At 62.1% G+C, this 57,671-nt stretch carries 49 protein-coding genes and 1 pseudogene (1 of these 50 running past the window's edge); 20 read left to right on the top strand and 30 right to left on the bottom strand.

Going from position 1 to position 57,671, the window contains the following annotated elements; translation table 11 throughout:
* Positions 1-861 carry the 5' portion of a putrescine utilization regulator PtrR gene (gene ptrR, locus SB756_RS26185; protein WP_063427284.1) on the bottom strand. 33 nt of this gene lie to the left of the window's left edge, so 861 of the gene's 894 nt are visible here — the first part of the coding sequence; its start codon is at positions 859-861; its stop codon lies beyond the left edge, outside the window.
* 106 nt (positions 862-967) lie between these two features.
* Between ptrR and SB756_RS26180 the strand changes: the two genes are divergently transcribed.
* Positions 968-2,140 (top strand): MFS transporter, encoded by a 1,173-nt coding sequence (locus SB756_RS26180; protein WP_410912490.1) that lies wholly within the window; start codon positions 968-970, stop codon positions 2,138-2,140.
* An 18-nt stretch (positions 2,141-2,158) separates the two neighbouring features.
* On the opposite strand, the gene SB756_RS26175 is transcribed toward SB756_RS26180, so the two are convergent.
* The 4 genes from SB756_RS26175 to SB756_RS26160 form a co-directional block, all read right to left on the bottom strand.
* On the bottom strand, positions 2,159-3,085 hold the full coding sequence (locus SB756_RS26175) for a DMT family transporter (RefSeq protein WP_014755720.1): 927 nt from the start codon (positions 3,083-3,085) through the stop codon (positions 2,159-2,161).
* A gap of 105 nt (positions 3,086-3,190) precedes the next feature.
* Positions 3,191-3,586 carry a hypothetical protein gene (locus tag SB756_RS26170; RefSeq protein ID WP_014590069.1) on the bottom strand — a complete coding sequence of 132 codons (396 nt, stop codon included), beginning with the start codon at positions 3,584-3,586 and terminating at the stop codon, positions 3,191-3,193.
* 76 nt (positions 3,587-3,662) lie between these two features.
* Positions 3,663-3,917, bottom strand: coding sequence for a BrnA antitoxin family protein (locus tag SB756_RS26165; protein ID WP_004576871.1), 255 nt, complete (start codon positions 3,915-3,917; stop codon positions 3,663-3,665).
* Positions 3,895-4,173 carry a BrnT family toxin gene (locus SB756_RS26160; protein WP_410912487.1) on the bottom strand — a complete coding sequence of 93 codons (279 nt, stop codon included), beginning with the start codon at positions 4,171-4,173 and terminating at the stop codon, positions 3,895-3,897. Before SB756_RS26160 ends, SB756_RS26165 begins: the two co-directional genes overlap by 23 nt.
* A gap of 215 nt (positions 4,174-4,388) precedes the next feature.
* On the opposite strand from SB756_RS26160, the gene SB756_RS26155 reads away from it, so the two are divergent.
* Complete coding sequence (locus SB756_RS26155; protein ID WP_341796482.1) at positions 4,389-4,661, top strand: hypothetical protein; 273 nt, start codon at positions 4,389-4,391, stop codon at positions 4,659-4,661.
* Between the two features lie 71 nt (positions 4,662-4,732).
* Here the strand turns inward: SB756_RS26155 and SB756_RS26150 are convergent, their stop codons facing one another.
* Positions 4,733-6,094 carry a DEAD/DEAH box helicase gene (locus SB756_RS26150; RefSeq protein ID WP_019473861.1) on the bottom strand — a complete coding sequence of 454 codons (1,362 nt, stop codon included), beginning with the start codon at positions 6,092-6,094 and terminating at the stop codon, positions 4,733-4,735.
* A 103-nt stretch (positions 6,095-6,197) separates the two neighbouring features.
* On the opposite strand from SB756_RS26150, the gene SB756_RS26145 reads away from it, so the two are divergent.
* A complete protein-coding gene (locus SB756_RS26145) occupies positions 6,198-7,499 on the top strand; it encodes a mechanosensitive ion channel family protein (protein WP_341796484.1) in 1,302 nt (433 codons plus the stop codon).
* Between the two features lie 114 nt (positions 7,500-7,613).
* Here SB756_RS26145 and SB756_RS26140 read toward each other — a convergent pair whose 3' ends face one another.
* From SB756_RS26140 to SB756_RS26125, 4 genes are all read right to left on the bottom strand, one after another.
* Positions 7,614-8,549 carry an AEC family transporter gene (locus SB756_RS26140; RefSeq protein WP_341796485.1) on the bottom strand — a complete coding sequence of 312 codons (936 nt, stop codon included), beginning with the start codon at positions 8,547-8,549 and terminating at the stop codon, positions 7,614-7,616.
* A 1-nt stretch (position 8,550) separates the two neighbouring features.
* Positions 8,551-9,426: a carboxylate/amino acid/amine transporter gene (locus SB756_RS26135; RefSeq protein ID WP_049274453.1), complete on the bottom strand. Its 876-nt coding sequence runs from the start codon at positions 9,424-9,426 to the stop codon at positions 8,551-8,553.
* Positions 9,427-9,652: 226 nt separating this feature from the next.
* On the bottom strand, positions 9,653-10,252 hold the full coding sequence (locus tag SB756_RS26130; protein WP_341796486.1) for an FMN-dependent NADH-azoreductase: 600 nt from the start codon (positions 10,250-10,252) through the stop codon (positions 9,653-9,655).
* A 108-nt stretch (positions 10,253-10,360) separates the two neighbouring features.
* Positions 10,361-10,675, bottom strand: coding sequence for a hypothetical protein (locus tag SB756_RS26125; RefSeq protein ID WP_024717905.1), 315 nt, complete (start codon positions 10,673-10,675; stop codon positions 10,361-10,363).
* Between the two features lie 47 nt (positions 10,676-10,722).
* Between SB756_RS26125 and SB756_RS26120 the strand changes: the two genes are divergently transcribed.
* The 4 genes from SB756_RS26120 to SB756_RS26105 all read left to right on the top strand — a co-directional run bounded on the left by SB756_RS26120 (position 10,723) and on the right by SB756_RS26105 (position 14,918).
* Complete coding sequence (locus SB756_RS26120) at positions 10,723-11,646, top strand: LysR family transcriptional regulator (RefSeq protein ID WP_341796487.1); 924 nt, start codon at positions 10,723-10,725, stop codon at positions 11,644-11,646.
* Between the two features lie 12 nt (positions 11,647-11,658).
* A complete protein-coding gene (locus tag SB756_RS26115; protein WP_016498437.1) occupies positions 11,659-12,471 on the top strand; it encodes an alpha/beta fold hydrolase in 813 nt (270 codons plus the stop codon).
* Positions 12,465-13,022, top strand: a complete 558-nt coding sequence (locus SB756_RS26110; RefSeq protein ID WP_341796488.1) for a peptidylprolyl isomerase — start codon at positions 12,465-12,467, stop codon at positions 13,020-13,022. The genes SB756_RS26115 and SB756_RS26110 overlap by 7 nt, the downstream gene beginning before the upstream one ends.
* Positions 13,023-13,085: 63 nt before the next feature.
* A complete protein-coding gene (locus SB756_RS26105) occupies positions 13,086-14,918 on the top strand; it encodes an ABC transporter ATP-binding protein (protein WP_341796489.1) in 1,833 nt (610 codons plus the stop codon).
* 160 nt (positions 14,919-15,078) lie between these two features.
* Here SB756_RS26105 and SB756_RS26100 read toward each other — a convergent pair whose 3' ends face one another.
* Positions 15,079-16,206, bottom strand: coding sequence for a GNAT family N-acetyltransferase (locus tag SB756_RS26100; protein ID WP_410912483.1), 1,128 nt, complete (start codon positions 16,204-16,206; stop codon positions 15,079-15,081).
* Between the two features lie 262 nt (positions 16,207-16,468).
* Here SB756_RS26100 and SB756_RS26095 point away from each other — a divergent pair, with 262 nt between their 5' ends.
* On the top strand, positions 16,469-17,713 hold the full coding sequence (locus tag SB756_RS26095) for a putative porin (RefSeq protein ID WP_019473637.1): 1,245 nt from the start codon (positions 16,469-16,471) through the stop codon (positions 17,711-17,713).
* 213 nt (positions 17,714-17,926) lie between these two features.
* Here the strand turns inward: SB756_RS26095 and SB756_RS26090 are convergent, their stop codons facing one another.
* Positions 17,927-19,048, bottom strand: coding sequence for a beta-ketoacyl-ACP synthase III (locus SB756_RS26090; protein WP_016498433.1), 1,122 nt, complete (start codon positions 19,046-19,048; stop codon positions 17,927-17,929).
* Positions 19,049-19,223: 175 nt separating this feature from the next.
* Positions 19,224-23,129: an ATP-dependent RNA helicase HrpA gene (gene hrpA / locus SB756_RS26085; RefSeq protein WP_410912480.1), complete on the bottom strand. Its 3,906-nt coding sequence runs from the start codon at positions 23,127-23,129 to the stop codon at positions 19,224-19,226.
* Positions 23,130-23,699: 570 nt separating this feature from the next.
* Between hrpA and SB756_RS26080 the strand changes: the two genes are divergently transcribed.
* Positions 23,700-25,064 carry a glutamine synthetase family protein gene (locus SB756_RS26080; RefSeq protein ID WP_410912478.1) on the top strand — a complete coding sequence of 455 codons (1,365 nt, stop codon included), beginning with the start codon at positions 23,700-23,702 and terminating at the stop codon, positions 25,062-25,064.
* A gap of 24 nt (positions 25,065-25,088) precedes the next feature.
* Positions 25,089-26,396, top strand: coding sequence for an NAD(P)/FAD-dependent oxidoreductase (locus tag SB756_RS26075; protein ID WP_410912476.1), 1,308 nt, complete (start codon positions 25,089-25,091; stop codon positions 26,394-26,396).
* A gap of 158 nt (positions 26,397-26,554) precedes the next feature.
* Here SB756_RS26075 and fadD1 read toward each other — a convergent pair whose 3' ends face one another.
* Both fadD1 and fadD2 read right to left on the bottom strand, forming a co-directional pair.
* Positions 26,555-28,252 (bottom strand): long-chain-fatty-acid--CoA ligase FadD1, encoded by a 1,698-nt coding sequence (fadD1, locus tag SB756_RS26070; protein WP_341796494.1) that lies wholly within the window; start codon positions 28,250-28,252, stop codon positions 26,555-26,557.
* 293 nt (positions 28,253-28,545) lie between these two features.
* Positions 28,546-30,234, bottom strand: coding sequence for a long-chain-fatty-acid--CoA ligase FadD2 (gene fadD2, locus SB756_RS26065; protein WP_353455837.1), 1,689 nt, complete (start codon positions 30,232-30,234; stop codon positions 28,546-28,548).
* A 218-nt stretch (positions 30,235-30,452) separates the two neighbouring features.
* Between fadD2 and SB756_RS26060 the strand changes: the two genes are divergently transcribed.
* Together SB756_RS26060 and SB756_RS26055 are read left to right on the top strand one after the other, a co-directional pair.
* A complete protein-coding gene (locus SB756_RS26060) occupies positions 30,453-31,397 on the top strand; it encodes an alpha/beta hydrolase (protein ID WP_341796496.1) in 945 nt (314 codons plus the stop codon).
* Positions 31,398-31,431: 34 nt separating this feature from the next.
* Positions 31,432-31,902: a MaoC family dehydratase gene (locus SB756_RS26055; RefSeq protein ID WP_341796497.1), complete on the top strand. Its 471-nt coding sequence runs from the start codon at positions 31,432-31,434 to the stop codon at positions 31,900-31,902.
* Positions 31,903-32,028: 126 nt separating this feature from the next.
* On the opposite strand, the gene SB756_RS26050 is transcribed toward SB756_RS26055, so the two are convergent.
* The 6 genes from SB756_RS26050 to SB756_RS26025 all read right to left on the bottom strand — a co-directional run bounded on the left by SB756_RS26050 (position 32,029) and on the right by SB756_RS26025 (position 35,720).
* Entirely contained in the window at positions 32,029-33,267 is a 1,239-nt protein-coding gene (locus SB756_RS26050) for an RNA polymerase sigma factor (RefSeq protein ID WP_341796498.1), read from the bottom strand.
* Entirely contained in the window at positions 33,267-33,752 is a 486-nt protein-coding gene (locus tag SB756_RS26045; protein WP_341796499.1) for an SRPBCC family protein, read from the bottom strand. Before SB756_RS26045 ends, SB756_RS26050 begins: the two co-directional genes overlap by 1 nt.
* Positions 33,753-33,773: 21 nt before the next feature.
* Positions 33,774-34,118, bottom strand: coding sequence for a YciI family protein (locus tag SB756_RS26040; protein WP_341796500.1), 345 nt, complete (start codon positions 34,116-34,118; stop codon positions 33,774-33,776).
* A 44-nt stretch (positions 34,119-34,162) separates the two neighbouring features.
* Positions 34,163-34,588 (bottom strand): YybH family protein, encoded by a 426-nt coding sequence (locus SB756_RS26035; protein WP_341796501.1) that lies wholly within the window; start codon positions 34,586-34,588, stop codon positions 34,163-34,165.
* A 154-nt stretch (positions 34,589-34,742) separates the two neighbouring features.
* On the bottom strand, positions 34,743-35,075 hold the full coding sequence (locus SB756_RS26030; RefSeq protein WP_341796502.1) for a type II toxin-antitoxin system HicB family antitoxin: 333 nt from the start codon (positions 35,073-35,075) through the stop codon (positions 34,743-34,745).
* A gap of 387 nt (positions 35,076-35,462) precedes the next feature.
* A complete protein-coding gene (locus SB756_RS26025) occupies positions 35,463-35,720 on the bottom strand; it encodes a DUF2790 domain-containing protein (RefSeq protein WP_063427321.1) in 258 nt (85 codons plus the stop codon).
* A gap of 356 nt (positions 35,721-36,076) precedes the next feature.
* Here SB756_RS26025 and SB756_RS26020 point away from each other — a divergent pair, with 356 nt between their 5' ends.
* Positions 36,077-36,445: a GNAT family N-acetyltransferase gene (locus tag SB756_RS26020; protein ID WP_341796503.1), complete on the top strand. Its 369-nt coding sequence runs from the start codon at positions 36,077-36,079 to the stop codon at positions 36,443-36,445.
* Here SB756_RS26020 and def read toward each other — a convergent pair.
* From def to SB756_RS26005, 3 genes are all read right to left on the bottom strand, one after another.
* A complete protein-coding gene (gene def / locus SB756_RS26015; RefSeq protein ID WP_016498418.1) occupies positions 36,400-36,936 on the bottom strand; it encodes a peptide deformylase in 537 nt (178 codons plus the stop codon). The genes SB756_RS26020 and def overlap by 46 nt on opposite strands.
* Positions 36,933-37,892, bottom strand: a complete 960-nt coding sequence (locus SB756_RS26010) for a YihY/virulence factor BrkB family protein (RefSeq protein WP_016498417.1) — start codon at positions 37,890-37,892, stop codon at positions 36,933-36,935. Before SB756_RS26010 ends, def begins: the two co-directional genes overlap by 4 nt.
* Positions 37,893-38,086: 194 nt before the next feature.
* The gene (locus SB756_RS26005) at positions 38,087-38,266 is read right to left on the bottom strand and encodes a CsbD family protein (protein WP_016498416.1); all 180 of its coding nucleotides are present in this window, start codon (positions 38,264-38,266) and stop codon (positions 38,087-38,089) included.
* A gap of 243 nt (positions 38,267-38,509) precedes the next feature.
* On the opposite strand from SB756_RS26005, the gene SB756_RS26000 reads away from it, so the two are divergent.
* Positions 38,510-39,982, top strand: a complete 1,473-nt coding sequence (locus SB756_RS26000; RefSeq protein WP_341796504.1) for a nitrous oxide reductase family maturation protein NosD — start codon at positions 38,510-38,512, stop codon at positions 39,980-39,982.
* Positions 39,983-40,235: 253 nt separating this feature from the next.
* Positions 40,236-40,616 (top strand): hypothetical protein, encoded by a 381-nt coding sequence (locus SB756_RS25995; RefSeq protein WP_019471036.1) that lies wholly within the window; start codon positions 40,236-40,238, stop codon positions 40,614-40,616.
* A gap of 5 nt (positions 40,617-40,621) precedes the next feature.
* On the opposite strand, the gene SB756_RS25990 is transcribed toward SB756_RS25995, so the two are convergent.
* Entirely contained in the window at positions 40,622-41,458 is an 837-nt protein-coding gene (locus SB756_RS25990) for a S1 RNA-binding domain-containing protein (RefSeq protein WP_341796505.1), read from the bottom strand.
* A gap of 130 nt (positions 41,459-41,588) precedes the next feature.
* Here SB756_RS25990 and SB756_RS25985 point away from each other — a divergent pair, with 130 nt between their 5' ends.
* Complete coding sequence (locus SB756_RS25985) at positions 41,589-42,449, top strand: DUF6279 family lipoprotein (protein ID WP_341796506.1); 861 nt, start codon at positions 41,589-41,591, stop codon at positions 42,447-42,449.
* A 30-nt stretch (positions 42,450-42,479) separates the two neighbouring features.
* Here the strand turns inward: SB756_RS25985 and aceK are convergent, their stop codons facing one another.
* Entirely contained in the window at positions 42,480-44,189 is a 1,710-nt protein-coding gene (gene aceK, locus SB756_RS25980) for a bifunctional isocitrate dehydrogenase kinase/phosphatase (RefSeq protein ID WP_341796507.1), read from the bottom strand.
* A 284-nt stretch (positions 44,190-44,473) separates the two neighbouring features.
* Between aceK and SB756_RS25975 the strand changes: the two genes are divergently transcribed.
* Both SB756_RS25975 and SB756_RS25970 read left to right on the top strand, forming a co-directional pair.
* Positions 44,474-45,349: a DMT family transporter gene (locus SB756_RS25975; protein ID WP_341796508.1), complete on the top strand. Its 876-nt coding sequence runs from the start codon at positions 44,474-44,476 to the stop codon at positions 45,347-45,349.
* A gap of 13 nt (positions 45,350-45,362) precedes the next feature.
* On the top strand, positions 45,363-45,821 hold the full coding sequence (locus tag SB756_RS25970; RefSeq protein ID WP_341796509.1) for a DUF4265 domain-containing protein: 459 nt from the start codon (positions 45,363-45,365) through the stop codon (positions 45,819-45,821).
* 3 nt (positions 45,822-45,824) lie between these two features.
* Here SB756_RS25970 and SB756_RS25965 read toward each other — a convergent pair whose 3' ends face one another.
* Both SB756_RS25965 and SB756_RS25960 read right to left on the bottom strand, forming a co-directional pair.
* Positions 45,825-46,706 (bottom strand): DMT family transporter, encoded by an 882-nt coding sequence (locus SB756_RS25965; protein WP_341796510.1) that lies wholly within the window; start codon positions 46,704-46,706, stop codon positions 45,825-45,827.
* A gap of 116 nt (positions 46,707-46,822) precedes the next feature.
* Positions 46,823-46,984 (bottom strand): hypothetical protein, encoded by a 162-nt coding sequence (locus SB756_RS25960; RefSeq protein WP_167332716.1) that lies wholly within the window; start codon positions 46,982-46,984, stop codon positions 46,823-46,825.
* Between the two features lie 275 nt (positions 46,985-47,259).
* Between SB756_RS25960 and SB756_RS25955 the strand changes: the two genes are divergently transcribed.
* On the top strand, positions 47,260-48,120 hold the full coding sequence (locus SB756_RS25955; protein WP_341796511.1) for a formylglycine-generating enzyme family protein: 861 nt from the start codon (positions 47,260-47,262) through the stop codon (positions 48,118-48,120).
* 125 nt (positions 48,121-48,245) lie between these two features.
* Entirely contained in the window at positions 48,246-50,708 is a 2,463-nt protein-coding gene (locus SB756_RS25950; RefSeq protein WP_341796512.1) for a TonB-dependent siderophore receptor, read from the top strand.
* Positions 50,709-50,930: 222 nt separating this feature from the next.
* Here SB756_RS25950 and SB756_RS25945 read toward each other — a convergent pair whose 3' ends face one another.
* Both SB756_RS25945 and SB756_RS25940 read right to left on the bottom strand, forming a co-directional pair.
* Entirely contained in the window at positions 50,931-56,207 is a 5,277-nt protein-coding gene (locus tag SB756_RS25945) for an amino acid adenylation domain-containing protein (RefSeq protein ID WP_410912528.1), read from the bottom strand.
* Between the two features lie 114 nt (positions 56,208-56,321).
* Positions 56,322-57,626: pseudogene (locus SB756_RS25940) on the bottom strand (amino acid adenylation domain-containing protein); the annotation flags it as partial.
* Positions 57,627-57,671: the final 45 nt, after the last annotated feature.

Below are 57,671 nucleotides of genomic sequence, written 5' to 3'. Positions count from 1 at the left end.
AATCGTTTCGCTTTGTTGCAGGTCGATCCACGCCTGCAAATTCGCCCCACGCATACCCTGGCGCCACATCAGCCAGGTGACCGCCTGATCGAACGGCGCCTGCAGCGGGTGCACCCTTACCTGGGTGCGCCCAGGCAGGCTGTCGAGCATCGACTGGGCCATCATCGCCACGCCTGCACCGGCGATCACGCAGGCCAGCATGCTCTGGTACGACTCGATCTCCATCACCCGGCCCATGGGCGTGTGGGCATGTGCATACCACGCCTCCAGGCGCATCCGGTAAGAACAGCCTTGGCGGAAGGTGAACACCGCCTTGCCCGCCACATCCTTGGCAGTGTGCACCGCTGGGTGCTCGGGGCTGGTGATCAGCACCAGCTGCTCTTCGCACAGCGGCACGCCATCCAGCCCGGCCAGGCTCGGCGGGCCATCTACCAAGGCAGCGTCCAGTGTGTGGCCAAGCAGGCCTTCAAGCAGCTCGCCGCTGGGCGCTGCGCGCACCTGCAGGTTCACTGCGGGGTAAGCCTGGTGATAACGCGCGAGCAACGCCGGAAGGTGGGTCGCCGCCGTGCTGTACATGGTCCCCAGCACGAAGTCACCGGCTGGCTGGCCGCCGCGCACAGCGGCCAGCGCCTCGTCGCGCAAGGCCGACAGGCGGTTGGCGTACTCCAGCAGCACCTTGCCGGCCGGCGACAGCTGCAAGCGCTGGCGCTCACGCAGGAACAACTCGACACCCAGTTGCTCCTCAAGCTGGCGCAAACGCGTCGAGAGGTTCGATGGCACACGGTGCAAGCGTTCGGCGGCACGGGTGACCGAGCCTTCCTCGGCCACGGCCTGGAAGATACGCAGCTGGCTGAATTCCACAGCATTCTCCAAAACAGAACAACTTGATCATCATTATTCAATTTTATTGAAAATGAAACCACCCTAACCTGCCAGTCATCGCTTACATCCGTGCAGGAGACCTGTCATGTCGCCCCTCATTCAACTGCTCGCCAGCGCCGTGGCGCTGATGATGGCCATGGGCATAGGCCGTTTTGCCCTCACCCCGCAACTGCCACAACTGATCGCCGAAGGCCAGTGCGACCTGACGGTCGCCGGGCTGGTCGCGGCCGCCAACTACCTGGGCTATTTCATTGGCGCGGTGGACGCCATGTTCGCCCGCTCACCCGGCCAGGTGCGCCTGCGCCTGCATGGGGGGCTGTGGCTGTGCGTGCTGCTGACCCTGGCCTCATGGGCCGCCGACGGGTTCTGGAGCCACCTGCTGCTGCGCTTTGGCACCGGCGTGGCCAGTGCCTGGGTGCTGGTGATGATCACCAGCCTCAGCCAACAGGTGGCCAACGCGCACAACCACCAACGGCTGGGTGCCCTGGTGTTTGCAGGGCCCGGCCTGGGCATCGCCGTGACCGGCCTGTTGGCACTGGTGGCGCACTTGGCTGGGCTGGGCTCGGCAGCACTGTGGCTGATCTATGCCGTGGCCGCGCTGGTGATGCTGCTGGCCGTGCGGCCTTGGTTGCCACGCGTTCTGCAAGCTGCGCCAACCTCATCGCCCTCGCACCCGGGCCCGACCCGCAGCGTCGGCATTGGCCGCCTGGGGCTGGTATACGCGCTGTACGGCGTGGGTTACATCCTGCCAGCCACCTTCCTCTCACAGATGGCCAACCAGCAGTTTCGCGGGCAATGGATGGCCGACCTGTTCTGGCCGGCGTTTGGCCTGTCGGCAGCGCTGGGGGTGATGCTGGTGAGCCTGCGCCGTGGTGGCCGTACCTCGACCTGGCTCACCGCCACCTTGTGGTTGCAAGGGCTTGGCGTGCTGGCCTGCCTGATGGGCGGGGGTATCGGGTTGGCGCTGGGAGTGGTGCTGTGTGGCGGGCCGTTCCTGGCCTGCATGCAACTGGTGATGCAGCGCTCGCGGGAGCTGGCACCGCATGCCACACAACGCAATGCCGGGCTGCTGACAGCGTGCTTTGCCCTGGGGCAGTTGAGCGGGCCCCTGCTGGCGGCGGTCAGCAGCCATTACAGTGGCGGGCTGCAACCGGCATTGATGCTGGCGGCGGGCGGGCTGGCGGTGGCGGGCGTGTTGGTCCAGTTGCCGGGTAACGCACAGCAAGGAAGCGCCTGTCAGGCCAAGGTTGCATCCTGAGCAGGTACAGGCAACACATCACCCTACCAACCGCCGCAATTGTTGTTTCACCCAAGGCTCGGCACTGACCAGGATCACACCCAACAACACCATCAACGCCCCCACCACGAAATTCGCACTGAGCGGCTCATCCAGCAGCAAAACGCCAAAGGTCACCCCAAACAACGGGGTAATGAAGGAAAACACCGCGAGGTTCGACGCCAGGTATTTGCGCAGCAACCAGAACCAGGTGAGGTAGCTGATGAACGACACCACAATCCCCTGGAACAATACACTGCCCATCGCCAGCGGCGTCAGCGACACCGCGCCGATCTGCCCGCTGAGCAGGGCGATCAGCAGCAGCCCGGCAAAACCGACCGCCAGCTGATAGAACAGGGTCAAGGTCGCCGGCGCCTCCGATAGCCGTGAACAACGCACCACCACCGTGGTCGCGCCCCAGGCCAGCCCGGCGATCACGCCAAAGGCATCTCCCAGCAAGGTGCGGCTGTCCATGTGCTCGAACGAAGTGCCACCGGCAAAGGCCATGGCAATGCCGCCGAAGGCCAGCAGAATGCCCAGCCACTGCAGCAGCCGCAAGCGTTCACTGGGTAGACGAAAATGCAGGCCCAAGGCGGTAAATACCGGCGCGGTATAGAGGAATACCGACATGTGCGCCGCCGAGGTCAGTTTCAGCCCTTCGGCAATGAACAGAAACTCCACCCCGAACAGCCCGCCCGCCACCAACCCTGCGCGCCAGGTACTGCCGACCTGCTCCCAGCCACCCCGCCAGCACAGCATCAGGCCTACCAGCACAGCGGCAATGCCATTGCGCAGGGCAGCCTGCATCACCGGCGCGATGTCGACGGCAGCAGTCTTGATCAGTACCTGCTGGCAGCCCCAGATCAGGCAAAGGCCCAGCATTACCTGGAAGGCAAAGGCGTCAGGGTTCTTGCGGACCGCGCTCATAAGCGGGCCTCTGGGGTGATCGTAGGCATGGGCAAGGCTCGGCAGCGTTCAGAGGCTACCGATTATCGGGTTTCGAACGCTGCACTTGCCAGCCTTAAAACGACCTCAAGCAATCTGTGCCTTCGCAGATACCCGTTCGAACGTCGTTTCGTCCAGCGCATCCTCCTGCTCATCCAGCACCTGGCGCGGGTGCTCGAAGCCGGGGATGCTGCTGTCGATCAGGCTCATCAAGCGCGAGCCGCGTTCGGTCAGGACGAAGTTTTCGCCATTGCCGCCGTCCTCTTCAGGCCGGCATTCAATGAATCCGCGCTCAAATAGCAGCTTTTCATACTCGCATGCACGGGTTTTCAGGTGATCCACGTCACCCACCGGCTCACCCTTGGCGGCCAGTGCAGCAGCATGCTGCTCGGCATAGGGGCGGGGCGTGAAGCTGTGACCGGCGCCGTTCTGCACTTCGTGCAGCAAGCGTTCGATCAGGTCCCAGTCGTAGGCGATGCTCATGGCTACGGGCTCCTGCTGTGGACGAAAGGGGTACACAGGTTGGGACCTGCCAAGGTTGCCAAGCGTTCCAAAGCGCTTAGCGCTGGCGTTGTTGCGCTTGCATGTACTGGCGCAGCAACTGATTGATGCGGGTCTGGTAGCCGCTGCCCTGCTCCTTGAACCAGGCGAGGACATCTGAGTCCAGTCGAATGGTCACCGTCTGCTTGGCGGGAACGCGCAGCTCGGCCTGGCGGAAAAAGTCCTGGTCCAGTTCAGGGATATCTGATGTGTCGATATCCTTGTCGTCCTGTCGGGCCAGGCGGCTCCAGTCAGTTCTCGATGATTTGGTCATAGTACCTGGCCTCCCGTTTGGTGGCTTTTCTTGCAGAAATGATGCGTATCACCTCACCCCGCCTCTCCGTGTACACGACGACACCTATCAGCGCCTTTAGCCATCCTAGGCTGATCCAACGTTCTTCAGCACATTCCACATCCTCATCACGCCGGATCAACATGGGATGGTTGAACATGTCAGGAACGTCGGCAAAGTCGATGCCGTGCTTGCGGATATTGCTCTGGTTTTTCCCTTCGTCCCATTCAAAGAACATGGGACGACCTGTATTTACAGCTGTACATACAATACCCCCTCTTTTCCTTCGAGACTAGAGCGATGTAGCGTGCTGCTCAACGGCGCTGGAGGGATACGGGAGCGTTTCAGAAACGGACTACCACCACCAAAGAAATCTTCCATCGGTCGCAAGCCCTGAACTTCCCTGCACCCACAGCCCTCCACCGGGCATCACCACCGCCGGAGGCTGGAAGGATGAAACCGCTACTGCCCATAGCCTGTGCCACTGCCCTGCTCTGCGCCCTGCCCGCTTGGGCCTGCACACCTGAAGAAGCGACGCAGAAACGTGAGGAGCTGGCCGGGCTGGTTACTCAGTTGACCGAGCAGAACCCGCAAAAGGCCAAGGAGATCAATGATGAGCTTCAGGGGATGGATCTGGGGACGGCGAGCAAGGACTTGCCCGACAAGTGTCAGCTGATCGACCAGCGGATCAAGGAGTTGAAGCAGGCAGAGAAAACGGCGGAGTGATCGTTCGTCGCCTGCGCACGCCCTTCGCAGAAGCAAGCTCGTGTCGCTTCTGCAAAGGGCCGGCGTGACTTTTATTCAGCAGCAGGCTTGCGCTTTTTCAGCGGCGCCAGGCCGTCAGCGCTGGCCAGCGGTGCGTTGGCCCGCGGTTTGGCGGTTGGCTTGCGCTTGGCGGCAGCTTTCTTGTCGCCGGTTTTCTTGTCAACTTTCTTCTTCTTGGCGCCAACAGCCTTGCCCGAGGCCTTGACCTTCTTCGGCCCGCTGTAGGTGCCTTTCACTTCCTTGATCACACGGCGCTCGAACTGCTGCTTGAGGTAGCGTTCGATGCTCGACATCAGGTTCCAGTCGTTGTGGGTAATCAACGAGATCGCCAGGCCTTCGCCACCGGCACGGCCGGTACGGCCCACGCGGTGCACGTACTCATCACCGCTGCGAGGCATGTCGAAGTTGATCACCAGGTCCAGGCCGTCGATGTCCAGGCCACGAGCCGCCACGTCGGTCGCCACCAGCACCTTGGAGCTGCCCTGCTTGAAGCGCTCGATGGCCAGTTTGCGGTCTTTCTGGTCCTTCTCGCCGTGCAACACGAAAGCCTTCACGTCCTTGGCCACCAGGTGACCGTAGATGCGGTCGGCCATGGCGCGGGTGTTGGTGAAGATGATCGCCTTGTCGAAGGTTTCGTTGGCCAGCAGCCACTGCGCGATGTGCTCTTTGTGCTGGTCGTGGTCGGCGGTGATGATCTGCTGGCGGGTGCCTTCGGCCAGCTGCGAGACGCTGTTGAGCATCAGGTGCTCAGGGTCTTTCAGCACCTTGCCGATGATGTCGCGCAGGGCAGCGCCACCGGTGGTGGCGGAGAACAGCAGGGTCTGCTCGCGGTTCTCGCACTCCTTGCACAGGCGCTCCATGTCTTCGGCAAAGCCCATGTCCAGCATGCGGTCGGCTTCGTCGAGGATCAGCACCTGCACGTGGGACAGGTCGAGGTTGCCGGCGTTGAGCTGCTCAAGCAGACGGCCCGGGGTGCCGATCAGCACGTCCGGCACCTTGCGCAGCATGGCGGCCTGTTCCTTGAAGTCTTCGCCGCCGGTCACCAGGCCCGCCTTGATATAGGTGAACTGCGAGAACAGCTCCACCTGCTTCAAGGTTTGCTGGGCCAGCTCGCGGGTCGGCAGCAGGATCAGCGCGCGGATCTCGACGCGCCCGCCCTTCAGGTCGACCAGGCGGTTGAGCAGCGGCAATACGAAGGCCGCCGTCTTGCCACTGCCGGTCTGCGCGGTCACACGCAGGTCGCGCCCTTGCAGGGCCAGGGGGATGGCCGCGGCCTGCACCGGGGTCGGCTCGACAAATTTAAGCTCGGCCACGGCTTTAAGCAGGCGTTCATGCAGGGCGAATTGGGAGAACACGGAGGTAACCTCAGGCAAGTGCGGGAAATTCAGTTGCATAGGGTAACGTTTTCTGCCGCCTTAGCCGAATTTCTTTTGGCAACTTTGTCGCCATCCGCGCTCTAATGGCACCTCGTTTCACAACAAGACTGTACCCAAGCCCATGGATATACAACGAATCTGGCGTGACTCCCTCGACCTGTGGGGCACCCTCGACCAACATCCCATGCTGCACGCGGCCATCGGCCTGGCGGTGCTGCTGCTGATTTCCCTGGTGGTCGGCCGCCTGGCGCGCTTCCTGATGCTGCATGGCGCCCGTCTGCTGGCCCGCCAGCCTGCCCTGAAGTGGCTGGACGACCTGCGCCATAACAAAGTGTTCCACCGCCTGGCGCAAACCACGCCCTCGCTGGTGCTGCAGTTTGGCCTGAAGCTGGTGCCGGAGCTGTCCGACACTGCCCAGCACTTCCTGGGCAATGTCGCCCTGGCCTTTACCCTGCTGTTCATGACCATGGCGCTGTCGTGCCTGCTGGATGCACTGCTCGACATCTACGCCCGCACCGAGCACGCCCGCACCCGCTCGATCAAGGGCTATGTGCAACTGGCCAAGATGATGCTGTGGATCTTCGCCTCGATCGTCATCGTCGCCACCCTGATCGACCGCTCACCGCTGTTGCTGCTGTCCGGCCTGGGTGCGATGTCGGCGGTATTGCTGTTGGTGTACAAGGACACCTTGCTGTCGTTCGTCGCCAGCGTGCAACTCACCAGCAACGACATGCTGCACGTGGGTGACTGGATCGAAATGCCGCAGGTAGGTGCTGATGGTGACGTGGTGGACATCACCCTGCACACGGTGAAGGTGCAGAACTTCGACAAGACGATTGTTTCCATCCCCACCTGGCGCCTGATGAGCGAGTCGTTCCGCAACTACCGCGGCATGCAGCAGTCCGGGGGGCGGCGCATCAAGCGCAGCCTGTTCATCGATGCGGCCGGGGTGCGCTTCCTCACCCGCGAAGAGGAGCAGCGCCTGAGCCAGGTGCAGTTGCTGGGCGACTACCTGGCCGGCAAGCGCCAGGAGCTGCAGAACTGGAACGAGGCGCTGGGGCCGGTGGCAGAGCTGTCGGCCAACCGCCGCAAGCTGACCAACATCGGTACATTCCGCGCGTTTGCCCTGGCCTACCTGAAAAACCACCCCAACGTGCACCCGAACATGACCTGCATGGTGCGGCAGATGCAGACCACCGCCGAAGGTGTGCCGCTGGAGATCTACTGCTTCACCACCACCACGGTGTGGGCAGATTACGAACGGATTCAGGGGGATATCTTCGACTATTTGCTGGCGGTGTTGCCGGAGTTCGGCTTGAGCCTGTATCAGCAGCCGAGTGGCAATGACATGCGGGTGGGGTTGAGTGGGCGTGCGGCGCAAGAGCCTGTGTCGCGTCGGCTGGAAGAGATGAGCGAGGCTTGAGATTGCCGGGGCTGCTTTGCAGCCCATTCGCAGCACAAGGCTGCTCCTACAAAATGTACGCGTTCCCTGTAGGAGCAGCCTTGTGCTGCGAATGGGGCGCAAAGCGCCCCCGAATCACCCCGCGTAACCTAGCAGGTACAACAACCCGGTCAAGGTCACCAGCGAAGCCACGGTCGACAACAGGATCGTCCGCGAAATCAGCCCCGCCTCGCGGTTGTAATACTCCGCCAGCATGAACGGCCCGGTCCCGGTCGGCAGCGCTGCCAGCAGCACCGCCGAAGCCGCCCACATGCTCGGCAGGCTGAACACCTTGTACGCCAGCACCCAGGTCAACGCCGGCTGCCCCACCAGCTTCAAGCCTACCAATGGCCAAGGGCTGGCTTGCGCACCCGCGCGCTTTTCTGCCAGGAATGCACCCAGCGATACCAAGGCGCACGGGGTGGTGGCCAGCGCCAGCATGTCGAGAAAATGCATCACCGGTTCGGCCAGCCCCAGCCCGCTCATGGCCCAGCCAGCCCCCGCCAGCGGCGAAATCACCAGCGGGTTCTTCGCCAACGCCTTGCCTACGACCACCACGGCGCGACCGATACGCCGCTCCTCCTGTAGCCCAACCTCGATGAGCGTCAGCGAAATGGCGAACACCAGGCACACCACGATCAACGATGAAATCAGCGCCGGCTGCAAGCCCGCCTGGCCGAACAGCAGCAGGCACAACGGGATGCCTATATAACCGGTGTTGGCATACCCCGCACTGAGCCCGTCGATGCTCGACGCTACAAGGCCATGGCCGCTGTTCAGGCGCCACAACAGCGTGACCACGAACATGGCCAGGGCGCCCGTGCCAAAGGCCGCGATGAACCCCGGGTGCCAGATCTCGCTCCAGGTGGCAGTGGCCGTCACCTTGAACAACAACGCCGGCAGGCACAGCCAGACCACCATCTTGTTGATTTCGGCGGCGGCCTTGTCACCCAGCTTGTTGGTCTTGCGGCACAGATAGCCGACCAGGATCAGGGCGAAGATCGGCGCAACAATGACGAAGATGGTGTGCATGTCAGGCCTTGTTGGCCAGCGGTGCCTGCGCGCGTGCGCCCAACCGGCTCAGCCACACCGACGCCAGGATGATCCCGCCGCCAATGAACAGCCGCCCCAGCGGCTCGTGCTGGTTCCAGATCAGCAGGTTCAGCAGCAACCCCACCGGCACATGCAGGTTGTTCATGACCGCCAGCGTGCCGCCTGAAACCATGCACGCGCCCTTGTTCCACCAGTACAGGCCCAGCGCCGTCGGGCACAGGCCCAGGAACAGCAGCACCAGCCATTGCACATCGGTACTCGGCAGGTGCTGGGCATTGCCGAACAGCAGGAAGGCCGGCAGCACCACCAGCAAGGCCCCCAGGTAGAAGTAGCCAAAACGGGCATAGTGCGGCAGGTCACTGGGGTTGCGCGCGACCAGATGGCGGTACAGCACCTGGCCGGCGGCATAGGTGAAGTTGGCCAGTTGCAGCAGCAGGAAGCCGATGAAAAACTCGCCGCTGATGCTGTCGAAGCGGATCACCGCGGCACCGGCTACAGCCACCAGCGCAGCCAGCAGCGCCCATGGGTTGAAACGCCGGTTCATGGCGTCTTCGATCAGCGTCACGTGCAACGGCGTGAGGATAGTGAACAGCAGCACCTCTGGCACCGTGAGTACGCGGAAGCTCAGGTACAGGCAGACGTAGGTGATGCCGTACTGCAAGGCGCCGATCAGCAGCATCGAGCGCATGAAGCGCGGTTCGACCTGGCGCCAGCGGGTCAGCGGCAGGAACACCAGGCCGGCCAGCAGCACCCGTGCGAGCACGGCGAAGTAGCTGTCGACGTGCCCGGCCAGGTACTCGCCGATCAGGCTGAAGGAAAACGCCTGGATCAGCGCGACGATTATCAGGTAGCCCATGGTTGCCTCTCATGAATCAAGGCCGCGACCTTAGCGGGTTGCGGTAAATGAGTTCAACCATGAGGAATGTAGGGGCTGTACCTGCCTCTTCGCGGGCGTGCCCGCGAAGAGGCAGGTACAGCCCCTACATTCCTCATGGCTTCACGCATAAAAAAGCCCGGCCATTGGCCGGGCAGTACACCCAAAGGAGCAAAAACAGGTGTCAGGGTTGGGAATTCAGTAAACCTCAGGCCACCGCCGCCAGTTTGGCCTTGGCCTGGTTGACACCTTTCTCGTGGAACTCGCCGCTCATGTTCAGGCCTTCGGCATGGATGAAGTCGACATCGTGAATGCCGATGAAAGCCATGACCTGGCGCAGATACGGTTCCTGATGGTCGCTGGTAGCGCCGGCATGGATACCGCCGCGGGCAGTCAGGACGATGGCGCGCTTGCCGGTCAGCAGGCCCTGCGGGCCAGTGGGGGTGTACTTGAAGGTGATGCCCGCTCGCAGCACGTGGTCCAGCCAGGCCTTGAGGGTGCTGGGGATGGTGAAGTTGTACATGGGCGCGGCCATCACCAGCACGTCGGCGGCCAGCAATTCATCCGTCAATTCGTTGGAACGGCCCAGGGCCTCAAGTTCGGCGGCGCTGCGCTGTTCTTCCGGCTTCATCCAGCCACCCAGCAGGTTGGCGTCCAGGTGCGGCACCGGGTTTACGGCCAGGTCACGCACAGTAATCTGATCAGCCGGGTGAGCGGCCTGCCATTGCTGGATGAAATCTCGGGTCAGCTGACGGGAAACGGAATCCTGCTGGCGGGCGCTGCTTTCGATGATCAGTACGCGGGACATGGGGTGCCTCCATCGGCAAAAAGGGTGCGATTCGATGGAGGTGAGATTAAGGCTTGACCTATCGATAAAAAAGCGTAAAAAGTGGGTTCAATCAATCGATTAATCAGTTTATTCCGGACTGCAGTTCACGGCGATCCGTAGTTTGATGATCTGCCTGTTGAATTTGGCAGTGACATCCACGCTTTTACCGGCCGGCACGTTCACCCGGCGTACCCGCGGGGCCTCCGGGCCATTGCGGAAGGTTACCTTGCACGCCGCCGGGACCTGCCCGTAGTTGTTCAGGGTAATGGCGCCAATGTCGTAGGCCGTGTCATAGGCGGTGTAGTCAAGCTTGACCCCGGTCAGTTCCTTCTCCACATCGATGGGATAGGCCATGGCCCCGAGGGGCAGGCACATCAGTATTGCCGCACAACATTTCTTCATGGGCCGCTCTCCTTGAAAGAGGCAGCTTAGGACAACAGGAGCGAAAGATGAAAGCGCCGCGCGTAACCCTTGACCAGTGGCGAACCCTGCAAGCAGTGGTCGATCACGGCGGGTTTGCCCAGGCCGCCGAGGCACTGCACCGCTCGCAGTCCTCGGTCAGCTACACCGTGGCCCGCATGCAGGAGCAACTGGGCGTGCCACTGCTGCGCATCGACGGCCGCAAGGCGGTGCTCACCGAGGCGGGCAACGTGTTGTTGCGTCGCTCTCGCCACCTGGTCAAGCAGGCCAGCCAGCTCGAGGACCTCGCCCACCACATGGAACAAGGCTGGGAAGCCGAGGTGCGGCTGGTGGTCGATGCCGCCTACCCCAGTGCGCGGCTGGTACGTGCCCTGGCCGCGTTCATGCCGCAAAGCCGCGGCTGCCGGGTGCGCCTGCGTGAAGAAGTGTTGTCTGGCGTAGAAGAAGTGATGCACGAAGGCATCGCCGACCTGGCCATCAGCAGCTACAGCATTGGTGGCTACCTGGGCGCCGAACTGAGCGCGGTGGAGTTCGTCGCCGTCGCCCATCCTGAACACAGCCTGCACCGCCTAGGCCGGGAACTTACCTTCCAGGACCTCGAAAGCCAGTTGCAGGTGGTTATTCGCGACTCCGGCCGCGCACAACCACGCGACGTCGGCTGGCTGGGTGCCGAGCAGCGCTGGACGGTCGGCAGCCTGGGCACCGCCGCCACCTTCGTCAGCAGCGGCCTGGGCTTTGCCTGGCTGCCCCGGCACATGATCGAGCGCGAGCTGACTGAAGGCGTGCTCAAACCGCTGCAGCTGGATCAGGGTGGCAGCCGCCACCCACTGTTCTACCTTTATTCGAGCAAAGAGAAGACCTTGGGCCCGGCCACGCAGATTCTCATCGAGCTGCTGCGCAACTTCGACACTGCGCCACTGGACGTGCCTTTCGCAGCCCCCCCGCAAGCTTGAGAGAACCAGCCCATGGCCTATTTCGAACACGAAGGATGCGCATTGCATTACGAGGAATATGGCCAGGGCGAACCCTTGGTGTTGCTTCACGGCCTGGGCTCCAGTTGCCAGGACTGGGAGTTGCAGGTGCCGGTGCTCAGCCGCCATTACCGGGTGATCCTCATGGACATCCGCGGCCACGGTCGCTCCGACAAGCCCCGCGACGGCTACCAGATCGCCACCTTCAGTGCCGACCTGCTGGCCCTGCTCGAACACCTGCACACGGGCCCCGTGCACTTCGTCGGCCTGTCGATGGGCGGCATGGTGGGTTTTCAATTCGCTGTCGACCACCCCCAGTGGCTGCGCAGCCTGTGCATCGTCAACAGCGCCCCCGAGGTCAAGCGGCGTACCCGTAGTGATTGGGCCTGGTGGCTCAAGCGCTGGGGCCTGGCGCGCCTGCTCAGTGTCGAAACCGTCGGCAAGGGCCTGGCCGAGCGCCTGTTCCCCAAGCCCCATCAAGCAGACCTGCGGCAGAAGATGGCCCAGCGTTGGGCGCGCAATGACAAACGCGCCTACCTCAAGAGCTTCGACGCCATCGTCGACTGGGGCGTGCAGGAACGCATCGGGCAGATCCACTGTCCTACCCTGGTGATCGCCGCCGACCATGATTACACCCCGATACAACTGAAAGAGCGTTACGTGGCCCTGATGCCCAACGCCAGGCTGGTCGTCGTCGACGATTCCCGGCACGCTACGCCACTCGATCAACCCGAGGTCTTCAACCAGACCCTGCTGCAGTTCCTCGCAGCCGCTTCCACCTCTCAAGGATCTTTGAGCCCATGCTGAAAAAACTCCTGCTCACCGCCTGCTCGGTCGCCTTCGCCACCAGCGTCATGGCCTCCGACAAGACCCCGCACGTCATGCTGGACACCAGCTTCGGCCAGGTCGAAATCGAGCTGAACGCCGAAAAGGCGCCGCTCAGCACCAAGAATTTCCTGGCGTACGTTGACAGCGGCTTCTACAACAACACGATTTTCCACCGGGTGATCCCGGGGTTCATGGTGCAGGGCGGCGGTTTCACTGACCAGATGGTGCAGAAGGACACCAAAGACCCGATCAAGAACGAGGCCAGCAATGGCCTGCTGAACACCCGCGGCACCCTGTCGATGGCGCGCACCTCCAACCCGAACTCGGCCACCAGCCAGTTCTTCATCAACGTGGCCGACAACGATTTCCTCAACCCGGGGCGCGACGCCGGGTACGCCGTGTTCGGCAAGGTGACCAAAGGGATGGAAGTGGTCGACCAGATCGTCAACTCGCCAACCACCATCAAGAAAGGCATGCGCGATGTACCGGCCGACCCGGTCTACATCAAGTCGGCCAAACGCATCGACTGACCGCAGGCTGCACAGGGACGTGCAACCGCCTGAGGGCCGGATGGAACAGGAGTGTCGTTACCCATGCTGTACCGTCGTTTTGAACAGCTGATCGATATCTTTCGCGAAGCACCCAGTGAATCGCCACCCACCACCGTGTGGCCGTTCTACCTGTATTACCTGCGCCAGGTATGGCCCAGCTTCCTCGCCCTGCTGGTGGTCGGCCTGTTCGCCTCGCTGATCGAGGTGGCGATGTTCAGCTACCTCAGCCGCATCATCGACCTGGCCCAGGGCACGCCGAATGCCAGCTTCTTCAGCGAGCACAGTGGCGAACTGATCTGGATGCTGGTGGTGATTCTGCTGCTGCGGCCGTTGTTCTTCGGCCTGCACGACCTACTGGTGCACCAGACCATCAACCCCGGCATGACCAGCCTGATCCGCTGGCAAAACCACACTTACGTGCTCAAGCAGAGCCTCAACTTCTTCCAGAGCGACTTCGCCGGGCGCATTGCCCAGCGCATCATGCAGACCGGCAACTCGCTGCGTGATTCTGCCGTGCAGGCGGTGGACGCGCTATGGCACGTGCTGATCTACGCCATCACTTCGCTGGTGCTGTTCGCCGAGGCCGACTGGCGCCTGATGCTGCCGCTGCTGGTCTGGATCTCCGGCTACATCGCCGCGCTGTTCTACTTCGTGCCACGGGTCAAGGAGCGCTCGGTGATCTCGTCCGACGCCCGCTCCAAGCTGATGGGGCGTATCGTCGACGGCTATACCAACATCGCGACGCTGAAGCTGTTCGCCCACACCGACTACGAGCAGCAATACGCACGTGAAGCAATCCGCGAGCAAACCGAGAAAACCCAGCTGGCCTCGCGGGTAATTACCAGCATGGACGTGGTCATCACCACCCTCAACGGCCTGCTGGTGGTCGCCACCACAGGCTTGGCGCTGTGGCTGTGGAGCCAGTCGCTGATCACCGTTGGTGCTATCGCCCTGGCCACCGGCCTGGTAATCCGCATCGTCAACATGTCGGGATGGATCATGTGGGTGGTCAACGGCATCTTCGAGAACATCGGCATGGTCCAGGACGGCCTGCAGACCATCGCCCAGCCGGTTACCGTCACCGACCAGCCCAACGCGCCGGCGCTCAAGGTCAGCCGCGGCGCGGTGCATTTCGATGATGTCGACTTCCACTATGGCAAGGCTGCCAATGTGATCGAAGGCCTCGACCTGAACATTCGCCCGGGCGAAAAAATCGGCCTGATCGGCCCGTCCGGCGCGGGCAAGTCGACTTTGGTCAACCTGCTGTTGCGCCTGTATGACGTGCAGGGCGGGCGCATCCTCATCGATGGCCAGAACATTGCCGAAGTCAGCCAGGCCAGCCTACGCGCACAGATCGGCATGATCACCCAGGACACCTCGTTGCTGCACCGCTCGATCCGCGACAACCTGCTGTATGGCCGCCCCGACGCCAGCGAGGCGGAGTTGCACGAAGCGGTTCGCCGCGCCCGCGCCGACGAGTTCATCCCGCAACTGTCGGACGCCCAAGGGCGCACCGGCTTCGATGCCCATGTGGGTGAGCGCGGGGTCAAGTTGTCGGGCGGCCAACGCCAGCGCATCGCCATTGCCCGAGTGCTGTTGAAGAATGCGCCGATCCTGATCATGGACGAAGCCACTTCAGCGCTGGACTCGGAGGTGGAGGCAGCCATCCAGGAAAGCCTGGAGACGCTGATGCAAGGCAAGACCGTGATCGCCATTGCCCACCGGCTGTCGACCATTGCCCGGATGGACCGCCTGGTGGTGCTGGACAAGGGCCGGATTGTCGAAAGTGGCAGCCATGCGCAGTTGCTGGAGCAACAAGGGTTGTATGCCCGGTTGTGGCACCACCAGACCGGGGGCTTTGTCGGGGTCGACTGATCTACGCTACGGCGCGCTTCTTGAGCGGCCTTGTGTCGCGAAAGGGCTGCGCAGCAGCCCGAGGTTTTCAGCTTCGCAGCAATAATTGCCGGGGCCGCTTTGCGGCCCTTTCGCGGCACAAGGCAGCTCCTACAGGGATCGCGCTGCAGCCGAAGACGCATCAGGCCCGCCGGTAGGGCAACATCCCCCGCGCCTCCTCGGCATACCCCTTCACCCCTTCGCGCTCCTGCAGTAGAAAATCCTCCACCGCCCGCCGCAACCCTGGGTGCAGCAGGTAATGCCAGGACCGCGTCAACACAGGCTCAAACCCGCGTATCAGCTTGTGCTCGCCCTGCGCCCCGGCATCGAAACGCTGGTAACCCTCGGCAATGGCAAAATCCATGCCCTGGTAGAAACACGTTTCGAAATGCAGCCGGTCGAACTCATCCAGGCACCCCCAGTAACGGCCAAACAGGCTGTCCCCCCCCACCAGGCTCAAGGCCATCGCTACATCGCGCCCACCCTGACGGGCCATCACCACACGCAACGCATCGGGCATGCGTTCGGCCAGCAGGCTGAAAAACTCGCGGGTCAGGTAAGGCGCGCGTCGGCGCACCGCATAGGTGTTGGCGTAACACTGAAAGACGAAATCCCACTGTGCCTCGTCCAGTTCATCACCGCGGTACCAACGGAATTCGATGCCCTGCCCCGCCACCTGCTCACGCTCCTTGCGCATCTGCTTGCGCTTGCGCGAGCTCAGGCTGTCGAGAAAATCCTGGAAGTCCCGATAGCCCCGGTTTTGCCAGTGGAACTGACAGCCCAGGCGCTCCATCCACCCTGGCAGGCCCGCCAACTGCGCGTCCAGCGCCGGGTCGGTGAAGTTGATGTGCGCACTGGAAAGTCCGCCCTTGCCCAGATACTCCGGCAGGGCCTGCAGCATCAGCAAACCGTCAGCCGGGTCAGCCGTCAGCAGGCGTGGGCCGCTGACCGGGCTGAACGGCACAGCGCCGAGCAGCTTGGGGTAGTAGGCAATACCGGCCCGCTCACAAGCATCGGCCCAGCCGTGATCGAACACATACTCGCCAAACGAGTGCCACTTGCGGTACGCCGGCAGCAGCGCCCGTACCTGCCCGTCACGCTCCAGCACCAGGTGCTCGGCGGCCCAGCCGGTGCTGCGCTGCACACTGCCGCTGTCTTCCATCGCGCTGAGGAAAGCATGGCGCAGGAACGGTTGGCCGGCCGGCACCAGGGCATCCCAGGTGGCCGCCGGAAGATCACGCAAATGGGCAAGGCTATACAGGCTGGTCACGGTTTCGGCTCGCTGTCTGAAGGCGTTCAGTATCCCCAAGGAACGCTCCGCACTCAAATGACGAAAGCCGGGCTGATCCTTTTACTCTCAATTACTTAACAACAGTGCCACTAATTAGACATTAATCTGTCATTGGCCCCCGCAATACTTGCGCCTGTTTTCCGGAACCCCAGAACCTGTCTATTCAGGCCCTTTCCGAAGACATGCCAACGCAGGGGCAGGCGCTTGAGCCTCCCCCATTTTTTTCAGTAGGGAGAACCTTATGCGTCTTGTTTCTACACTTACCGGAGTGAGCCTCACCGGCATGATGCTGGCTCTGAGCGCCCCGGCCAGTGCTGCTGTCGACGCCAAGCTGCTCGAAATGCTCCGCGCCAACGGCTCGATCAACCAGGCGCAGTACAACGAACTGCAGGGCGACCTGGCAAAAGAAACCAAGGAAAAGGCCGACCAGAAAGCTCAGTCCGAACGCATGAGCTCGTTTGAACAAAAAGTGGCATGGGCCGCCAAGACCCAGATCAAGGGTGACGTGCGCCTGCGTTACGAAGACGTCAACGTCGATGACCCGAACAGCAGCAGCGGCAACCAGGACCGCCAGCGAGTGCGTGCCCGTGTCGGCTTCTACAGCGAGATCAACCCGCAGGTCGACGCCGGCGTTCGCATAGCCACCGGCAGCAGCGCCGACCGGCGCTCGACCAACCAGAGCCTCGACAACTACTTTGACAAGAAGTCGCTGTGGGTCGACCTCGCCTACCTCGACTGGCACCCTACTGCAGTCCCGAACCTGCACCTTATTGGCGGCAAGATGCCACAGCCTTGGGTAAGCATGGGGGATATTATCTGGGATAGCGACATCAACCCGGAAGGTGTGGCTGCCACTTACAAAGCGGACCTGGGCGGCGCCGAAGTCTTTGCCAGCGCCGGTCAGTACACCCTGAAGGACAACGTCGATGGTGATGGTGTCCAGTACAAGCACGATGCGCAGGTCTACCACGGTCAGTTGGGCGCCAAGTTCGCGCCGGCTGATGTGCTCAAGCTCACCGTGGGTGCGAGCATCTATGGTTATGACAACGACAAGGAAGCAGCCATCCTGCAGTCGTTTGGCAACACCACCAACGAGTTCAATCTGGTGGAAGGTTTTGGCCAGATCGATTTCACCGGCTTGGCCATTCCATTGTCGGCCTATGGTCAGTACGTGAAGAATACCGAGAGCACCGATGGCGAAGATCAAGCCTGGCTGGCTGGTTTGAAAACCAAGGTGGGAGCCTGGAGCCTGGACTACAACTACCGCGATGTGCAGCGTAACGCGGTGGTCAGCCTGTTCACCGATTCGGACTTTGGCAACGGCTTCACAGGTTCCCGTGGCCATAAGTTCAAGGTGGGTTACGAAATCGACAAGAACTTCTCCCTGGGTGCTGCCTACCTGATGGCCAAGACAGATCTGTCGCAGCTACCGAACAGCAATGCTGACGTAGACACCCTGCAGGTGGACCTGGAAGCCAAATTCTAAGCGTCACCCTCTCTGCTCCACGCTGAAGCGGGAAACGCCGACCCCATCCGGCGTTTCCCGCTTTTTTTGCCTGTGAAATTGTAAGGGGCTGCTTTGCAGCCCATCCGCAGCACAAGGCTGCTCCTACAGGGGGACGCGATCCCTTGTAGGAGCAGCCTTGTGCTGCGGATGGGCCGCAAAGCGGCCCCGGCTATCTCGGATCAGATCAAGCAATCAGCGCTTGCGCAGAATCACGCTACCAATCGAATACCCCGCACCAAACGAACTCAACACGCCCAGCGAGCCCTTGGCCAGGTCATCCTGGTACAGGTGGAAGGCAATCACCGACCCCGCCGAGCTGGTGTTGGCATAACGGTCGAGAATGACCGGTGCATCTTCCTCGGCCACTTCACGCCCCAGCAGCTTCTTGACGATCAGGTGGTTCATGCTGAGGTTCGCCTGGTGCAGCCAGAAGCGCTTGACGTCGCTCGGTTGCAGGCCGTTTTCCTGCAAGTGCTCACCGATCAGCTCGGCCACTTTCGGGCACACCTCGCGGAACACCTTGCGGCCTTCCTGGATGAACAGTTTGTCTGCCGCACCTTCGCCTTCTTCCGCCGCACGGTTGAGGAAGCCGAAGTTGTTGCGGATGTTGTTGGAGAACTCGGTCCATAACTTGCTGCTGACAATGTCGAACTGGTGCGCCGAGGTGGCCTGGTCGGCACGCTCGATCAGCACCGCCGTGGCGGCATCACCGAAAATGAAGTGGCTGTCACGGTCACGGAAGTTCAGGTGGCCAGTGCACACCTCCGGGTTGACCATCAGCACCGCGCGCGCCTGGCCCAGGGCCACGCTGTTGGCGGCGGTCTGGATGCCGAAGGTGGCCGACGAGCAGGCCACGTTCATGTCGAAGGCAAAGCCCTGGATGCCCAGCGCCTGTTGTACTTCGATAGCAATGGCCGGGTATGGGCGCTGCAAGTTGGAGCAGGCGACGATAACCCCGTCGACATCGGCAGCCGTGCGGCCGGCGCGCTCCAGGGCCTGGCGAGCGGCAGCCACGGCCATTTCGCAGAGCACCGACGGTTCGTCGTTGGAACGCTCTGGCAGGCGTGGCTTCATGCGCTGCGGGTCGAGGATGCCGGCCTTGTCCATGACGAAGCGGCTCTTGATGCCCGAGGCCTTTTCGATGAATGCCGCGTCGGACACCGGCGCCGCTTCGACTTCACCGCGCTCGATGGCGGCGGCGTTGTCCTGGTTGAACTGCTGCGACCAGGCGTTGAAAGAGGCCACCAGTTCTTCGTTGGAAATGCTCTGGGCCGGGGTGTACAGGCCGGTGCCGCTGATCACGACGTTATGCACGGTCGTTCCTCTGGTCAAAGGCCATCGCCACGGGGCGCTGGCTGGAAATATGGCAGGTTAATGGCACTTTAGTGCCAATTTAGGGGCGTAGGCTTGTCCCTGTGGGAGCGGGCGTGCCCGCGAAGGGCCGCAAAGCGGCCCCAAATTGCACCAATATTGCCACAACTGTAGAAGTTTAGCCTTCCACCTGACTCCACTGTTTGCTCAGTCGCTTGTCGGAAATCGGCACCTTGGTGCCCAACTGCTGGGCAAACAACGACACCCGATATTCCTCCAGCCACCAACGGTACAAAGCCAGTTGCTCATCACGCTTGCCCTCTTGGGCATGCTTGTCGGCACGGGCCTTGTACTGCGCCCACAGGTTGGCCAGTTCGCCGGACCAGACCCGGTCCTTCTGCACTTGCGAACCCAGCTTCTCCAGGCGCAGTTCCACCGCCTTGAGGTAGCGTGGCAGCTCCTTGAACCACGCCGCAGGCGTTTCGCGCACAAAGCCCGGGTACACCAGGTTGCTTAGCTGCTGCTTGATGTCGTTCAGCGCCACCGCCTGGCTCAGGTCGATCTTGCCCTTGAAGCGCTTCTGCAGGCCATGCCAGAGTTTCAGCACCTCCAACGTTAGCCGCGCCAGGCGCTCGGCATGCTCGGCCCAGCTGCCGCGCTTGCGTTCAGCCAGCCCGGCCAAGGCCGCGCCATCACGGGGCAGCGGTTGTTCGCCTTCGAGGATGCAGCTGTCCAGGCTGGCCAGCAGAATGTCTTCGACCAGCGCCTCGACCCGCCCCATTTCACGGTACAGCAGGCCCAGCTCGGTCAGCCCCGGCAGCTTGCCGCGCAGGAACTTGGCCGGCTCGGCCAGTTGCTGCAGCAACAGCCGTTGCAACGCGCGGCGGTGCTGGAACTCGGCTTCGGCCTGGGTCGAGAAGCGCCCTTCGCGCACGGTGCCGTTGTCTTCGACCAGCGCCGGGTACACGGTCATCGACAGCCCGGCAATCTTCTGCTGGGCGGTCTGTTTCACTTCGCTGAAAGCTTTGGCCTGCACCGGTTGTTCGCTTTTGGCATCACGCGGCACCGCCAGTGCTGCCTGGCTGGCAGCGGCAAAGCGTGCAGTCAGCTCGGCCAGGTCGCGGCCTTCGCCAAGGAACTTGCCCTGGCCATCAACCACCTCGATGTTCATTCGCAGGTGGCCTTCGACCAGCTTGACCGATTCGTCCCAGGCCTCATCGGACACCCGCGCACCGGTCATGCGCAACAGCTCCTGGCCCAGGGCCTGCGGCAGCGCCCCTTGGCCGAACGTCATGCGCGCCAGCGAGGCCTTGACGAAGTCCGGCACCGGCACGAAGTTCTTGCGCAGGGCCTTTGGCAGGTTGCGCACCAGCGCCACGCACTTGGCTTCCAGCAGGCCTGGCACCAGCCATTCCAGGCGTTCGCCGGGCAGGCTTGGCAACAGCGGTGCCGGCACCCGCACAGTCACGCCGTCACGCGGGTGGCCGGGCTCGAAATGGTAGCTCAGCGGCAGGCGCAGCTCGCCCACCTGCATGCTGTCGGGGTACTGCGCTGCGGTCACCTCGCTGGCCTCGCGGGCCAGCACGTCTTCCTCGCGCATGATCAGCAGGTTGGCGTCCTTCTGGCTGCCCATGCGGTACCAGCTGTCGAAGGTCGCGGTCTGGTGGATTTCCGCCGGCAGGCGCGCTTCGTAGAAGGCGTACAGCGTTTCTTCGTCGGCCAGGATGTCGCGCCGGCGGGCCTTTGCCTCCAGCTCGTCAAGCTCCTCAAGCAGGCGTTTGTTGGCTGCCAGGCACTTGGCTCGCGACTGGATTTCGCCCCCCACCAGGCCTTCGCGGATAAACAACTCGCGCGAGGTAACCGGGTCGATCGGGCCGTAGTGCACCGGGCGGCGGCCAACCAGAATCAGCCCGTACAGGGTGATCTGCTCATAGGCCACCACCTGCCCGCGCTTTTTCTCCCAGTGCGGTTCGAAGTGGTTCTTCTTGACCAGGTGGCCGGCCAGCGGCTCGATCCAGTCCGGCTCGATCTTGGCCACCATGCGCGCATACAGCTTGGTGGTCTCGACCAGTTCGGCGGCCATTACCCACTGCGGGCGCTTGCGCCCCAGGCCCGACGACGGGTGTACCCAGAAGCGCCGTTGGCGGGCCCCCTGGTAGTCGCCCTCTTCGGTCTTCTGGCCGATCTGGCTCAGCAGGCCACTGAGGATGGCCTTGTGCATCTTCAGGTAGTCGGACGGTTCCTTGTTCACCGTCAACTGCAGCTCACGGCAGATCAGTGCCAGCTGGCGGTGGGCATCGCGCCATTCACGCAGGCGCAGGTAATTGAGGAAGTTCTTGCGGCACCAGTTGCGCAGCGGGTTGGCCGTCAGCGCCTGGCGCTGCTCTTCGAAACCACGCCACAGGTTGACCAGCGCGGCGAAGTCGGAGTCCACATCCTTCCACTGTGCGTGGGCCTGGTCGGCGGCCTGCTGGCGCTCCGGCGGGCGTTCGCGTGGGTCTTGCACCGACAGCGCACTGGTGACAATAAGCACTTCCTGCAAGCTGCCCAGGCGTGCGCCTTCAAGCAGCATGCGGCCCAGCCGTGGGTCGACCGGCAGGCGCGCCAGCTGGCGGCCGATCGGGGTCAGCTGGTTCTCGCGGTTGACCGCCGACAGCTCTTGCAACAGATTGAAGCCATCGCTGATGGCCTTGCCATCCGGCGGCTCGATGAACGGGAAGGCATCGATCGCGCCCAGGCGCAGGTGCAGCATCTGCAGGATTACCGCCGCCAGGTTGGTGCGCAGGATCTCTGGGTCGGTGAACGCGGGCCGGCTGTTGAAATCTTCTTCGCTGTAAAGCCGTACGCAGATGCCTGGCTCTACCCGGCCGCAGCGGCCTTTACGCTGGTTGGCACTGGCCTGCGACACCGCCTCGATGGGCAGGCGCTGCACCTTGGCGCGGTAGCTGTAGCGGCTGATGCGCGCCGTGCCGGTGTCGATCACATAGCGAATGCCAGGCACGGTCAGCGAGGTTTCGGCAACGTTGGTGGCCAGCACCACGCGGCGCCCGGTGTGCGGCTGGAAGATGCGCTGCTGCTCGGCTGGCGACAGGCGCGCGTACAGCGGCAAAATCTCGGTGTGGCGCAGTTGCGCCTTGCGCAGGATTTCGGCGGCATCGCGGATTTCCCGCTCGCCCGGCAGGAAGATCAGGACATCGCCCGGCCCCTTGCCCTCGCTGCGCTCATGGTGCGCCAGCTCATCCAGGGTAGCGAGGATGGCCTGGTCGACGGTGAGGTCGTCCTCGATCTGGTTGCCTTCCTCGTCCTGCTCGCTGGTCAGCGGGCGGTACCAGGTCTCCACCGGGTAAGTGCGCCCGGACACCTCGATGATTGGCGCGTTATCGAAGTGCCTGGAGAAACGCTCCAGGTCGATGGTCGCCGAGGTGATGATCAGCTTCAGGTCTGGCCGGCGATGCAGCAGGGTCTTCAGGTAGCCGAGCAGGAAGTCGATGTTCAGGCTGCGTTCGTGGGCTTCGTCGACAATGATGGTGTCGTAGCGCTCCAGAAGGCGGTCGTGCTGGGTTTCGGCCAGCAGGATGCCGTCGGTCATCAGCTTGACCAAGGTATTGGAATCGCTCTGGTCTTCGAACCGCACCTGGTAGCCGACCAGCCCGCCCAGCGGCGTGCCCAGCTCTTCGGCGACCCGCGCCGCCACGCTACGCGCGGCGATCCGGCGCGGCTGGGTGTGGGCGATCAGGCCATGGCTGCCACGGCCCAGCTCCAGGCAGATCTTCGGCAGCTGGGTGGTCTTGCCCGAACCGGTTTCGCCGGCGATCACCAGCACCTGGTTTTCGGCCAGGGCCTTCTTGATTTCATCACGCTTGGCGGCGATCGGCAGGTTGTCGTCGTAGCGCACGGTCGGCACGCTCTGCTGGCGCGCGGTGACCTGGGCGCAGGACGCCTGAACCTTTTCCACCCACTGCGCGAGCTTCGCCTCGTCGGGGCGCTTGCGCAGTTCGTGCAGTTGCCGGCGCAGACGATGGCGGTCGGCGATCATGGCGTGGTCGAGGTTTTGCAGCAGTTTGTCGATGGCGTGGTCAGTCATGGGGCTTTTTAGTGATGCAGGTGAGCCTGCTTTTTCATGATCGGCATTCGAAGGATGCGCGATTGTCGCAGATTTGGGCCTACTTTGCTGTCCAGGCTGGCACGGTCCCTGTAGGAGCGGCCTTGTGCCGCGATGGGCTGCGGCAGCAGCCCCAGGATTTGCGCCCCAGCACACATTGCCGGGGCCGCTTTGCGGCCCAGTCGCGGCACAAGGCCGCTCCTACAGGGATCGCATAGCGGCTGAAAGTTTAGCAAGGGCATATGTAAAGGTTGCCATTCACTGCTTTAATCAACCTTACGCCGCATGTGAGTATCAAAGGCATGACTCCCGTCCAGCCCATCGCCCCACCGTCGTCCCGCCCTTCGCTGCCGAAGGCCCGGAGCCGTGCCGGGGAAAATCCGCTGGTTCACATCATCCTCGCCTTCTGGGCTTTGTGGCACTGCCGCCACGCGCGCCCACCGGACACCTCGCTCACGCCATTGTGACCAAACCCGGCCTCCTTCTGGCCGTTTGACTCAACTGGGCCGCCTGCTTGTGCGGTGGCCCTGTGCGCCCGTGAGCGAATCAATCATGCACTTTGCACCCGTAGAGCAGGCTTCCCGTTTCCTGGCCGAAAACCCCGATATCGAGCTGTTCGAGCTATTTATCCTCGACGCCAACGGCGTACCGCGCGGCAAGCTGTTGCACCGCGAGGAACTGCTGGCCGTCTACCAGACCGGCCGGCCGCTGCCCAGCACCATCCTCGGCCTGACCCTGAACGGTGACGACGTAGAAAACTCGGGCCTGGTCTGGGACGTGGGCGACATCGACTGCCGCGCCTACCCGCTTGAAGGCAGCCTGGTGCGCTTGCCCTGGCGCCGGGTGCCAACCGCTGCCGTGCAGGTCAGCATGCACCCGAGCGAAGGCCTGCCGGCCAGCATCGCCGACCCGCGTCATGTGCTGCTGCGCACCATCGAAGCGTTGAAAGCCGACGGCTACCACCCGGTAATGGCCTGCGAGCTGGAATTCTACCTGCTCGACCAGCAACGCGATGCCCAGGGCCGCCCGCAACCGGCGCTGGACAACGACGGTGGCCGCCCGCGCGCTACTCAGGTCTATGGCCTGCGTGAGCTGGAGCAGATAGAACCGTTTCTTGCCGACCTGTACGCCGCCTGCAAGGCCCAAGGCATTCCGGCACGTACCGCCATTTCGGAATACGCCCCAGGCCAGGTGGAAATCACCCTGGAGCACGGCGATGCACTGCAGGCGATGGACCAGGCCGTGCGCTACAAGCGCCTGGTGAAAGGCGTGGCCCATGCCCACGGCATGCAGGCCTGCTTCATGGCCAAGCCGTTTGCCAACCTGGCCGGTACCGGCATGCACATGCACCTGAGCCTGGCCGACAACGCGGGCAACAACCTGTTCGCCAGTGAAGACAAAGCCGGCACCCCGCTGCTGCGCCAGGCTGTGGCCGGCATGCTGCGCCACCTGCGCGACTCGCTGCTGATGTTCTGCCCCAACGCCAACTCGTTCCGCCGCTTCCAGGCCAACAGCTATGCGCCGCTGGCGCCGACCTGGGGCGTGGACAACCGCACCGTGAGCCTGCGTGTGCCAGGCGGCCCGGCCAACAGCCGGCATGTGGAACACCGCATTTGCGGCGCCGATGCCAACCCCTACCTGGCCGCAGCGGCAATTCTCGCCGCCAGCCACCGGGGTATCCGCGAACAGCTGGACCCAGGCGCACCGGTGGAGGGCAATGGCTATGCCCAGGCCACCGAACACCTGCCCACCGACTGGCTGACTGCCCTCGATGCCCTGCAACATTCCCATTGGGCCCGCGAAGCATTGGGCGAAGACTTCCTTGGCGTGTACCTGAAGGTCAAACGCGCCGAGTACCGCCAGTTCATGGCCGAAGTCAGCGAGCAGGACTGGCGCTGGTACCTGCACCAGGCCTGAGCCTCTACATAACAAGGAATACCCATGAACGCAGCATTGAACAAAGGCTCGGCGCAACGTGCGCCGTCCTACTACAGCGCCACCCTCAACGACCACACCGAGTACCCGCAGCTCAAGGGCACGGTGCAGGTGGACGTGGCCATCATCGGTGGCGGCTTCACCGGCGTCGCCACGGCGGTGGAGCTGGCCGAGCGTGGCCTGAAGGTGGCCATCGTCGAAACCAACCGTATCGGCTGGGGCGCCAGCGGGCGCAATGGCGGCCAGGTCACCGGCAGCCTGTCGGGCGACGAGGCCATGCGCACGCAGATGCGTAGCCACCTGGGCGCCGAAGTCGACGATTTCATCTGGCACCTGCGCTGGCGCGGGCACCAGGTGATCGAACAGCGCGTGGCGCGCTATGGCATCGACTGCGACCTCAAGCACGGCCACCTGCATGCAGCGATGAAGCCCTCGCACATGAACGAGCTGCGCGCATTCGAGGCCGAGGCCCAGCGCCGGGGCATGGGCGAGCAGGTGCAATTGCTCGACCGCGCTGCAGTGGCCGAGCACCTGCAGAGCCCGCTGTACCTGGGCGCGTTGAAAAACCTGCGCAACCTGCACCTGCACCCGCTCAACCTGTGCCTGGGTGAGGCCCGCGCTGCCCACAGCCTGGGTGCATTGGTCTTCGAAAACTCCGAGGTGCTGGACATCGTCCACGGCCCGCGCCCGGCGGTGGTTACCGCCCACGGCCGGGTCGAGGCACGCCAGGTGATGCTGGCCGGCGATGTGTACCACAAACTGGAAAAGCGCCAGCTCAAGGGCAAGATATTCCCGGCCATGGGCGGCATCGTCACCACCGCGCCGCTGGGTGAGCTGGCCGAGCAGATAAACCCGCAGGACCTGGCGGTGTACGACTGCCGCTTCGTGCTCGACTATTACCGCCTGACCGCCGACAAGCGCCTGCTGTTCGGGGGCGGCGCCAACTACTCGGGGAAAGATTCACGCGACATCGAAGGCGAACTGCGCCCGTGCATCGAACGCACCTTCCCGGCCCTCAAAGGCGTGCCCATCGAGTTCCAGTGGAGCTGCGCCATGGGGATCGTGGTCAACCGAATCCCGCAGCTGGGCAAGCTGTCGGACAACGTGTGGTACTGCCAGGGTTATTCGGGGCACGGCATTGCCACCAGCCACATCATGGGCGAGATCATGGCCGAAGCGTTGACCGGGACACTGGAGAAGTTCGACACCTTCGCCCAGTGCAAGCATGTGCGGGTGCCGATGGGGGATTTGCTGGGCAACCCGCTGCTGGCGGCGGGAATGTGGTACTACCAGATGCTGGAAAAACTGCGCTGAGCCCGAAAGCGGTGCAACCTCTGGAGGAGCGGCCTTGTGCCGCGAAAGGGCCGCACAGCGGCCCCAGGTTTTCAGTGGTGTTGCTGAAATTGCCGGGGCCGCTTCGCGGCCCTTTCGCAGCACAAGGCTGCTCCTACAAGGGCCGCGCTGGCGGGGCGTCAGGCGATCTTCTTCAAGCCCTGCTTCTTGAGCTCTTCATCGCGCAGCTCGCGGCGCAGGATCTTGCCCACGTTGGTGGTCGGTAGCGAATCGCGGAACTCGATCAGGCGCGGTACCTTGTAGCCGGTAACGTTGGCACGCATGTGCTCCATCACCTGCTCTTTGGTCACGGTCATGCCCGGCTTGACCACGATGAACACCTTGATCACTTCACCCGATTTCTCGTCCGGCACACCAATGGCTGCGCACTGCAGCACACCTGGCAAGGCCGCCAACACGTCTTCCAGCTCGTTGGGGTACACGTTGAAGCCCGAGACCAGGATCATGTCCTTCTTGCGGTCTACGATGCGCATGTAACCGTCGGCCTGGATCAGGGCGATATCGCCGGTCTTCAACCAGCCTTCGCTGTCGAGGATCTCGGCGGTGGCGTCTTCGCGCTGCCAGTAGCCCTTCATCACCTGCGGGCCCTTGACGCACAACTCGCCCACCTCGCCCAGCGGTAGCTCGTTGCCGGCGTCGTCGATGATCTTGCACAAGGTCGATGGCACCGGAATGCCAATGGTACCCACCTGGTTCGCTTCTGCCGGGTTCACCGCTGCCACCGGACTGGTTTCGGTCATACCGTACCCTTCGCATATGGCGCAGCCTGTAACGGCCTTCCAGCGCTCGGCCACGCTCAATTGCAGGGCCATGCCGCCCGACAGGGTGATTTTCAACGACGAGAAGTCCAGCGCACGGAACGCCTCGTTGTTGCACAGGGCAACGAACAGGGTGTTGAGGCCGACAAAGCCGCTGAACTTCCACTTGCCCAGTTCCTTGACCATGGCCGGCAGGTCACGCGGGTTGCTGATAAGCACGTTGTGGTTGCCGATCAGCATCATGGCCATGCAATGGAAGGTGAAGGCGTAGATGTGGTACAGCGGCAGCGGGGTGATGAGGATTTCGCAGCCTTCATGCAGGTTCGAGCCCATCAGTGCACGGCACTGCAGCATGTTGGCCACCAGGTTGCGGTGGGTCAGCATGGCGCCCTTGGCCACGCCGGTGGTGCCACCGGTGTACTGCAGCACGGCCACGTCGTTGGCCTGCGGGTTGGCCTCGGTCACCGGCTGGCCCTTGCCCAGGGCCAGGGCGTCGTTGAAGCGCACGGCCTGCGGCAGGCTGTAGGCCGGCACCATCTTCTTCACGTACTTGATCACGCTATTGATCAGCAGGCGTTTGAGCGGCGGCAGCAGGTCGGCCACTTCGGTGACGATGACGTGCCTGACCTGTGTCTTGGGTATTACCTTCTCGGCCAGGTGGGCCATGTTCGCCAGGCACACCAGGGCCTTGGCGCCGGAGTCGTTGAACTGGTGTTCCATCTCCCGCGCGGTATACAGCGGGTTGGTGTTGACCACGATCAACCCGGCACGCATGGCACCGAAGACCGCGACCGGGTATTGCAGGACATTGGGCAGTTGCACGGCAATGCGGTCACCGGGCTTGAGGTCGGTATGCTGCTGCAGCCAGGCGGCAAACGCCCCCGACAGCGCATACAGCTCGCCATAAGTGATAGTCTTGCCCAGGTTGCTAAAGGCCGGTTTGTCGGCAAAGCGTTGGCAGGATTGCTTGAGTACTGCCTGGATATTGGGGAATTCGTCAGGATTGATTTCCGCCGTAATCCCGGCTGGGTACTTATCCTTCCAAAAATTTTCGATCATGGAAGCCCACTCCTTCAGCAACAGCGAAGTTCGATTGGCGCGTCGATGCGCTTATTATTGATATGAGACGGCGGTTCGTTGCAAACCGGATCGTCTGAAAGCGGGCCGAGAGTAACAGCTTTGCCTGGGGTCGCCTAGAGGCCAAAACAGGCCTTGCAGTCACAAAAATGACTCAATGAACAATACAGGTCATTTTTAGAGTTTTTAACCAAAATGTCGCAGATCAGGCTGTAATCATCCTGTTAGAGCGGTTTTGAAGCATTCGCGGGCAAGCCCGCGAAGCCATCCCGGTATCACGCTATATCGCGCAACTCCCGCCGCAGGATCTTGCCAACCGGCGTCATCGGCAACGAATCACGCAGCACGATGTGCTTGGGTACCTTGTAGCCGGTGAAGTTGGCTTTGCAGTAGGCCTTGAGCTCATCCACGCTCACCCCGCCCTCGCGCGGCACCACAAACAGCTTCACCGCCTCGCCTGAGCGCTCGTCCGGCACGCCGATGGCTGCACAGTTGGCAACCTTGGGGTGGCCCATCACCACGTCCTCGATCTCGTTGGGGTACACGTTGAAGCCCGAGACGATAATCATGTCCTTCTTGCGGTCGACGATGCGGGTGAAACCGTCCGGGTCGATCACCGCGATATCCCCGGTCTTGAACCAGCCGTCCGCATCCAGTGCTTGAGCAGTGGCCTCAGGCTGCTGCCAGTAACCCTTCATCACCTGCGGGCCCTTGATGCACAACTCGCCCCGCTCGCCCAGCGGCAATTCGTTGCCGTCATCGTCGATAACCTTGAACGCGGTACCCGCCACCGGGATGCCCACGGTGCCCAGGCGCGCCAGCTGGCCATAGGGGTTGGTGCTGGCCACCGGCGAGGTTTCTGTCAGGCCGTAGCCTTCGACAATGCGGCACCCGGTAAGGGCCTCCCAGCGTTCGGCAGTGGCCTTGACCAGCGCCGTGCCGCCGGAGTTGGTGACCTTCAGCGCCGAGAAATCCAGCTGGCGGAAACCCGGGTGGTCCATCAGCGCGACAAACAGGGTGTTCAGCCCCAACAGCGCCGAGAAACGCCACTTGCCCAGCTCCTTGATGAAGCCGGGGATGTCACGTGGGTTGGTGATCAGGACGTTGTGGTTGCCGGTGACCATCATGCACATGCAGTTCGCGGTGAAGGCATAGATGTGGTACAGCGGCAGCGGCGCGATCATCACCTCCTGGCCGTCCTTGAGCAGCTTCTGCCCGTCGGGGCCGTGCTGCGAGAAGCAGGCTAGCACCTGCAACATGTTGGCCACCAGGTTGCCGTGGGTGAGCATGGCGCCCTTGGCCAGGCCAGTGGTGCCGCCTGTGTACTGCAGCACGGCAATGTCGTCCAGGCTCAACGGCACCGGTTTGGGCGACTGCTCGCGACCCTGGCGCAGCACCTGCTTGAACGCTATCGCCTGAGGCAGCTGGTAGGCCGGTACCATCTTCTTCAGCTTGTCGACCACGGTGTTGATCAGCCAGCCCTTGGCGGCGGGCAACAGGTCGCCCATCTTCGCCTCGATCAGGTACTCGATGCCGGTATCGGGCAGCACCTCCTGCACACGCTTGCCGAACATGTTCAGGTACACCAGCGCACGTGCGCCACTGTCCTTGAACTGGTGGCGCATTTCGCGCTCGGTGTACAGCGGGTTGGTGTTGACCACGATCAAGCCGGCGCGCATGGCACCGAAGACGGCGATCGGGTATTGCAGCACGTTGGGCATCTGCACCGCGATGCGGTCGCCCGGCTTGAGGTCGGTGTGCTGCTGCAACCAGGCAGCAAAGGCTGCCGAATGTCGCTCCAGCTCCGCGTAGGTCAGGGTCACGCCCAGGTTGCTGAACGCCGGGCGGTCGGCAAAGCGCTTGCAGGAGCGCTCGAACACCTCGACGACCGAGGTGTAGGCATTGATGTCGATGGTGGAAGGCACGCCCGCCGGGCGCTTGTCATTCCAGAAGTCGGCTTGCATTTATTATTGTTCCTCTGCCTGGACCTGCACTGCGTCCTTTAGTCCTTTACCTGATCGCCTGCTGGCGAAAAGGCGTTGATCCGACGTTAGCAGGTAAGCCCAAGGCGGCATATACGCCAAGTGCCGCCATTAACATTGTGAATCTTATTTGTGCCCTTCCTGCAATCCGGCCGGTTGTGCATACACTGTTCGGGTACCTGTGCGCACAAGGACCCGCCATGCCCCACGACGCCTTCTGGCTACCCGCCAGCGAGCACTGCAGCCTGTACGTGCACCAATGGCTGCCGGCCACACCGGTAAAAGCCGTGGTGCTGCTGGCCCACGGCATGGCCGAGCATGCCGGGCGCTACCTGCGTCTGGGGCATGCCCTGAGCGAGGCCGGCTTTGCCCTGTTCGCTGCCGACCAGCGCGGCCACGGGCGCACCGCCGAGCTGGGCAGCCTCGGCCTGTTCGCCCGCCATCATGGCTGGAATGCCGTAGTCAACGACCTTGGGCTGCTGGCCCAGCACATCGGCCAGCAGTACCCGGGCACACCGCTGTTTCTGTTCGGCCACAGCATGGGCAGCTACATCGCCCAGGCTTACCTGCTGCACCACAGCGCCAGCCTGCACGGGGCGATTCTCAGTGGCTCCAACTACCAACCGGCGGCGCTGTACCGCGTGGCGCGGCTGATTGCCAGGCTGGAGGCCTGGCGCCAGGGGCCGCAGGGCAAGAGTGCGCTGATCGAATGGTTGTCGTTCGGTTCGTTCAACAAAGCGTTCAAGCCCAACCGCACGGCGTTCGACTGGCTTAGCCGCGACCCGGCCGAGGTCGACCTGTACGTCAGCGACCCGTTGTGCGGCTTTCGCTGCAGCAACCAACTGTGGCTCGACCTGCTGCAAGGCTTGGCGCAAATCAGCCAGCCGAGTAACCTCGCGCAGATCGATCCGAACCTGCCCATGCTGGTAATCGGTGGTGAATGTGATCCGGTCAGTGCCGGCAAGCGTCTCACCCATCTGGCCGACGCTCTGCGCGCGACCGGCAATCGACATGTACAGCTGCGCGTCTACCCTGAGGCGCGGCACGAAGTACTCAACGAAACCAACCGTGACGAGGTCACCGCCGATATTCTCGGCTGGCTTGATCAGGCGCTGGCCCTTGGCCGCCCTGCGCGCAGTGAATGATAGCCGCCCTCGCCCAACGCTTAAGGAAGCACCGATGTCCCAGGTCACCAACACGCCTTACGAAGCCCTCGAAGTTGGCCAGACGGCCGAGTACACGAAGTCCGTTGAAGAACGCGACATCCAGCTGTTCGCTGCAATGTCTGGTGACCACAACCCGGTTCACCTGGATGCCGAGTTTGCCGCCAAGAGCATGTTCCGCGAGCGTATTGCCCATGGCATGTTCAGCGGCGCGCTGATCAGTGCTGCAGTGGCCTGCACCCTGCCTGGCCCTGGCACCATCTACCTGGGCCAGCAGATGAGCTTCCAGAAGCCAGTGAAAATTGGCGACACCCTGACCGTGCGCCTGGAGATTCTCGAGAAGCTGCCCAAGTTCAAGGTGCGCATCGCCACCAATGTGTACAACCAGAACGATGAGCTGGTGGTGCAGGGTGAGGCCGAGATCCTGGCGCCGCGCAAGCAGCAGACAGTCGAGCTGGTGTCGCCGCCGAATTTCGTGGCTAGCTGAAAACCGAATTAGCCAGTTCCGGCTCTGTCGCCGGCAAGCCAGCTCCCACAGGATCACCATAGGCCTGAACATTGTGGTGATCCCGTGGGAGCTGGCTTGCCGGCGATAGGGCCGGTACCGCCACCCTCATTCAAGCGCCTGTAACCGCTGTTCGATATGCCGCCGCTCCGGCGCCTGCCGGGTCAGCGCCAGCGCCTGCCGCCACGCCGCACGCGCCTCCTCCACCTGCCCCAGCTGATAATGCAGCTCGGCCCGCGCCGCATGCGCCAGGTGATAGTCCAGCAGCTCACCGCGCGCCAGAATCCCTTCGACCTCCCGCAGGCCAACTTCCGGCCCGTCCCGCTTCGCCAGCGCCACCGCCCGGTTCAGCTCCACCACCGCTGACGGCCAGTGCCGCTGCAACACGTCGTACAGCCCGACAATCTCCGTCCAGTCAGTCTCTTGTGCCGTAGCTGCTTCAGCGTGCACCGCAGCGATCGCCGCCTGTACGGTGTAGGCGCCAAATGCCCGGCTTTGCAGGGCCTGGCGCACCAGCTCGCAGCCCTCGTCAATGCGTTGCCGGTCCCACAGGCTGCGGTCCTGCTGTTCCAGCACCACCAGGTTGCCCTGGGCATCGGTTCGCGCCTGCTGCCGGGACGCCTGCAGCAGCATCAATGCCAGCAGGCCGATCGCCTCCGCATCAGGCAACAATTGCACCAGCAGCCGCGCCAGGCGAATGGCTTCATCGCTCAGTTCCTGCAGCAGCAGTGACTCGCCCGAGGACGCCGAATAGCCTTCGTTGAATACCAGGTAGATCACCCGCAACACGCTCTCCAGGCGCTCGGGCAGCTCGTTCAGTTCCGGCACCTGGTACGGGATGCCGGCGTCGCGGATCTTGGCTTTGGCGCGGACAATGCGCTGGGCGATGGTGGCGGGGCTTTGCAGGAAGGCGCGAGCAATCTGCTCGGTGGTCAGGTCGCAGACTTCGCGCAGGGTCAGCGGCACCTGGGCATCGGCCGACAGCGCCGGGTGGCAGCAGGTGAAGATCAGCCGCAAGCGGTCATCCGCCAACAACTCTTCTTCACTGGGGTCGTGTGCCTGGCCGTCGAGCAGCATGCTCAGGTCTGCCTGAGAGCGGTCGAAACGGGCCCGTCGGCGCAGCGCATCGATGGCCTTGAAACGCCCGGTGGAAACCAGCCAGGCCCGTGGGCTATCGGGGATACCATCGCGCTGCCAGCGCTCGACGGCGATGAAGAAGGCATCATGCATGGCCTCCTCTGCCAGGTCGAAATCACCCAGCAGGCGGATCAACGTCGCCAGGATGCGTCGCGAATCCCGCCGGTACACGGCCTCGACTTCGGCACGCACCTGCGCCAGTGCCGTCATCAGTCGGGCATCCGCTGGGTCACCACCTCCACCAGGCGGTCCAGGCTTTCTCCCCAGCCCTGGTAGAAGCCCATTTCCTCATGGGCCAGGCAATCAGCGGCATTCCAGTGCCAGGCGCGGGCGGTATAGCGGGTTTTACCCTGCTCCTCGTCAAAGCTGATGACGGCGGTCATGAAGGCCTTGTCCGACGGCACCCAACCGGGGCCAAAGGCATCGGTGAACACCAGCCGGCGCGGCGCGACAATTTCCAGAAACACGCCCTGGGTCGGGTATTCACTACCATCCGGCGCCCGCATCAGGGTGCGGAATACCCCCCCAACCCACAACTGCATCTCGCACTCCGGGGTGGTCATGCCGTGCGGCCCCCACCACTGCATCAGCCACTGGGGTTCGGTCCAGGCGCGAAATACCTTGGCCGGCGGTGCGTCGATCAGGCGGCTGATGGACAACTCGTGTTGTGCTTGCGCGGGGTGTGCAAGGCTCATGCTGATGGTTCTCCGTAGCTGTCAGGGTTGCAGTTCGCGCACCGGTCGCACCTCGACACTGCCGACCCGTGCCGCCGGGATGCCCTTGGCGATGTTCAGCGCTTCGTTCAGGTCGCGGGCCTCCACCAGGTAAAAGCCGGCGAGTTGCTCCTTGGTTTCGGCAAACGGGCCGTCGGTCAGGCTCATGTGCCCGTTACGCACGCGCACCGTGGTGGCGGTTTGCACAGGCTTGAGCGCCTCGGCCGCCAGCATTCGCCCAGAGCCCTGTACGGCTTCGGCGTAGGCCATGCATTCGGCGTCTTCCGGGCTGTCGGGCAGGCTATGCAGCAGCCCCTCGTCACAATAGACCAGGCACAGGTATTTCATGGTCGCCTCCAGGGCATCGGCAAAGTGCGTTTGGCGATAACGGCTCAGGGCTTGAGATCGAACAGGGCTTTTTGCGTTTCCATGTCGAAAGGCGCCGACCAGTGCTCGTGGATCACCTGCCACTGGTCACCTTTCCGACGATAGCCCACGGTGGCGCGCATGAAGCCGCACTGGCTTTCGTCGTCGCCCGGGCCGCAGCGGTTCAGCCAGTGGGCCAGGGCCAGGTCGCCTGCGGCATGTACGGTGAGTTCGGCCAGTTCGAAGACCATGGGGCCGGTGCACATGCCCATGCACATTTCCCAGTGCGCCGTGTAGGCGGCCTTGCCTTTGAATTGCAGGGCCTGGATGGCATCGAAGGCAACGATGTCATCGGCATAGGGGGCGGTGATGTTGGGGATGTCACGATCGCGCACGGCCTGCATCCAGCGCTCGATCAGTTGGCGGATCTCGGTTTCGGCTGCGGTGATCATCGGGGTTCCTCCGACAGTACGTAGGTTTTGACACGCAGTGCGGCGTGCCTTCACCTATGGTCGAACGGAGAACGGAGGAATCGACAGGCCTTGGTAACTATTCTGTTCAGTGACGGCAGGATATTACCTATGCGCTGCGTTAGAGCAGCGTGGCTCAGGCCATCGCGGCTTGTTCAAATACCTCATCAGCCCACTGATTCAGGCTTTTACCGGCAGCACGGGCAGCGACACTCGCCGCAGCATGAACCTCAGGCCGAATTCTCAGCATGACCTTACCCGAAGCAGGCTTCTCCGGAGTAATGCCCTGCTCTACACAATCGGCCAGGTAATCCTCCAGTGCATCGCGGAACGCTTCATGCAATTCGGGCACCGACCTTGCGTGAAAACTGATGATGTCTCGCATACCGAGCACACGGCCGACGAAAATGTCATCACGCTCGTCGTACTCGATACGAGCGGCGTAGCCTTTGTAGCGCATGCAACTCATGTCCTGACCCCTGCCCGTAATAGAAATTCGCGAGCTTCTTCAATCTGATACCGCTTGGCTTCTTTAACTGGATGAGGCCGGTGACACCTCCAGCAGTGCTCACCAAGCAGCAGCTTGACCCTTGAGCCTTGCCGCTCCTGCACCTGGCCACCGAGATGGAGTATCAATGCCTCAATTTCGGAAAAAGCCAACGACGCCGTGGTCGGCGTTCGGAAAATTGCGTCGAGAATTTTGCGGTATCGAGTGTTCATCGAAAAATGCTATCAAATTAAGATAGCACTTTTTCCTCGATATTCATTCAGGATTTTACATTGCCGAGCTGTAAGACCGCTGATGGCCCTCTAGCCTGGGGAAGCAAGAGAGCCATCAATCTTTGACAAGGCCCGATCAACCCTGCTGACAACCCTCACCCATGGCGCGGTACTGGATGGTGTGCACCTGGCCCTGGTGGTCTTCGTAGGTCATGGTCGCAGGCACCACTTCGCAGACATTGGGGATGGTCGAGAGGTTGATCACCCGTTTGATGTCCAGGTTCATGGTGTAGTCGTACTGCTGGGCCACTGGCTGGCTGGAGACAGGTTGGGCCTCGTCGGCAAGGGCGAACGAGGACATACCGACCAATGCAAGAATCAGTAATGGTTTCATGTGGGTTTGCCTTTTGAGCATTCAAGCTGATCGATTGACTTCTAATGCCGTCAATGGCGCGGAGAAGTTGCCATCTACGGTGAAGATGGCACGAAGTACCGATCCCGCTTCGTACTGCCAGGGGGGATGAGTAAAATTCTACTCCCGGTTCGCAATAGTTGAACCCTGAAGTCGGATATTCACCCTTGCCGTATTTGCAACAATCTGCGTCAAATTGGCCGCAAAATCTCACGCCAGAGCCTTGGCGAGCTTTAAGGGCAGGACCCGCCATCTCATTAAAAAATATTCACTGCTCGACACTCTCGGCCACAGAACGCCGGCTGCTAGACCACTTTTACCGCCAACACGGCTCGCGCATGCGTGCTGCGGGCGACGCTGAACTGTGGGTGGCAAGGGCCCCGGGCATCGTTGCAGGCTTGAGCCTGAGTGGGGTGGGTGAAGGCTTTTGGTTGACGGGACTGTTCGTCGACCCGCAGCAGCGCGGCCAAGGGGTGGCCGGGCAATTGATCGAGGCGGCGCTGGAACAGGAAAAGGGACCCACCTGGCTGTTCTGCCACCCGGACCTGGTGCCGTTCTATGAGCGCCTGGGTTTCCACATGGCCGTGCAACTACCCGAAACCCTGGCCAGCCGCCTGCAGCGCTACCAGCGCAGCAAACGCCTGGTAGCCCTGCAGCGGGATCAGTCGTCGCTGAGCTCAAGCCCGGGGAACAGCACCTCGGTGTAGCCGAACTTGGCAAAGTCCTGGATACGCGACGGGTACAGCCGGCCGATCAGGTGGTCGCACTCATGCTGCACCACCCGCGCATGGAAGCCGTCGGCAAAGCGGTTGATCGGGCTGCCCTGGGGGTCGACCCCTTCGTAGCAGATATGCTTGAAGCGTGGCACCACACCCCGCAGGCCCGGTACCGACAGGCAACCTTCCCAGCCGTCCTCCACTTCAGTGGACATCGGCGTGATGACCGGGTTGATCAAAATGGTCTGCGGCACCGCTTCGGCATCCGGGTAGCGCTCGCTGCGCTCGAAGCCGAAAATCACCAACTGCAGGTCGATACCAATCTGTGGCGCGGCCAGGCCTACGCCGCCCACATGGCGCATGGTTTCGAACATGTCGTCGATCAGTTGCTGCAGTTCGGCAGTGCCGAGCATGTGCTCGGGTACTGGCGGGGCGATACGCAGCAGGCGTTCGTCGCCCATCTTTAAAATGTCACGGATCATCTGGGGTTCGGCTCGGAAGGTTGGTGCTGGCTCGGTTGCGGGTGTTCATGGCCCAGCACGGTGATGGTTTCCGGGGCCTTGTGCCCTTCGAAATCCTTCTCGCCAGGGTTCTTGCCCTCGCTCGACATGTGCTCGATCACCGCATTCATCTCCGCGCCCAGCAGCAACACGGCGGCGGAAATATAGAAATACAGCAACAGCACGATGATTGCACCAATACTGCCGTACATGGCGTTGTAGTCGGCGAAGGTTTTCACGTAATAGGCAAAGCCCAGTGACGCCACGATCCACACCACCACCGCCAGCACCGAGCCGGGGGTGATGAAGCGAAACTTCTGTTTTACGTCAGGCATCACGTAGTAGATAAGGGCCACCGCCACCATCAGCAATATGATGATCACCGGCCAGCGCAGAATGGTCCAAAGCGTGACAATGAACTCCTGCATGCCGATCTGGGCGGCGATCCATTCCATCACCTGCGGGCCCAGCACCATCAGCGCTGCGGCCGCCAACAGCATGCCAGCCAGGCCGATGGTGTAGAAAATGGAAAGCGGGATACGCTTCCACACCGGGCGGCCTTCGGGCACATCGTAAGCAGCGTTCATCGCGCTCATCATCAGGCGCACGCCAGCCGACGCGGTCCACAAGGCAATCACGATACCCACCGACAACAGCCCGCCCTTGGACTGCTGCAACTGATCGATCACCGGGTTGACCTGTTCCAGTGCCTGAGGCGGCAGCACCAGTTCCGATTGCAGGCGCAGCCACGAAAAGAAGTCCGGCAAATGCAGGAAACCAATCAGGGCAATGAGGAACAGCAAGAAAGGGAACAGCGAGAACAGCGCCTGGTAAGCCAGCGCGGAGGCGTAGGTGGACATCTCGTCATCAAGAAATTCCTTGACGGTACGAACCAGCACGCGGTGCAAGGGCAGGCCCTGCAGGGCGGAAAAAATCATAGCGTCTCCTTTCGCCGCTCGATCGATTCAACAGACAAGTCTAATAGACCATACCGCTGCTGTGCTGCTCCCGGCCAATGCATCAAAAATTGTGTAAGCCTGTATCAGCCTCTTCGCGAGCACGCCCGCTCCCACAGATACGTACATGTGGGAGCGGGCGTGCCCGCGAAGAGGCCGGTTCAGGTTGCCTCAAATCAAGGCTTCTTCACTGCGTCCTTTACATCGCCCTTGACCTGCTGCGCCTCGCCTTTAAGCTCCTGCGCCTTACCTTCGGCGCGCAGCTTGTCGTTGTCGGTCACCTTGCCAACACCCTGTTTCACGTTGCCGATTGCTTCGTTGGCCAGACCTTTGGCTTTGTCTTTAGTACCGCTCATGGCAAAACTCCTGCAAATGGAGACACGTGAACCGTGTCGACAGAAGGTGGACCCACCACCCTCGCCGGGAGTTTCAACGGATTTTCCAGCCACAAGCCGAGCGGTAAAACTGCGGGCGAATACCGCACCAAATCACCCCGGCGCACCTACTCAGCCGGCACAGCTGCCCTAGAATCCCCGCAAACGTCCGCCCAGAGCAGGCTGACACTCGATAAAAACAATGTTTTCCGGATACCCGCACCCATGCGTCTGATGCCTGCGCTGGTGGCCTTGCTGCCACTGCTCCCCCTGCCCGCCTTGGCCGCCGCACCGGCCAACCCCGAAACCCTGCGTGTCGAGCGCTACGCTGACGACGACCAGCCCGGCTCGCTGCGCTGGGCCATCGAAACCAGTAACCAGAACCCCGGCCACTACAGCATCGACATCGCCGCCGTCGGCAAGCCGCCCTACGTTATCCGCCCCAGCCGTGCGCTGCCGGAAATCAAGGGCCCGGTGCGCATCACCGGCCTGCCTTGGGCACTCGATGGCCAATACATCGCTATCGACGGTTCGGCCTACATCAAGGACCAGGGGGTACGCACCTGCCCCGGCGCCCTGCCCGGCCAGTTCGGCACCAACGTGCGCACCACCACCAACCCCGGGCTGGTACTACGCGACACCCAGGGCGTGCACCTGAGCGGCCTGGAAGTGCGCAACTTCTGCATCGGTATCCTGGTCAACCGCGCCAGTGGCAACGTGATCGAAGACAACCGCATCGTCGCCAACAAAGGCGGCGCGGGCATCATGCTGACCGGTGACGACGGCGCGGGTAACCCCACCGCTACCACCACGAACAACAACAAGGTGCTGCGCAACCAGCTGATCGACAATGGCGATGGCCTGGAACTGACCCGCGGCGCGGCATTCAACCTGGTGGCCGACAACCTGTTCCGCTCCACTGCAGCCAACCCCGAACCCTCGCAGGGTATCGAGATTCTGTTGGGCAATGACAACAGCGTGGTGCGTAACCGCTTCGAAAACTATTCCGACGGCCTGCAGATCAACTGGGGCAAGCGCAACTACCTGGCGGCCAACACCTTCAGCGGCAACTCGATCGGCGTCAGCGTCACCGGCGAGGGCAACATCCTCGACGGCAACCTGATCCACGGCAACCGCATCGGCGTTGCACTGCGCCCGGAACCGGATGCTACCGCCACGCGCCTGAGCGGCAACCGCATCTGGGGTAACAGCCAGGATATCCGCCGCTGTGAAGCGGGCGGTTCGTGCGTGCCGGGCCAACGCACCGGCGCCATCGTGTTTGGCGTGCCTGCGCAGGCCCATGCGCTGTATGTAGGTTCGCGCGGGGTGGGCGCCGACTTGCCGAAGAAAGACCAGGCGATCATCTGCGACGCCAAAGGCGAGCCCAAACCTTGCCAGCCGCTGCCCAATCATAACCAGCAGGCGCCACGGCTGCTTGCGCTGGAAGGCAATGTGTTGCGCGGTGAAGTGCAGGGGCCGGTGTCGAGCCTGCTGCGGGTGGAGTTCTTTGGCAATGCCGAGGCGGATGGCACCGAGGCGGAGCAGTACCTCGGGGAGGTGCTGGTGAACAGCGACAAACAGGGGCAAGCGCGGTTCGCACAAGTGCTGGAGAACATCGGCGGGTTGCGCAGCTTTACCGCGACCGTGACCACTGCCGATGGGGCAACCTCCCAGTTGAGCCTGCCGGTTCGGCGCTAACAACACCGACCCTCATCGGTTAATACGGCCGTTGTAGGAGCGGCCTTGTGCCGCGAAGGGGCTGCAAAGCAGCCCCAAGGTTCTAGCAACAAAGCCGATATTGCCGGGGCCGCTTCGCGGCCCTTTCGCGGCACAAGGCCGCTCCTACACTGACCGCGTCAGCCCCAACGCAAAGGTCTTCATCAAACCTTGCCCCGCCCCGTGCCACCCCTCACAATGCAGGCCTTCATAGCGTCAACCCGCAGGAACCTGCATGAAACTCGACAAACCCGCCGCCATCGCCCGGCGCAACGAAGCATTGGCCAAGCCGGTGCTGAACAGCAGCAACACCCTGTTCGCCATCCTGGACAACAAACGCAACCTGTGGTGGTTCGAAGTGCCCGTGAAGCTGCTGGGCAAGGGCCAGGCCGACTGGGTCAACCTGCTGCTGCACACGCCAGAAAGCGATGAGCTGCAGCACCTGAAAGTGCCCACCAACTTCCTCAAGGCTCATCTGGAGCAGATGGAAGTGCGCAAGCCCGGCAAGCGCCGCTCCACCATCAGCCTGGCCCTCAGCGCCGACCGCGACTCGCTGCTGCGCGACACCCGTCCGGGTGGCGAGCAGCTGGACTTCCGCAACTTCGTACAGGCGTAAGGCGGTCAGGCCCTTTCGATACGATCGTCATGGATGACGATCAGGCCCTGCTTGAACAACGCGCCAATAGCCTTCTTGAAGTTGCCCTTGCTGACGTTGAACAGCTTGCTGATCAGGGCCGGGTCGCTCTTGTCGCACACGCCCAACACCCCACCTTCAGCCTCCAGGCGCGCCATGATCTGCTCTTGCAGGCTGTCGGCCAGGGCCGCACCCACCGGTTGCAGGCTCAGGGCAATCTTGCCGTCGTGGCGCACTTCCTTGATGAAGCCCTTCTCGTGCATGCCCGAACGCAGGAACTTGAACACCTCGTTCTTGTGGATCAGGCCCCAGTGGCGGTTGTTGATGATGGCCTTGAAGCCCATCGGTGTTTCGCCGGCCACCAGCAACTCGACCGGTTGCCCGACTTTGTAGTCGGCCGGGGTGACGTCGAGGTAACGGTCCAGGCGTGACGTGGCGGTGATGCGGCGGGTGCGCTTGTCGAGGTAGACGTGTACCACGCAGTAATCGCCGATTTTCAGCTGCCGTGCCTCTTCCGAGTACGGCATCAGCAGGTCCTTGGGCAGGCCCCAGTCCAGGAAGATGCCGGCACCGTTGATATCCTTGACCTTGAGGCTGGCAAACTCACCCACCTGCACCTTGGGCTTCTCGGTGGTGGCGATCAGCTGGTCTTCGCTGTCCAGGTAGATGAATACGTTAAGCCAGTCATCCACCTCGGTTTCGGCGTTTTTCGGGATGTAGCGCCCCGGCAGCAGGATCTCGCCATCGGCGCCGCCGTCCAGGTACAGGCCGAAGTCCACGTGCTTCACGATTTGCAAACTGTTGTAACGCCCAAGCAGAGCCATTTCCGATGATCCTCAAGACAAGGCGGCTATTCTACACCTGAAGCCACCGGATGGCCCGACCACTGATACGGTGGAACCGCCAGCCCGCCCTTGCGTCTACCATCTGGCCAGACTGAGGAAGGAACAGCACATGCCGCTACGCCTGCCCAAAGCCCTGCTGATCGCCATCGCCTTAACCCTGGCCCTGGCCGCCTGCAGCCGCATCGACCTGGCCTACCGCAACCTGGACCGCCTGGTGCCGTGGTCGCTGGGAGATTACCTGGACATGAACAGCGAGCAAAAAGCCTTGCTCGACGACCGCTTGCGCGAACATCTGGCCTGGCATTGCAAGACCCAGCTGCCAGGCTACATCGACTGGCTGGACCGGGTACGCGGCATGGTCGCCGATGGCCAGGTGACCGACCAGGCCCTGCAGCAACGCACCCGCGAGGCCCGTGAGGCGATTGGCCGGGTGGCAGAGGAAATCACCCCGTCGGCCACCGAGCTGTTGCGCGGCATGAGCGACAGCCAGGTGGCGGAAATGCGCGAGGCGTTCCGCGAGGACATCAACGAACGGCAGAAAAAGTACGTGGATACCCCGCTGCCCAAGCAGATCGCCCGCCGTAGCGAGCGCATGGAGAAACGCCTGACCCCGTGGTTTGGCGAATTGACGGCAGCGCAGAAGCAGCGGGTGCAGGCCTGGTCCGCAGCGCTGGGCGACCAGAACCGCGAATGGATCGCCAACCGCGCCCACTGGCAGCAGCAATTGTTGCTGGCGATGAACCAGCGCAACGACGCCAGCTTCGAGCCACGCCTGGCGACGCTGCTGCAACGCAAGGAAAGTTTGTGGACGCCTGAATACCGCTCGGCATTTCAAAACACCGAACAACAGGCGCGCAGTTTGCTGGTGGACCTGGTGCAGCAGAGTACGCCGCAGCAGCGGCGGTTCTTGCAAGAAAAGCTGGGTAAGGTGCGGACTGATTTCAGTGAATTGAAGTGTTTGAAGGGTTGAAGTCACTGGTTGCCTGTCCTGGCCAAGCAATTACCGGGCCTTGCGCCGGTACGGAAACACATCAATCACCTTCCCCTCGCGAATGGCTGCCTGCAGCCCCTTCCAGTAATCCGCGTCATACAACTCCCCATGCAAGCGGCTGAACAACCGTCGCTGGCCAAGATCGGCAAACAGGAACGGCGGAAACTCTTCGGGGAACACGTCGTGGGGCCCGATCGAGTACCACGGCTCGCCCGACATCTCATCCTCCGGGTAACGCGGTGGCGGGATGTGCCGGAAGTTCACCTCGGTCAGGAAGCTGATCTCGTCATAGTCGTAAAACACCACCCGGCCATGGCGGGTAACGCCAAAGTTCTTCAGCAACATGTCGCCGGGGAAAATGTTTGCCGCCGCCAACTGCTTGATGGCCAGGCCGTAATCCTCCAGCGCCTCCAGCACCTGGCCTTCGCTGGCATGCTCCAGGTACAGGTTCAACGGCGTCATGCGCCGCTCTGTCCAGCAGTGGCGAATCAGTACAGTGTCACCCTCCAGTATTACCGTCGACGGCGCCACCTCCAGCAGCTCGGCCAGGCACTCCGGCGCGAACTTGCCCTGTGGGAAGCGAAAATCGGCAAACTCCTGGGTATCGGCCAGGCGCCCCACACGGTCGACGCTTTTTACCAGCCGGTACTTGTCGATCACGGTTGCGCGGTCGACGGTTTTTGATGGCGAGAAGCGGTCCTTGATGATCTTGAACACGGTGTTGAAGCCCGGCAGGGTGAACACGCTCATGACCATGCCGCGCACCCCGGGCGCCATGACGAAGCGGTCTTCGCTGCCGGCCAGGTGGTTGATCAGCGCCCGGTAGAACTCCGACTTGCCGTGCTTGTAGAAACCGATGGAGGTGTACAGCTCGGCAATATGCTTGCCCGGCAAGATGCGCTTGAGGAAGTTGACGAACTCTGCCGGCACCGGCACATCGACCATGAAATAGGAGCGGGTAAAGGAAAAGATGATCGACACCTCGGCCTCGTCGGTGATCAGCCCATCGGCCTCGATACCATGCCCCTCACGGTGCAGCAGCGGTATCACCAGCGGCCACTGCTCATCGCTGTTGTACAACCGGCCGACCAGGTAGGCACCCTTGTTGCGGTACAGCACCGGCGAAAACAGCTCCACCGCCAGCGTCGGGTCTTTGCAAACCCAATCCGGCAGGCACTCGCGCAGTTGCTCCTCAAGGCGTGACACGTCGCTTTCAAGGTCGCCATAGGCGAATGCATAGTCGGAAAGAATCGCCCGCAGCAGGCCCTGCAGATTGCCATCGGGGCGGTAGGTACAGGTTTGTGTGGCACGCTGGTGGCTGCGGATAGACGGCCGGGTGGTGTGGATGAACATGCAGCCGTCGCTGATCTGGTCATGGCTGAACAGGCTGCAGAACAACGAGTTGTACCAGGTCTCGGACAATTCATCGTCCAGGCGCGGGTCGATCAGGCGTATGTAGGCACTTTTCACCAGAGGCCACTGCTCGACCTCCAGCAGCACTTCGTCATCGAACGCATCACGCAACCAGCCGTTGACCTCGCCGACCTTCTGTTCGTAAAGGTTGATCCGAGCGGCGGCTGCCCGCTGGCTGTCTTGCCAACGCGCCTGCTCGAAGCGCTCGCGGGCGCCGAGGGTGATGCGGCGGAAATGCTCGCGGTAGTCGTCGAAGCCATCGAGGATCATCCGGGCGATCTCGCCGGCAGGCCAGTGCTGGGTCATGCGGTGGACCTCGGTGCAAAGATTGAGTACTGAGCTTAGCCGCCCTTGTGATCATGGGTTAATGCCACACCTCGAAGGCCTGCATGGCCTTTGTAGGAGCAGCCTTGTGCTGCGAAGAGGCCGGTACAGGCGAAAAATACCTGTGCTTGTACCGGCCTCTTCGCAGCACAAGGCTGCTCCTACAAGGGCCGCGCAGAGCGCAATGGATTGCACCGCAAGAAAGCACAAGAATCCCCCCGCCCCCTGGCGTACACTCGCGCCCTGCCCTGTACCCGGAGACCGCCGTGAGCCCCATCGCCCTAGCCCGCCTGCTGACACTTGCTGCCGTCTGGGGGGCGAGCTTTTTGTTCATGCGCATCATCGCCCCCGAGCTGGGCACAGTGCCGACCGCATTCTTCCGTGTATCCATTGCCTGCCTGGGCCTGATCGGCATCGTCGCGGTCGCCCGCGTGCGTTGGGACTTCCAGGGCAAGCTCGGTGCCTGCCTGGTGCTGGGCATGATCAACTCCGGTATCCCGGCCACCTTCTATTCCGTTGCCGCTCAGGTATTGCCAGCCGGCTACTCGGCGATCTTCAACGCCACCACACCACTGATGGGCGTGCTGATCGGCATGCTGTTCTTCCGCGAGCCCATGACCCTGCCCAAGATGTGCGGCATCTTCCTTGGCCTGTTTGGCGTCGGCATCCTCAGCGGCGCCGGCCCGGTGGCGCTGGACATGGCCCTGGTGCAGGGCGCCCTCGCCTGCCTGGCGGCCACCACCTGCTACGGCTTTGCCGGCTTCCTTGCCCGCCGCTGGGTCAGCGGCCTGGACAGCCGCCTTTCGGCACTGGGCAGCATGCTCGGCGCCACCTTGCTGCTAAGCCCGCTGTTCGCCTGGAGCGCGCTCAGCCAGCCGCCTGCCAGCTGGGGCGGCTGGCAGGTGTGGCTATCGCTGTTGGGCCTGGGCCTGTTGTGCACGGCGTTCGCTTATATCCTGTACTTCCGCCTGCTGGAAGAAATCGGCCCGGTAAAGGCCAGCACCGTGACCTTCCTGATCCCGGTGTTCGGTGTATTGTGGGGGGCGTGGCTGCTGGACGAGTCGCTGTCCATGGGGCACCTGTACGGCGGCTTGCTGATTGGCATGGCACTGTGGCTGGTGTTGCGCCCGACGCGCAACTGAAGCGGGGCACACGATGAACAGCGTATACAAGAAGGTCTTGTTCCGCCTGGAACAGGACGAAAACGGCTACCCACCCGCCTCAGTCGAGGGCCTGTGGGCCAAGGCTGTGGAAGGCGGCTATACGGTCGACAACATCCCCTTCCATGTCTACGGCATTGCCCCGGGTGATGTGATTGCCACCCGTGAAGAAAACGGCGAAACCTGGTTCGATGCACTGCGCAGCAGCAGCGGCAGCTCGGTGTTCCGGGTGCTGGTAAAGCCCCCGGAAACCCTGGACCAGGTACGTGCGGCCTTGCAGGACTTCGGCTGCAACTGCGAAACCGAGCAGGCCGTGAAGATGCTGGCTGTCGAGGTCCCGACGCAACGTTCACTCGACACCCTGCTCTACTACCTGCTCACCCAGCGCGAAGCCGGCCTGCTGGACTTCGAGGAAGGCGTATTGCGCCACGCCATCCCCGAAGAGTTCCGCTAGGACTTACGCCTCGGCCAGGCGCGCGACGGGCTTGCGAAACACGAACAGCAGGCCCACCACGATCAACCCCATGCCCAGCAGGCTGAGCGGTGCCAGTCGGTTGCCGAAGATCAGGAAGTCCATCACTGCGGTCACCGCCGGCACCAGGTAGAACAGGCTGGTGACATTGACCAGGTTACCCTTGGCGATCAGCCGATACAGCAGCAACGTCGCCAGCAATGAAACCACCAGGCCCATCCACAGCAACGCGCCGACAAAGCCGCCGGTCCACTCGACATGCAGCGGTTGCAACGGTGCGAACAGCGCGCACATGGCAAAGCCGGCCAGGTACTGCAACGGCAGCGTGCCCATAGGGTTATCGGTGATGCGCTTCTGCAGGATCGAGCCCAGGGTCATGCTGGCCAACGCCAACAGGGCAAACAGCATCCCTGCCAGCGACACCCCGCCCAGGTTGATGCCCTGGTACACCACCATGATCAAGCCGCCCAGCCCCAGACCCAGGCCGAACAGACGGCTCCAGGAGCGTTGGCGCTCCATCAGCACCACGGTCAGGATCGGTTGTACCCCCATGACCGTGGCCATGACGCCAGGGGTGACATGGGTGTTGAGCGCCAGCAAGTAGAAGATCTGGTAGGCGCCGAGCAGCACGCACCCGGTACCCAAGGCGCGCAGAATCGCCCCACGGCTGCGCGGCCAGCGCAGCCCCAGCAGCGGGCCGATCAGCAGCAGGCCGGCCAAGGCCAGCGCCGAGCGCAACAGCAGGAAGGCGAACGGGCTGGCATGCGCCAGGCCCAGCTTGGAGACGATCGCCCCGCTGCTCCACAGCAGGACGAACAGGCTGGTAGTGGCCACCGAGGCCACGGATGCTTTGGTAAAGACAGACATGTATTGCCACCTGATAGTAGGCAGGAAAGCCAAACGGACGGCGTGCGCTTCAGCGAGGGAAGTAGCCGACCGTGTTCAGTAGGTTGCGTGTGCGAAGGGGTTCGGCAAGCAGCCGATCAGCCCAGCACAACCACGCAAGGAGGCGGAGCTACGCCGCCTACGACGCCACTGACAGGTGGTGGGTAGTGACTGATCATGACCGGCTGCTGGCTGCCACGCACGACCATGCCCGCGACTGGCGCGATGGCAAAGCATGTGGTGGAAGGGCTGGCTGGCATGAACAGGTCTTCGGGAAGAGAACAGTGGGTTGGACTATAGCCCGGCGCCACATGGCTGGCAACTACCAGGCCGGCACACTCCTGTGCAGGGGCAGCCTTGTGCTGCGAAGAGGCCATCACTCCCTGCACATATGTATGAGGCAGCACTGGCCCTTTCGCAGCACAAGGCTGCTCCTACACAGGCCACATCCGATTGGCCACTGGTTAATTTTCCACCGCTCCGGCTCGTCTGAATGCGAAACGCAGCACGCATTCACCCGTTCCGAGGATCACCCATGAACGCAAAAGCCTGGCTCTACCGGCCAGCCCAGATCACCTGCCTGCTGCTGGTCAGCGCCTACGCCCACGCCGCCAAGCCCGGCGATATATTCAAGGACTGCAAGGACTGCCCGGAAATGGTCGTGCTACCCCCCGGCAGCTACGTGATGGGCGCCCCCGACGACGAAGTCGGCCGCCAGCCTGACGAAGGCCCGCTGCACACCGTGACCTTCGCCAAGCCCTTCGCCATGAGCCGCTACCAGGTTACCGCCGCCGAGTTGGACGCCTACATCAAGGCCACCGGCACCGTCATCAAGAGCGGCGACGACCGCCCCGGCCGCTGGTGCGAGGCCAGCAAGCCGACCTACAAGCAAGGGCCCCGCCAGCCGGCTGTGTGCGTGGACTACGACGAAGTACAGGCCTACACCCAGTGGCTGGCCAAGACCACCGGCAAGCCCTACCGCATGGTCAGCGAGGCCGAGCGCGAATACGCCGCCCGCGGCGGCTCCACCGGTCCGTTCCCCTTCCCCTTCGACGAGCCGGGCAAGTACGAAATCAGCAAGCACGCCAACACCTACGGCCCTCGCGATGGCTACACCTACACAGCCCCAGTGGGCAGCTACCCGGCCAATGCCTTTGGCATGTACGACATGCACGGCAACGTCTACGAATGGGTTGCCGACTGCTACCACGAAAGCTATGAAGGCGCCCCCGCCGACGGCAGCGCCTGGGTTCAGGACCCGAAATGTATCCGCGCGCACATGCGTGGCAACGACTGGGGCGAGCCGCCAATTTTCTCCCGCTCGGCCAACCGCAATGACCGCCTCAAGACAACCCGCGGCGACTTTCTCGGTTTTCGCGTAGCACGTGAACTGTGAAGTTGTGACGCGGTTAACGCAGCACTGGTGAAAAAAATAGCCAATAAGAATCGTTCCGGTTTTTCACAGGTGCTGCGTCACATAGCTGACATTAAAAAACCCTTCTGCCAACGAGACCGCAATAGATGTCCAAGTCCTTGCCCGGCCCGCTCAACCCGCTTGCAAAAGCGTTACTGATCCGTCATTCCCTTCGGCCCCGGCACGTGTTGTCGCGCGTAGGCCTGGGGCTGGCGTTGTCCACTGCGATGGTTGCCCAGGTGCAGGCGCAGGCGCAGGAATGGGCGCTGGATATTCCCGCGCAGTCGATGAACTCGGCGTTGCAGGCGCTGGCCAAGGAGACGGATACGCAGTTGCTGTACAGCCCGGAGGACATCGGTGGCTTGCAGTCCTCGGCACTTAAGGGCCGTCACGACCTCGCGACATCGCTGCGCATCCTGCTGGGCGGCAGTGGGCTGCGTTATCAGATCGACGGCAATACGGTGACGGTAACGGCGGGCTCTGCCGCAAAGGACGGCCAGGTCGAGCTTTCGGCGACTAACGTCAATAGCGTCGGCCTAGACGCAACCACCGAAGGCACAGGCTCTTACACGACGGGCGTGACAAGCACGGCCACGAAAATGAACCTGTCGCTTCGTGAAACACCGCAATCGATCACCGTTGTCACCCGTCAGCGCATGGATGACCAGCATCTGGGCGCTATTACCGACGTACTGAAACAGACGCCAGGTATCACCATTTCCCAAGACGGCGGGGAACGTTTCAACGTCTATTCGCGTGGCAGCGCCATCGACACCTACCAGTTCGATGGCGTCAATACCAGCCAAGAGAACCAGACGCGCAACATGCCCAGCACACTGTTGGACATGGCGTTGTACGACCGGGTAGAGATCGTCCGCGGCGCCACAGGCCTCATGACAGGGGCAGGCGAACCCGGCGGAGTCATCAACCTGATCCGCAAAAAACCAACCCATGAGTTCAAGTCTTATATCAAGGGCAGCGTAGGCTCCTGGGACAATTACCGCAGCGAAGCCGATGTCTCTGGCCCGTTGACTGAAACTGGCAATGTGCGAGGGCGCATGGTTGCGGCCAAGCAAGACAACCACACATTCATGGACTGGTACGACCAGAAACGCGAAATCTTTTATGGCGTCGTCGAGGCCGATGTGACCGACACGACCCTGGTACGTTTTGGCGTCGACTACCAGAAATACCGCTCAACTGGCTCGCCTGGCGTTCCTTTGCTGTTCACCAATGGCAAGCAGACCGATTTCTCCCGCTCCACCAGTTCTGGCGCACGGTGGATGTACGATGATTTCGAGACCATGAACTACACCGCTACCCTGGAGCAGCAGTTGGTGAACGACTGGAAGCTGCGGGTAGTGGCCAACTACATGGATGTGGACCGAGACGCAGACTTGGGATGGTATCGGAGCACGTCGGGTGTCACTTACCTGAACGAAGCAACCGGTTCGGCAAGCGCCGAGCGGGCCAAGATTTCTGCCGACCAAACGCAAAAAGGCCTGGACGTCAATCTCGCTGGCACCTACGACCTGTTCGGCCGCAGCCATGATCTGGTACTGGGCTACAACTACTCTGAATACGAGAATGACCACCGCTCCCAGACGGGCGGGATCGCCACCTTCAACTTCTACACTTGGGACAACTACCTGGCACGCGACGGCTACCGTCCATCCTTGATTTTCAACATCAAGACACGCCAGAGCGGCTACTACGTGGCCAACCGTTTCAACGTCACCGATGATCTGCACCTGCTGCTTGGTGCCCGAGTTTCGCAGTACACCTACGACTCCGACCTGACATCCCTGATCGCCAACACCAATACGGTCAGCAAGATGCGTGAAACCGGCCAGGTAACGCCGTACGCAGGTTTGATCTATGACCTGACGCCTGAACAATCCGTGTACTTCAGCTACACCGACATCTTCAAGCCGCAAACTTCGATGGACAAGGATGGCAAAGTCCTCGAGCCGGTTGTCGGCAAGAACTACGAAGCTGGCTGGAAAGGCGAGTTCTTCCAGGGCCGGCTTAACACCAGCGCTGCTGTATTCATGGTCGAGCGCGACAATTTTGCCGAACTCGATCCTGGCCAGCTCACTCCAACCGGCTCATCGGCCTATCGCGCAGTCGACGGGGCCAAGACCAAGGGCTTCGATCTTGAAGTCACGGGTGAGATCGCACCGGGCTGGAACGTACAGACAGGTTATAGCCATGCCAAAACCAAGGATGCCGATGGGGAGCGCCTGACCACGCAATTGCCCATGGACACCTTCCGCCTGTGGACCACCTATCACCTCAAAGGCGATTGGGACAAGTTAACGATAGGCGGTGGCGTGAACTGGGATTCGAGCAAATCGCTGACCTTTACCAACATCAACAACGCAAAGGCCAAGGATGACGATTATGCCGTCGTCAACCTCATGGCTCGCTACCAGGTCACCGAACACCTGGCGGCTACCGTCAACGTCAACAACCTGTTTGACGAAAAATACTACTCCGGCATGGCCGGCAGCTACGGTCACTACGGTGCACCACGTAATGCAACACTCGATGTCCGCTACGATTTCTGATCCTGCAAGCCAGTGTGAACAGCGCCCTTCTTCGTGAAGGGCGTTTTTTTTACCCGGTACCGGCAATCAGTATCCGCCAAGGGGCAACAAGCCTGCCCTACCAGGATAGCGGCAGGGCTGCACCCGCAGCCGAAGCAAAAAAAACCTGCGGAATCATCCTTGACGAATGACACCGCAGGTTGCTGAGCCCAGGCAAAGCCCGTGGTTCAGGGGCATGCTCCCTCAGTCACTTACCTTGTCTACCTCTTGCACCATTGTCACCAGGCCATCAATCACTTCCGGGTGTTTGAGGATGTCGTAATGCCCGGCGTTGATAGCCACATTAACGGTACTACGGCGGGTCCAGTACGGGCTGACGGTGTCGCCCGCCCACCAGCATGAGGCCTGTGCCGAGGTGCTCGGCAAACCGCTGATCTGTGAGGACAGCGCCTTTAATCGCATGGCAACGACGAAAGTATGGGCCAACTCGCCGCTGCTGATATCGGCATAGGCCGATTGCTCGCAATGATCGGCGCGCCATTGTTGGACCATTTGTTCCAGGGCAGCCGCCTCGGTATCGACAGGCACCACCCCCGCGGGCAGTTGCTCCTTCGCAATGCCCAGGACCACGCTCAGGAAACCACGCAAATCATTACCCCAGTCGCCTTCAGCCGGTACTACCTCTGGCTTGGGCATGAAGCTGTCAACCAGGCCTAGCGCCGCTACTTGCTGCCCTTGGTTTTCCAGTTCACGAGCAACCATCACCGCCAGTGATCCACCCAGCGACCAACCCATCAGTCGATAAGGGCCCTCAGGTTGTTTCTGGCGGATGTACTGGGCGTAGTCAATGGCCATCGACTCCAGGGAGTCGTCTTCCCAATCACGATCCAGGAACATGCGGCACTGCAAGCCGTAGACACTGCAATGGCCATCCAGGCGACGCGCCAGCGGCTCGTAGTCAAATACCGTGCCGAAGCCTGCGTGCAGGCAGAACAACGGTGTGGCATCGGCCACTCGGCTGTTGAGCAGCAAGAGCGGGTCAAGGTCATTTCCTGCGATAGTGAAGCCCGAAAGTTCGCCAATAGTCGGCTTGGCCATGACATCGCGCAACTTCAACTCGATGGGCAGATCTTCGTGCGCGCGTACCTTGGACAGCATCTTCAGCACCCGCAACGAGTCACCACCAAGCTCGAAGAAGTTGTCGTCGACCCCGACTTGGTCAACCTCCAACACCTCCTGCCAGATACGCGCCAGTACACGCTCGATATCATTGCGTGGTGCCACACGCTTGCGCTGCCCGGTAGCTTCGGGGGCGGGCAGTGCGTTACGGTCGATCTTGCCGTTTGGTGTAAGTGGCATCGACGCAAGCAGGACAACATGTGCTGGCACCATGTAATCGGGCAGCTCGGCACGCATCGCATCACGCAACTGCGCCGACATTACCATCGCGTTTGCTGACACCACATAGCCCACCAGTTGCTTGCCGTTGGCGACCTCGCGGGCCACGACCACCGCATCCTTGACATCAGGAAGGTTGCGCAGACGGGCTTCAATCTCTCCCGGCTCGATACGGAACCCACGGACCTTCAACTGGTTGTCCAGCCTACCGATGAAGTCAATGACCCCATTGGCACGACGGCGTACCCGATCTCCCGTGCGATACAGACGTGAGCCTGGGTTGAACGGGTCTGCGACAAAGCGTTCAGCCGTCAGCGCCGGGCGTTGGTGATAGCCTCGCGCCACCCCCTCGCCACCGATGTAGAGCTCGCCGGCGACGCCGTCAGGCAACGGGTTCAGGTCCTGGTCGAGTACATGCAGGGTACGCAGACCGACCCGTTCACCGATCGGTGCATAGACCGCTTCGCACGACTGCTGCGCCGATACCTTCCACAACAGGGGCGTGACGACCGTTTCTGTCGGCCCGTAGCCATTGGTCAGGTATTGAGGACGCAACGTACGCTTGACCAGCTCGAACAGCGCATCAGGCACGGCATCACCGCCAAAGCAGTAGATTCGCACCGGTGGTGCAGCCTGCGTCGATGCTTCGGCGAATTCTGCCAACTGCTGCAGATAAGCTGGCGGGAAGCAGGCAATATCGATGCGCTGCGCATGCAACACCTGCCAGGTTTCTTCGGCCGTCCACAAACGGTTGTCGCGTACCACGAGGCTGCCACCACTCGACAAGGTCGAGAGCCAGCGTTCCTGAGCACCGTCGAATGCAAACGACATGAACAGCAGCTCGCGGGTCGCTGTATCCATCTCATACAACTGGGCGATAGCCTGGCAATGCATGCGTATCTGCCCATGGCTCACGGCCACACCCTTTGGCTTGCCGGTAGAGCCGGAGGTATAGATCAGGTAAGCCAGGTTGTCATCCTGCACCTGCACCTGCGGCGCGCTGTCAGGTAGTTCAAGACCTGTCAGCAGGTCGAGCTCAACACAGCTGCGAACCTGGGCAAAGCGCTCACGCAAGCCACTGCTGGTGACTAGCAGATGCATGGCGGAGTCTTCGACAATCCACTGCAGACGGTCCTGCGGATAGTCTATATCCAGCGGCACGTAGGCGGCGCCGGTCTTCATCACTGCGAGGAATGCCACGATCACGTCCACTGACCGTTCCAGGGCGATCCCGACCGTGACTTCAGGGCGTGCCCCCAGGCTTGTCAGATGATGCGCCAATCGGTTGGCACGATGATCCAGCTCGGCGTAGGTCAATACCTGCTCACCGCAACTCACGGCCAATGCGTGTGGACGTTCGAAGGCATGCCGCGCGACTTGCCCGGCAAGGTGCAGCATGCTGCTTTCGCCGGCCGGCAGCCGATTACGCGCGACCGTCTGCTGCACCTGGGCCGAAGTGAGCATGCCAAGGCTGCCGATGGCGGCCCGGGGATTATCCAGCATGGCCGTGAGCAAAGACTCGAAGCTACCGCGTATGGCATCGGTGGCCGCTTGGGTGAAGCGGCTTCGCAGGTAGAGGAACTCGACCGACAAGGTCTCGCTCAGGTGTACGGCCAGGTCCATGGCGAAGTTGGTCACATCACGGTTGCTGACTTCACCGAACCGCAGGGTGCTATCGGCGCTTTCGCGCAAACGCTCATCCACGGGGTAGTTTTCAAAGACCACGATACTGTCGAACAACGCCTGCCCCGGTTGCCCGGCCCAGCGTTGTACGTCCGCCAGCGCTGCATGTTCATGGTCGCGCAACTCCAAATTGTAGGCCTGCAATTGTTGCAACCAGTCAGACACCACTACGTCCGGTTGTGGAGCCTGGACCACGGGCAGGGTATTGATGAACAGGCCCAGCATTTCATCCGAACCCGCCAGTCCCGCCGGCCGCCCCGCAACCGTTGCGCCGAAGCAGACGCTGGACTGGCCGGTATAGCGTTGCAGCAATAACAGCCAGGCGGCCTGAATGAGGGTGTTCGGGGTTACCCGCAAACGCTGTGCCTGCTGGCGCAGGCGCGAGGTCTTCGCGGCATCCCAGTGCAGGTACAACGCATCGTGACCCTCAAGTTTGCTGTCGGCATACGGGGCAACCGTCCCTGCCAACAGGGTCGGGCTTTCGAGTTCGCGAAGCTTGCCCGACCAGAACGCCTGCAATGCAGCCTGCGGCTGGCGGGCGAGCCAGCGAATGTACTCTGCAAAGCGCGTGACCGGCACACTCGACCCTTGACCGTGGTAACACTGCAGAACTTCACCCAGTAGGCGCGAGTTGCTCCAGCCGTCCATGAGGATATGGTGTCGCGTCCAGATCAGATGCAAACGCTCATCGTCGAGCCTGACCAGTGTCAGTCTCATCAATGGCGCACTCATCAGATCGAAACCTTGCGCCGTTTCATCCGCTGCCAAGGCTTGCAGATCGTCAGTGCTCACCTCACGCCCACGCCAGTCCAGGACCCGCGTTGGCAATTCGGCCTGGCGGTGCACCACCTGAAGTGGCTCGGCCAGCATGGGTGAAAGCCAGAACCCGGTGCGCAAAATGTCATGACGCACGATCACCTGATTCCAGGCCGTAATGAAACGATCAATCTCGAGCCCGGCCACTTCCACCGAGGTCTGATTGATGTACAGCCCGCTCTCCGATCCCTGCAGGGTATAGAACAACATCCCTTGCTGCATCGGCGACAACGGATAGATATCAGCGACCTGTTGAACAGGTACTGGCAAGCTGTCCAGTTGAGATTGGTTCAGGCCAGCGAGCGGGAAGTCCGAAGGTGTGACACCGGTGTGCTGTTGAAGGCAGCAATGCTCGATCAATGCGTTGAGTTCGGTCACATAGTCATCGGCCAAGCGCTGCAGTGTGGCCGGCGCGAACCGATCCCGGCTGAAGCTCCAGTTCAACTTGAGCTCACCGCCGTATACCTGGCCATTTATCGTTAGCATGCTTGCCAGTGGCGCGGACTTATCCTGAGGTGCCCCTGGGTATTCCTTGGCCGGCACGAATAGAGCAGAGGATGCATCAAAGCTACCATCGAACTGGCCAAGGTAATTGAACACGACTTCGCCATGCGGTAGCTGCACCAACGTATTGCGTGCCTGCTCATCGCCCAGGTAACGCAGCAGCCCATAACCCATGCCCTTGTCCGGCACCGCCCGAAGTTGCTCCTTGATCGCCTTGATCGAATCCCCCATGCCACGCTGTGGGTGCAGGTTTACCGGGTACATGCTGGTGAACCAACCCACCGTCCGGCTGAGGTCGATACCCTCGAACAAGTCTTCACGACCATGACCTTCCATGCGAACCAGCAGCTGCGGATGTGCAGTCCAGCGGCAAACCACTCGGGCCAATGCAGTCAGCAACAGGTCGTTGATCTGGGTGCGGTATGCCGCAGGAGCAACCTGAAGCAGTTGACGTGTGCGCTCACGGTCCAGACAGCTGCTGACCGAGGCAGCGTGTTTTTGCAGATTGCCGCCTTGCGGGTTGTCGCACGGCAGCGCATCGCTCGTACCTTGCAACTGCGCCTGCCAGTAGTCCATTTGCGCCACTAGCTGCGGGCTCGCCGCGTAGTCCCGCAATTGCTGCCCCCAGGCTTTGAACGAACTGGTCTTCTCCGGCAGGTTCAGCGGTTGACCGTCCCGCAGCGCCAGGTAAACCTGTTGCAGATCTGCTAGCAGTACGCGCCACGAGACACCGTCAACGACCAGGTGGTGGATCACCAGCAGCAGGCGTTGCCCACCGTCGGCCAGGTCGATGAGCACTGCGCGCAAGAGTGGCCCCTGCTCAAGGTTCAAGCTGCGCTGCGCCTGCTCGGTCACCAGCGACAATTGGCTGGCATCCGTTACCGAACGCGTCCACAGCAATGCTTGGGGAGCCTCCTTGAACGCCGCATGCCAGCCGCTTTCGCTTTGGTCGAAACTCAAGCGCAATGCATCGTGATGCTCCACCAGCGCGGACAATGCGGCACCCAAGGTTTCGCTATGCAGTATTTCACTCGGCTGCAACAGTACGGACTGGTTCCAGTGCTGACGCTGAGGGATGTCTTCGGCGAAGAACCATTGTTGGATCGGAGTCAATGGCATGCTGCCAGAAACCTTCCCTTGATCGACAGCACTACGCACGTTGCGTCGCGCGATCGCCGCCAACCTTTGGACCGTCTGGTTTTCGAACAACTCTTTGGGTGTGAACTGAATGTCCTGCAGACGTGCACGGCTTACCACCTGCAACGAAATGATGGAATCGCCACCTAGCTCGAAGAAGTTGTCGGTCAGACCGACCCTCTCCAGTTTCAGCACATCCGCCCAGATCGCCGCTAACTGCTGCTCCAGCTCGCTTTGCGGCGCAACGTATTCACCCTGCAACTGGCTGGCATCCGGCTGCGGCAGGGCCTTGCGGTCCAGTTTGCCGTTCGGTGTCACTGGCAGCTTGTCGAGCAGCAACAAGTGAGCCGGCACCATGTAATCCGGCAAACCGGCCTTGAGCGCCTCACGCAGGCTGTCGCGCAGCGCGCTTTCATCTTGCGTGTTGTCGACAGGCACCACATAGCCCACCAACTGCTTGCCGCTCGGTCCGTCCTGCGCCAGCACCACCGCTTCCTGCACGCTCGGCAGTTCCAGCAGGCGCGCTTCGATCTCGCCGAGCTCAATCCGCAAACCGCGGATCTTCACCTGATGGTCGATACGACCGGCGTAGTCGATCACGCCGTCGGCGCGGTAGCGCGCCAAGTCACCGGTGCGGTACAGGCGCCCGCCGTTAGCACTGAACGGGTCCGGCACGAAGCGTTCGGCGGTCAGCGATGGGCGCTGGTGGTAGCCGCGAGCCAGGCCGACCCCGCCCAGGTACAGCTCGCCCGCACTGCCACGCACGGCCGGTTGCAGGCTGCCTTCGAGGATATGCGTCTTGAGGTTGTCGATCGGCTGGCCAATCGGCACGCTGATGCTTTCGTCCGGCTGGCAGGTCCAGTGGGTCACATCGATGGCCGCTTCGGTCGGACCGTACAGGTTGTACAGGCCCGCAGCCGGCAGCCGTTGCAGGGTTTGACGCGCCAGCTCGGCCGGCAGCGCTTCACCGCTGCACACCACGCGCTTGAGGCTAGTGCAGCTTTCGACCGCTTCGTGGGTCATGAACGCCTGCAGCATCGACGGTACGAAGTGCAGGGTGCTGATGCCATGGTGGTTGATGATGTCGACCAGCAGCTGCGGGTCACGGTGCGCCCCTGGCTGAGCCACGACCAAACGCGCGCCGGTCATCAGTGGCCAGAAGAATTCCCACACCGACACGTCGAAGCTGAACGGGGTTTTCTGCAGCACGCTGTCGCTGGCGTCCAGGCCGTAGGCTTTCTGCATCCACCACAGGCGGTTGACCAGCGCCTGGTGGCTGTTGCCGGCACCTTTCGGGCGGCCAGTTGAACCGGAGGTGTAGATCACGTAGGCGAGGTTCAGCGGCGCCACATCGACGGCCGGGTTGGCGTCGCTGAAGCCGCTGAGGTCTTCGACATCCAGGTCCAGGCTGCGCAGGCCGGCCGGAATCGGCAGGTTGTCACGCAG

It is taken from the genome of Pseudomonas sp. SIMBA_068 (genome assembly GCF_046534705.1).
Lineage (GTDB): Bacteria > Pseudomonadota > Gammaproteobacteria > Pseudomonadales > Pseudomonadaceae > Aquipseudomonas > Aquipseudomonas putida.
The sequence above is the reverse complement of the archived record's forward strand: the minus strand, read 5'-3'. Positions and strand labels throughout refer to the sequence as shown.

Bases quoted from the DNA above. Each gene is read 5' to 3' on its own strand.
- SB756_RS26035 (WP_341796501.1), bottom strand. From the start codon at position 34,588: ATGATCACCGCAGCCGAAACCGAGATCCGCCAACTGATCGAGCGCTGG.
- SB756_RS26155 (WP_341796482.1), top strand. From the start codon at position 4,389: ATGAAACCGCTACTGCCCATAGCCTGTGCCACTGCCCTGCTCTGCGCC.
- SB756_RS26110 (WP_341796488.1), top strand. From the start codon at position 12,465: ATGCTGAAAAAACTCCTGCTCACCGCCTGCTCGGTCGCCTTCGCCACC.
- SB756_RS26180 (WP_410912490.1), top strand. From the start codon at position 968: ATGTCGCCCCTCATTCAACTGCTCGCCAGCGCCGTGGCGCTGATGATG.
- SB756_RS26105 (WP_341796489.1), top strand. From the start codon at position 13,086: ATGCTGTACCGTCGTTTTGAACAGCTGATCGATATCTTTCGCGAAGCA.
- SB756_RS26025 (WP_063427321.1), bottom strand. From the start codon at position 35,720: ATGAAACCATTACTGATTCTTGCATTGGTCGGTATGTCCTCGTTCGCC.
- SB756_RS26010 (WP_016498417.1), bottom strand. From the start codon at position 37,892: ATGATTTTTTCCGCCCTGCAGGGCCTGCCCTTGCACCGCGTGCTGGTT.
- SB756_RS26095 (WP_019473637.1), top strand. From the start codon at position 16,469: ATGCGTCTTGTTTCTACACTTACCGGAGTGAGCCTCACCGGCATGATG.
- SB756_RS26055 (WP_341796497.1), top strand. From the start codon at position 31,432: ATGTCCCAGGTCACCAACACGCCTTACGAAGCCCTCGAAGTTGGCCAG.
- SB756_RS25985 (WP_341796506.1), top strand. From the start codon at position 41,589: ATGCCGCTACGCCTGCCCAAAGCCCTGCTGATCGCCATCGCCTTAACC.
- SB756_RS25945 (WP_410912528.1), bottom strand. From the start codon at position 56,207: ATGCCATTGACTCCGATCCAACAATGGTTCTTCGCCGAAGACATCCCT.
- SB756_RS25990 (WP_341796505.1), bottom strand. From the start codon at position 41,458: ATGGCTCTGCTTGGGCGTTACAACAGTTTGCAAATCGTGAAGCACGTG.
- aceK (WP_341796507.1), bottom strand. From the start codon at position 44,189: ATGACCCAGCACTGGCCTGCCGGCGAGATCGCCCGGATGATCCTCGAT.
- SB756_RS26140 (WP_341796485.1), bottom strand. From the start codon at position 8,549: ATGCACACCATCTTCGTCATTGTTGCGCCGATCTTCGCCCTGATCCTG.
- SB756_RS26165 (WP_004576871.1), bottom strand. From the start codon at position 3,917: ATGACCAAATCATCGAGAACTGACTGGAGCCGCCTGGCCCGACAGGAC.
- SB756_RS26125 (WP_024717905.1), bottom strand. From the start codon at position 10,675: ATGAAGAAATGTTGTGCGGCAATACTGATGTGCCTGCCCCTCGGGGCC.
- SB756_RS26170 (WP_014590069.1), bottom strand. From the start codon at position 3,586: ATGAGCATCGCCTACGACTGGGACCTGATCGAACGCTTGCTGCACGAA.
- SB756_RS25950 (WP_341796512.1), top strand. From the start codon at position 48,246: ATGTCCAAGTCCTTGCCCGGCCCGCTCAACCCGCTTGCAAAAGCGTTA.
- SB756_RS26135 (WP_049274453.1), bottom strand. From the start codon at position 9,426: ATGGGCTACCTGATAATCGTCGCGCTGATCCAGGCGTTTTCCTTCAGC.
- SB756_RS25960 (WP_167332716.1), bottom strand. From the start codon at position 46,984: ATGCCAGCCAGCCCTTCCACCACATGCTTTGCCATCGCGCCAGTCGCG.
- SB756_RS26075 (WP_410912476.1), top strand. From the start codon at position 25,089: ATGAACGCAGCATTGAACAAAGGCTCGGCGCAACGTGCGCCGTCCTAC.
- SB756_RS26000 (WP_341796504.1), top strand. From the start codon at position 38,510: ATGCGTCTGATGCCTGCGCTGGTGGCCTTGCTGCCACTGCTCCCCCTG.
- SB756_RS25970 (WP_341796509.1), top strand. From the start codon at position 45,363: ATGAACAGCGTATACAAGAAGGTCTTGTTCCGCCTGGAACAGGACGAA.
- SB756_RS26160 (WP_410912487.1), bottom strand. From the start codon at position 4,173: ATGTTCTTTGAATGGGACGAAGGGAAAAACCAGAGCAATATCCGCAAG.
- def (WP_016498418.1), bottom strand. From the start codon at position 36,936: ATGATCCGTGACATTTTAAAGATGGGCGACGAACGCCTGCTGCGTATC.
- SB756_RS26020 (WP_341796503.1), top strand. From the start codon at position 36,077: ATGCGTGCTGCGGGCGACGCTGAACTGTGGGTGGCAAGGGCCCCGGGC.
- SB756_RS26040 (WP_341796500.1), bottom strand. From the start codon at position 34,118: ATGAAATACCTGTGCCTGGTCTATTGTGACGAGGGGCTGCTGCATAGC.
- SB756_RS26150 (WP_019473861.1), bottom strand. From the start codon at position 6,094: ATGCAACTGAATTTCCCGCACTTGCCTGAGGTTACCTCCGTGTTCTCC.
- SB756_RS26080 (WP_410912478.1), top strand. From the start codon at position 23,700: ATGCACTTTGCACCCGTAGAGCAGGCTTCCCGTTTCCTGGCCGAAAAC.
- SB756_RS26130 (WP_341796486.1), bottom strand. From the start codon at position 10,252: ATGTCCCGCGTACTGATCATCGAAAGCAGCGCCCGCCAGCAGGATTCC.
- SB756_RS26060 (WP_341796496.1), top strand. From the start codon at position 30,453: ATGCCCCACGACGCCTTCTGGCTACCCGCCAGCGAGCACTGCAGCCTG.
- SB756_RS26175 (WP_014755720.1), bottom strand. From the start codon at position 3,085: ATGAGCGCGGTCCGCAAGAACCCTGACGCCTTTGCCTTCCAGGTAATG.
- SB756_RS25955 (WP_341796511.1), top strand. From the start codon at position 47,260: ATGAACGCAAAAGCCTGGCTCTACCGGCCAGCCCAGATCACCTGCCTG.
- SB756_RS26005 (WP_016498416.1), bottom strand. From the start codon at position 38,266: ATGAGCGGTACTAAAGACAAAGCCAAAGGTCTGGCCAACGAAGCAATC.
- hrpA (WP_410912480.1), bottom strand. From the start codon at position 23,129: ATGACTGACCACGCCATCGACAAACTGCTGCAAAACCTCGACCACGCC.
- SB756_RS26145 (WP_341796484.1), top strand. From the start codon at position 6,198: ATGGATATACAACGAATCTGGCGTGACTCCCTCGACCTGTGGGGCACC.
- fadD1 (WP_341796494.1), bottom strand. From the start codon at position 28,252: ATGATCGAAAATTTTTGGAAGGATAAGTACCCAGCCGGGATTACGGCG.
- SB756_RS26030 (WP_341796502.1), bottom strand. From the start codon at position 35,075: ATGAGTTGCATGCGCTACAAAGGCTACGCCGCTCGTATCGAGTACGAC.
- SB756_RS26115 (WP_016498437.1), top strand. From the start codon at position 11,659: ATGGCCTATTTCGAACACGAAGGATGCGCATTGCATTACGAGGAATAT.
- SB756_RS26045 (WP_341796499.1), bottom strand. From the start codon at position 33,752: ATGAGCCTTGCACACCCCGCGCAAGCACAACACGAGTTGTCCATCAGC.
- SB756_RS26050 (WP_341796498.1), bottom strand. From the start codon at position 33,267: ATGACGGCACTGGCGCAGGTGCGTGCCGAAGTCGAGGCCGTGTACCGG.
- SB756_RS25965 (WP_341796510.1), bottom strand. From the start codon at position 46,706: ATGTCTGTCTTTACCAAAGCATCCGTGGCCTCGGTGGCCACTACCAGC.
- SB756_RS26120 (WP_341796487.1), top strand. From the start codon at position 10,723: ATGAAAGCGCCGCGCGTAACCCTTGACCAGTGGCGAACCCTGCAAGCA.
- SB756_RS25995 (WP_019471036.1), top strand. From the start codon at position 40,236: ATGAAACTCGACAAACCCGCCGCCATCGCCCGGCGCAACGAAGCATTG.
- fadD2 (WP_353455837.1), bottom strand. From the start codon at position 30,234: ATGCAAGCCGACTTCTGGAATGACAAGCGCCCGGCGGGCGTGCCTTCC.